The following is a 55,390-nucleotide window of genomic DNA, read 5'->3' as shown; positions in this document are numbered from 1 at the left end:
TCGCCGCCGCGCTCAATGTGCTGCTCGGCGTGGCCATCGCGGTCGGCGAGACGATGCTGCACCGCACCGCGGTCACCAACTGGATCACCGCGGCCGCCCGGGTCCAGCAGTTGCTCGCGCGCAAGACGGCCGAACTCGGCTCGGTGCTCACCCGCCGGGTCGCGGCCGGCGAGGTGGTGGCGGTCTCCACCGGTGACGTCGAGAAGATCGGATGGTTCGTCGAGGCGCTCTCCCGGTTCGCGGCGTCGGCCGGCGCGCTGGTGGTCATCTGCGTCGGGCTGTTGATCTACCAGCCCGCGCTCGGCGTCGTCGTCGCCATCGCCTTGCCCGTACTCGCCCTGGCCGTCCTGCCGTTGCTTCCGCGCGCCACCAAGCGCGCCGACCTCCAGCGCGAAAGGGCGGGCCGGGCAACGGAGTTGGCGTCCGACACGGTCGCGGGGCTGCGGGTGCTGCGGGGCATCGGCGGCGAGGACCTCTTCCTCGGCCGCTACCGCGAAGCCTCCCAGGAGGTGCGCCGGGCGGCCGTGCACAGCGCCCGCATGTGGTCGCTGATCTCGGCGGTCCAGGTGCTGCTTCCGGGGCTGCTGCTCATCACGGTGGTCCTGTACGGCGCGCGCCTCGCGCTCGACGGGCGGATCGCGGTGGGTGAACTGGTCACCGTGTACAGCGCGGTGACGCTGATGCTGTTCCCCTTGCAGCACTTCGAGGAGATCGCGATGGCGTACTCCTTCTCGCGGCCCTCCGCGAAGCGGGCGGCCCGGGTGCTCGCGCTCCAGCGGGTCACCGACCCGGCCGGGACGGACACGGGGGTGCCGTCCGGGCCACGAGCGGCTCTGCCGTCCGGTGATCTCTACGACCCGGCGACCGGGCTGCTCGCACCTCAGGGCCGGTTCACGGCCGTGGTGTGCGGCGACCCGGACGCCGCCGGGAGGCTCGCGGACCGGCTCGGCGGACACGCCGCCGAGCCGGGCGGGCTGCCCTCGGTGCTGCTCGGCTCGGTCGCCCTCGACGGGCTGGCGCTCGAGCGCGCCCGTACCGCCGTCCTCGTCCAGGACAAGGACCCGGTGCTGCTCTCCGGCACGCTGCGGGAACTGCTCGACGTGCCGTCGTCGGGGCAGGTCGAGGCGGCCGACGCGCTCGCGGCGGCGTGCTGCGAGGACGTGCTGGAAGCGCTCACGCAGGCGTCGGTGCACCATGACGGCGACCCGATGGACACCCGGATCACCGAGCGCGGCCGGTCGCTCTCGGGCGGCCAGCGCCAACGCCTGGCGCTGGCGCGGTCGTTGGTCGTCGACCCCGAGGTGCTCGTGCTCGACGAGCCGACCTCGGCGGTCGACTCGCACACCGAGGCGAAGGTCGCGGAGGGCATCAAGCGACTGCGGGCCGGGCGGACCACGGTGGTGTTCACCTCGTCGCCGCTCCTCCTCGACCTGGCCGAACGGATCGTGTTCGTGCACGAGGGCGAGGTCACGTCGGTTGGCGTGCACCGCGAACTGGTGCGCACCGACGCCCGCTACCGCGCGGTCGTCACCCGTGAGACCGACGAGGAGCAGGCGCAGGCCCTGGAGAAAGTGGAGGAGTCGGCATGATCGGCGTGGCAGCACCGCAGTACGACCCGGCGGCCCCCGAGTCGGCCACCACCCTGCCGGTGGGCACCCCGGCGACCGTCCGCGCGTACATACGGGAGCTCTTGCGGCGCCACCGCGGGGCGTTCGCGATCCTGATCGGGACCAACGCCGTCGCCGTCATCGCGTCGATGGTGGGCCCCTACCTCCTGGGCGGCGTCGTCGAGGACCTCTCCGCGGGGGCGCGCGACCTCCAACTGGGGCGCGTGGCCGCCCTGTTCGCGACGGCGCTGGTCGTGCAGACGGTGTTCGTACGGATCGTCCGGCTGCGCGGCGGCATGCTGGGCGAGGAGATGCTGGCCGATCTGCGCGAGGACTTCCTGGTGCGGTCGGTCGGGCTGCCGCCGAGCGTACTCGAACGGGCCGGCACGGGCGACCTGTTGTCCCGGATCACCACGGACGTCGATCGCCTGGCCAACGCGATGCGCGAGGCCGTGCCCCAGCTCGCCATCGGCGTGGTGTGGGCGGCGCTGCTCCTTGGCGCCCTCGGCGTCACGGCCCCGCCGCTCGCCCTCGCGGTGCTCGTCGCGCTGCCGGTCCTGGTGACCGGGTGCCGCTGGTACTTTCGGCGGGCCCCGGCCGCCTACCGCTCGGAGGCCGCCGGGTACGCGGCGGTCGCCTCCGTGCTGACCGAGACGGTCGACGCGGGGCGCACGGTCGAGGCACACCGGCTGGGCGCGCGGCGGATCGCGCTCTCGGACCGGCGGATCCGGGAGTGGACGGCGTGGGAGCGGTACACCCTGTTCCTGCGCTCGGTGCTCTTCCCCGTGGTGAGCGTCACCCATATGACGATCATGGTGTCGGTGCTGACGCTCGGCGGGGTCTTCGTCCTCAAGGACTGGATCACGGTCGGCGAGCTCACCACGGGGGCGCTGCTGGCCCAGATGCTGGTCGAGCCGGTCGGGCTGATCCTGCGCTGGTACGACGAGCTCCAGGTGGCGCAGGTCTCGATCGGCCGTCTGGTCGGGGTCCGCGACATCGAGCCGGACGCGGGGGACGCGGGCGTACGCCCCTCGGGCCGGCACGTCGAGGCGGACGCGGTCCGCTTCGGCTACCGCGAGGGCGTGGACGTCCTGCACGAGGTGTCGCTCTCGGTGGCCCCAGGCACCCGGGTCGCCCTGGTCGGTCCTTCCGGGGCGGGCAAGTCGACGCTGGGCCGGCTGCTCGCCGGGATCTACGCGCCGCGCCGGGGCAGCGTCACGCTCGGCGCGGCGGAGCTCTCGCGGATGCCGGCGGAGCGGGTGCGCGAGCAGGTGGCCCTGGTCAACCAGGAGCACCACGTCTTCGTGGGCTCGCTGCGCGACAACCTGCTCCTGGCCCGCACGGGCGCCGACGACGCCGAACTCTGGGCGGCGCTCGGGGCGGTCGACGCGGACGGGTGGGCGCGGGGGCTGGACGACGGCCTCGACACGGAGGTGGGCTCGGGCGGCCTCGCCCTCACCCCCGCGCAGGCCCAGCAGATCGCGCTGGCCCGTCTGGTCCTGGCCGACCCGCACACGCTGGTCCTGGACGAGGCGACGTCCCTGCTCGACCCCCGGGCCGCCCGCCACCTGGAACGCTCCCTGGCCCGCGTCCTGGACGGCCGCACGGTGGTCGCGATCGCCCACCGCCTGCACACCGCGCACGACGCGGATGTGATCGCGGTGGTGGAGCGGGGGCGGATCGCGGAGCTGGGCAGCCATGAGGAGCTGGTGGCGGCGGGGGGCGCGTACGCCGCGCTCTGGCGATCCTGGCACGGCTAGCCTGCGGCGCGGGGGGGCTCGGCACCCCGGTGCGGGGCGGGGTGGTCTCAACAACCCGGGGTGCCCCCGGCCCCCCTGTACGTCTGTACGCCGCGGACCGTGCGTGGCTGGCCGCGCAGTTCCCCGCGCCCCTGGGGGTGCCATCCCTCCCGGCGCTGCGGCGAGGGTTCTGCCGGTACGCCTCACACCGCGGACCGTGCGTCGCTGACCGCGCAGTTCCCCGCGCCCCTGGGGGTGCCATCCCTCCCGGCGCTGCGGCGAGGGTTCTGCCGGTACGCCTCTCACCATGGACCGTGCGTGGCTGAGCGCGCAGTTCCCCGCGCCCCTTCAGGGCGCTGCCCCCGGCCGGCGTCTTCAGGACTCGGCAAACCCCGCACAGCACACCCCCTAGGGGCGCGAGGAACTGCGCGAGCAACCACGCACGATCGACCGCCAAAGCCACACAGCAGGCCCCCCTAGGGGCGCGGGGAACTGCGCGCTCAGCCACGCACGGTCGTCCGACAAAAACGCACGGCGGCACCCCCCAGGGGCGCGGGGAACTGCGCGGATGGTCGTGTGCGGCGGGGGCGGATCCCCCGGAGGGTTGAGGGAAGGGGCGGGGTGGGGGCAGCGCAGGGTCAGATGACGTTCAGGGCGCCCGCCGCCCCCAGACCCCCCAGCACCATGAACACCGGCATCAGAACCTTCAGCTCCACCCAGCTCCCGGCACGGAACCGCATCGCCTTCGGCGGCCCCACGGGCGCCCACCGCTTGCGGCCCAGCGGAATGGGCCACAGGATCGGGCACCCCGAGACCGTCAGGGCGTCACCGATGTCGTGCACGAGCGCGCCGAGAATGATCGGCAGACCCAGCCACAGGTACTCCTGGCCGGGCCCGGTGAAGAGCCAGTCCGAGCCGTTGCCCGGCTTGTCGAGGACGCCCGCGAGGATCCACGCGCTGGTCCCGCCGAGCAGCCACACCAGCACGTCGCTGGAGACCCGCGCGGCCCGCCACAGCAGGCCTTCCACGGCGAGCACCAGATGCACGAAGAGGATCGCGAGGACCGCCCAGCGCCCGCCGAACACCGCCGCCGCCGAGGCGCCCGCCCCGATCAGAACGGCCCAGAGCCAGGTGTGGGTCAGGGTGCGGTGGCCGCCGTTGCGGCGGGGGTCGCCGGGGCCCCGGGTCGCCTTGTAGACCGCGTGCGACAGCTCGTCCACGATGCCGCAGAGGCCTTTGGAGATCGGCCCGAAGGCGCGCGAGATGGTCGCCGACTTGTGGTCGAGGTCGGGCGCGAGGGCCGCGCCTGCCGTGATGAGGGCGCCCACGGCGAGCACCGGCCACGGCATGGGGTGTCCGGCGGCGGCAGCGGCGGCGCCCACCCCGAGCCAGGAAGCGGCCCCCGACAGTGAGTGCGCTGGTCCCATCATGGCCGTGCCCCGCCCCATTCCTCTTGCTCGTACGCCCCGTTGACGCCCCGTTGACGGCTCGTCCGCGGACGGGCCGAGCCGGCAGCCTACCCGTCATGATCTTGGCGCCGGTGGCCGGTTCCCGCTTACGGTCCCGCGCCAGGCAAGATGGGGTCGTGACCCTTATCGATCAGCTGCCGCCGAGTGCCGACCCCGATGCCCTTTTCGAGGCCTTCTCCACCTGGGCCGAGGACCAGGGCATCACCCTGTACCCGGCCCAGGAGGAGGCGCTGATCGAGGTCGTCTCGGGGGCCAACGTCATTCTGTCCACCCCGACCGGCTCGGGAAAGAGCCTGGTGGCGGCGGGTGCGCACTTCGCGGCGCTGGCCCGGGACGAGGTGACCTTCTACACCGCGCCGATCAAGGCGCTGGTCTCGGAGAAGTTCTTCGACCTGTGCAAGCTGTTCGGCACCGAGAACGTCGGCATGCTCACCGGTGACGCCTCCGTCAACGCGGACGCGCCCGTCATCTGCTGCACCGCCGAGGTGCTCGCCTCCATCGCGCTGCGCGACGGCAAGCACGCCGACATCGGCCAGGTCGTGATGGACGAGTTCCACTTCTACGCCGAGGCCGACCGCGGCTGGGCCTGGCAGATCCCGATCCTGGAGCTCCCCCAGGCGCAGTTCGTCCTGATGTCGGCCACCCTCGGCGACGTCTCGATGTTCGAGAAGGACTTGACGCGCCGCACCGGCCGTGAGACCACCGTGGTCCGCTCGGCGACCCGGCCCGTGCCGCTCTCGTACGAGTACGTCACGACGCCCATCACGGAGACGCTGACCGAGCTGCTCGAAACCAAGCAGTCGCCGGTCTACATCGTGCACTTCACGCAGGCGCAGGCGGTCGAGCGGGCGCAGTCGCTCATGTCGATCAACATGTGTACGCGCGAGGAGAAGGACAAGATCGCCGACCTGATCGGCAACTTCCGCTTCACCACCAAGTTCGGCCAGAACCTGTCCCGTTACGTGCGCCACGGCATCGGCGTCCACCACGCGGGCATGCTGCCCAAGTACCGCCGCCTGGTCGAAAAGCTCGCCCAGGCAGGCCTGTTGAAGGTCATCTGCGGTACGGACACGCTCGGCGTCGGCGTCAACGTCCCCATTCGCACGGTGCTGTTCACGGCCCTGACGAAGTACGACGGCACCCGGGTGCGCACCCTGCGGGCCCGTGAGTTCCACCAGATCGCGGGGCGCGCGGGCCGGGCCGGCTTCGACACGGCGGGCTATGTCGTCGCGCAGGCGCCCGAGCACGTCATCGAGAACGAGAAGGCGCTCGCCAAGGCCGGCGACGACCCGAAGAAGCGCCGCAAGGTGGTCCGCAAGAAGGCCCCCGAGGGCTTCGTGGCCTGGTCGGACACCACCTTCGAGAAGCTGATCGGCTCCGAGCCCGAGCCGCTGACCTCCCGTTTCCGGGTCACCAACATCATGCTGCTCTCGGTGATCGCCCGGCCGGGCAACGCCTTCGAGGCGATGCGGCACCTCCTGGAGGACAACCACGAGCCGCGCAAGGCGCAGCTGCGGCACATCCGCCGGGCCATCGCGATCTACCGCTCGCTGCTCGACGGCGGCGTGGTGGAGCAGCTGGACACCCCCGACGCCGAGGGCCGCACGATCCGGCTCACCGTCGACCTCCAGCAGGACTTCGCCCTGAACCAGCCGCTCTCCACCTTCGCGCTGGCCGCCTTCGACCTCCTCGACCCGGAGTCGCCCTCCTACGCGCTCGACATGGTCTCGGTCGTCGAGTCGACGCTCGACGACCCGCGGCAGATCCTCGCCGCGATGCAGAACAAGGCGCGCGGCGAGGCCGTCGGGCAGATGAAGGCGGACGGCGTCGAGTACGAGGAGCGCATGGAGCGCCTCCAGGACATCTCGTACCCGAAGCCGCTGGAGGAGCTGCTCTGGCACGCGTACAACGTCTACAAGACGTCGCACCCCTGGGTCGGCGACCACCCGGTGTCGCCGAAGTCCGTCATCCGCGACATGTACGAACGGGCGCTCACCTTCACGGAGTTCACCTCCTGGTACGAGCTCGCGCGTACCGAGGGCATCGTCCTGCGCTATCTGGCGAGCGCGTACAAGGCGCTGGACCACACCATCCCCGACGACCTGAAGACCGAGGACCTGGAAGACCTCATCGCCTGGCTCGGTGAGATGGTCCGCCAGGTCGACTCCAGCCTCCTGGACGAGTGGGAGCAGCTCGCCAACCCGGAGGTGCAGACCGCCGAGGAGGCGCAGGAGAAGGCCGACGAGGTCAAGCCGGTCACGGCCAACGCCCGCGCCTTCCGGGTCCTGGTGCGCAACGCGATGTTCCGCCGGGTGGAGCTCGCGGCCCTGGACAACCTCACCGCGCTCGGCGAGCTGGACGCGGAGTCCGGCTGGGACGCGGACGCCTGGGGCGAGGCGATGGACAAGTACTGGGACGAGTACGACGACCTCGGCACCGGGCCCGACGCCCGCGGCCCCAAGCTCCTGTCCATCGAGGAGGACGCGGCGCACGGCCTGTGGCGCGTCCGCCAGACGTTCGCCGACCCCAACGGCGACCATGGCTGGGGCATCAGCGCGGAGGTCGATCTGGCGGCCTCCGACGAGGAGGGCCGCGCGGTGCTGCGCGTCACCGACGTCGGCGAGCTCTGACCCCCACTCCCCCCGTTCCGAAAGGACCGCGACCCCATGACCAACCCGGCGGAGAGACTCGTCGACCTCCTCGACCTGGAGCAGATCGAGGTCAACATCTTCCGCGGCCGCAGCCCCGAGGAGTCCCTCCAGCGGGTCTTCGGCGGCCAGGTCGCGGGCCAGGCCCTGGTCGCGGCCGGGCGCACCACGGACGGCGAGCGCCCGGTGCACTCGCTGCACGCCTACTTCCTGCGGCCGGGCCGTCCCGGCGTGCCGATCGTCTACCAGGTGGAGCGGGTCCGCGACGGGCGGTCCTTCACCACCCGGCGGGTCACCGCGGTGCAGCAGGGCCGCACGATCTTCAACCTGACGGCGTCGTTCCACCGTCCGGAGCCCGGCAGCATCGAGCACCAGCTGCCGCCGCGCCTGGACTTCCCCGAGCCGGAGTCGCTGCCCACGGTCACCGAGGAGATCCGCGCGCACCTGGGGGCGCTGCCGGAGGCCCTGGAGCGGATGGCGCGCCGCCAGCCGTTCGACATCCGGTACGTGGACCGGCTGCGCTGGACGCCCAAGGAGATCGAGGGCGCGGATCCGCGCAGCGCGGTGTGGATGCGCGCGGTGGGCCCGCTCGGCGACGACCCGCTGGTGCACACCTGCGCGTTGACGTACGCCAGCGACATGACGCTGCTCGACGCGGTGCGCATCCCGGTCGAGCCGCTGTGGGGTCCGCGCGGCTTCGACATGGCCTCCCTCGACCACGCCATGTGGTTCCACCGCCCCTTCCGCGCCGACGAGTGGTTCCTGTACGACCAGGAGTCCCCGGTCTCGACGGGCGGGCGGGGCCTCGCCCGGGGCCGGATCTACAACCGCGCGGGCGAACTGCTGGTGTCGGTGGTCCAGGAAGGCCTCTTCCGCCCCCTCACCCTGTCCGGCGACTGATCAACTCACCTTTTTCCAGAAGGAGTTACCGAATGAGCCTGTACGACATTCCGCTGCGCACCCTGACCGGCCAGGCGACCTCGCTCGCCGAGTACAAGGGCCGGGCCGTGCTCCTGGTCAATGTGGCGTCCCAGTGCGGACTGACCCCGCAGTACGCCGGCTTGGAGCGCCTTCAGCAGCAGTACGGCGAGCGCGGCCTGACCGTGCTCGGCGTGCCGTGCAACCAGTTCGGCGGCCAGGAGCCCGGCACCGCCGAGGAGATCGGCACGTTCTGCTCGGCGACGTACGGCGTGACCTTCCCGCTCCTGGAGAAGACCGATGTGAACGGCGAGAACCGGCACCCGCTCTACGCGGAGCTGACGAAGACCACCGACGCCGAGGGTGAGGCCGGCGACATCCAGTGGAACTTCGAGAAGTTCCTGATCTCCCCGCAGGGCGAGGTGGCGGCCCGCGTCCGCCCGCGCACCGAGCCCGAGGCCCCCGAGGTCGTGGCGCTCATCGAGGCCAACCTGCCCGCCTGACCCGGTCCGCGGCAGCACGGCGCTCCGCCCTCACCCGAGGACGGAGCGCCTCGCCGCGTCTCACGCCAGGATCTGCACCCAGGGGCTCATGAGGCGGTACGGCGTCCCCGCGGCGATGCGCTGGCGCTGCATCCCGGTGCGGATGCCGCCGTCGGCATGGACCACGTCCTGGGTGCCGGAGGGCACGAAGTAGGTGCGCCCGTTGGCGACGACCAGGCCCCAGTACTGGTAGTGCGTCAGCGTCAGATAGACGCGCTTCTGTATGTAGTCGAGGACGACCTTGGTGTTGTGCTCGGAGTTGGAGCCGGTTCCCGTGTACTCGGCGAAGCCACGGGGGAACCCGGCGGCGTTCAGGGTCGAGGACCCCGTGCCCGCCTGGGAGTGGGCGCGGTAGTGGTCGTGCAGGCCCTGGCTCTCCGCCGGGACCTGGGCGCGGAAGGCCTCGGGGCCGCCGGAGTGGTCTGCGCCGGTGGAGGGCAGTCGGCCCGAGTCGTCCTGGTGCCAACTCCTGAGCGTGCCCGGCTCGTTCGGCGTCGCGTCCCTGCGGGTGAGCTGGTCCGGTGTCCGCTCGTCGAGCAGGGTGCCGCTCTCCAGCTGGAACCGCACGTCGAAGATCAGGTTCGTCAGCGGCCGGGGCAACAGCTCCTTGGCCATGCCCCAGGTCAGCTGCTTGAGGGGGTCGTTGCCGGTGCGGCCGGTGGTCTCCTGCGCCTCCTGGGCCCGCTCTCCGAGCCCCTGGCCGAATTCGTCCCACATCTCGTCGTCGTTCGCCCAGACGCCCTCCTTGCCGCCGGGCAGGCTCTGGTGCTGGTAGCCGCCCTGGGGCTCCACCGCGTACCGGGTGTTCTTGTTGGCCCGCAGCTCCGCGGGCACATCGGTGGCGATGACGTCCTGGATCGCCGCGACGAGGGCGTCCAGCTCAACTGCCCCGTTTCCGGTGGGAGTTCGCAGCGCCTTCGCCAGGCCCTTGAGCCGCTTGCCGCCGTCCTGGGCGTACGCGACGGCCAGTTGGTAGTCGTCCACGACGACCATCCGGTAGTACTCGCCGATCTGTTGCCGCGTCAGGTCGTTCTTGTCCGCGACGTTCTTGGCGCTCGCGTATCCGTCGAGGGTGACCGTGATGGCGCGTTGCACCGCCGGCTGGGCGGGGGCGCTCTGGACCGGAGCCGACCGGTCGGCGCCGGAGTCGGCGGCCGGGGGCGCGGACTGCCGGCTGGAGCCGCCCGACATCACCCGGGTGGCGTTGGCCTCCGCCTCGCGCTCGAACCGGTCGGAGGGGTCGGAGACCTTGAGCCCCGAGCCGTTGTCGGTCCCCGCGACGGGGCCCTGGCGCTGCTGGATGACATGCGTCAACTCGTGGGCCAGCGTGTGCTTGTCGGCCCCGCCGTCGCCGATGACGACATGGCTGCCCGAGGTGTAGGCGCGGGCGCCGACCTCGGCGGCCGAGGCCTTGGCGGCGGCGTCGTTGTGGATGCGTACGTCGGAGAAGTCCGCGCCGAGCCGCGCCTCCATGTCGCCCCGGGTCGCCTCGTCCAGGGGGCGGCCGCTGCCGCGCAGGACGTCGTGCACGGCGGACCGCTGCACCGCGGGCTGCTGGGCCGGGTGGCCGCAGCCGGCACCGTGCTGGTGCTCGTCCCGCTCCCCCGTGTGACCGGCCTGGCGGAGCAGTTGCAGAACGGCCGCGTTCCCGGCGGAGTGCTGTAGTGCGCGCAGGCCCTGCGGCGGTGCGGCACCCTTGGCCGCGGGCTTGTCCGCCGGGCCGCGCCCGTGGGCGGCGTCGACCCTTCTGGCATCGTCATGGTCGTGCACGGAGCCTCTTCCTGCGCTGGAAAACATCCCTTTCTGCATACGCGGTGAAGACGCTCCGGGGCCAGGTACGCAAGGGCACTGTTGCGGGGCCGCCAGGGCAGAACGGGTCCGCCGGGGCGGCTCGCGGGCAGGCCTTCGGGCTGCGCGCCTAGCGGATCGGCATGCCCGACAGGGTGCGGGCGATGACGAGGCGCTGGATCTCGCTGGTGCCTTCGAAAATGGTGTAGATGGCAGCATCCCGGTGCATGCGCTCCACCGGGTACTCGCGGGTGTAGCCGTTGCCGCCGAGGATCTGGATCGCCTGCCCGGTGACCTTCTTCGCGGTCTCGCTCGCGTACAGCTTGGACATCGAGCCCTCGGCGGACTCGAACTTCTTGCCCGTGGTCGCCATCCAGGAGGCGCGCCACACCAGGAGCCGGGCGGCGTCGATCTGGGTGCGCATGTCGGCGAGTTGGAAGGCGATGCCCTGGTTGTCGATGATGGGCCGGCCGAACTGCTCGCGGGTCTTGGCGTAGTCGAGGGCGTAGTCGTACGCGGCCCGCGCGGTGCCGACGGCCATCGCGCCGACGGCCGGGCGGGAGGCCTCGAAGGTGGCCATCGCGGCGTTCTTGACGCGCTCGCCGCCGCCCGCCTTCGCCTTCTCACGGGAGCGGGCCAGGCGCTCGTCGAGCTTCTCCTTGCCGCCGAGCAGGCAGTGGCCGGGAACGCGGACGTCCTCCAGGACGACCTCGGCGGTGTGCGAGGCGCGGATGCCGTGCTTCTTGAACTTCTGGCCCTGGGTCAGGCCCGGGGTGTTCGGCGGCACGATGAAGGAGGCGTGGCCCTTGGAGCCGAGCTCGGGGTCGACGACCGCCACGACGACATGGACGTTGGCGATGCCGCCGTTGGTGGCCCAGGTCTTGGTGCCGTTCAGGACCCACTCGTCCTTGGCCTCGTCGTACACGGCCTTGGTACGCATCGAGGCGACGTCGGAGCCGGCGTCCGGCTCGGAGGAGCAGAAGGCGGCGACCTTGACGTCGGTCACATCGCCGTACATCTGGGGGATCCAGGTCCCGATCTGCTCCTCGGTGCCGTTGGCGAGGACGCCGACGGCGGCGAGACCGGTGCCGACGATGGAGAGGGCGATGCCCGCGTCACCCCAGAACAGCTCCTCCATGGCGACCGGGATGCCGAGACCGGTCGGGTCGAAGAACTGCTGCGCATAGAAGTCGAGGGAGTAGATTCCGACCTTGGCGGCTTCCTGGATCACCGGCCAGGGCGTCTCCTCACGCTCGTCCCACTCGGCGGCGGCGGGGCGGATCACGTCCTTGGCGAAGCCGTGCAGCCAGTCCCGGACCTGCTTCTGGTCGTCGTTGAGATCCATTGTGAACTCGGCCATGACCCCTCCACCACTTCATGCGTTACTTGCGGTAACAGCAGTCTGTTACCGACGGGTAGCCCCTGTCAACCAGCCACCCGCCGGGCAGCAGCACGGGCGGGCGGAGTGTTACGTTGCGCAAGGCTTTCGACAGCGGGAACCCACGGAAGACGCAGTACGGGCGGGGAGAAGAGACCCATGGAGACCACGCAGCAGGCCGAACAGCAGCGAACGGCGGCGGAGCGCCGGCGGCGCGAACTGCTGGAGGCGGCGGACAGGGTGGTGCTACGGGACGGCCCCAAGGCGTCGATGAACGCGATCGCGGCGGAGGCGGGCATCACCAAGCCGATCCTCTACCGCCACTTCGGCGACAAGGGCGGCCTCTACCGGGCGCTCGCCAAGCGGCACACCGACGCCCTGCTCTCCGCGCTGCGGGCCGCGCTCGACGCCCCGGCCGAGCGTCGCGAGCGGGTCGAGGCGACCCTGGACACCTATCTCGCGGCCATCGAGGCGCGGCCCCAGGTCTACCGCTTCCTGATGCACCCCGCCGAGGACGCCCCGGCGCCCGAGTCCGAGCAGGGCTTCGACGTGGGCCGCCACTCGGCGCCGCTGCTGCGCCGCATGGGCGAGGACCTCGGCGTCGTCATAGCCGAGCGGATCGACCTCGGGCCGGGCAGTGACGTGTTGGCCCGGGTCTGGGGGCACGGGATCGTCGGCATGATGCACGCGGCGGGCGACTGGTGGCTGGGTGAACGCCCCTGCTCCCGCGCGGAGTTGGTGCGGGCCCTCGCCGACCTGCTGTGGGGCCGGCTCGCGGCGGCGGCCGACCGCGTGGACGGCCCGGGGTTCTGATCCCCACCCCACCCCTTCCCGAAAGCCTCCGGCGGAGTACGTCGTCCGCAGACCGTGAGTGGCTGGGCGCGCAGTTCCCCGCGCCCCTAAACCCTCTCGATCCTGCGGACCGTGGGTGGCTGGGCGCGCAGTTCCCCGCGCCCCTGACTACTCGGTGCTGGGGCACCTTCAGCCCGTCCGGCGATTGAGGACGAGCGCCGTTCAGGCGCGAACGGGGTCTGGGGCGGAGCCCCAGGGAGACTTTCGGATCGCGCGTCGCAGGCGGGACTTGGCCCAACCCGTGACCCGGTCCGCGTACACCACCCCGTCGAGGTGATCGCACTCATGCTGAAGGCACCGCGCGAAGAACCCCGTACCCTCGACCCGCACGGCCGCGCCGGAAAGGTCCGCCCCCTCCACCACCGCTCGGTCGAACCGCGAGGTCGGCGCCTCGAGGCCCGGCAGCGACAGACAGCCCTCGGGCCCGCGCACCTCGACGCCGCCCGCCTCCACAAGGCGGGGGTTGACGACGTACCCCAGGTGCCGTACGTCCTCGTCGTCGGGGCAGTCGTACACGAACACCCGCTGGGCGACACCGATCTGGTTGGCCGCCAGGCCGACCCCGTCGGCCGCGTACATCGTGGCGAACATGTCCTCGACGAGTCGGTGCAGCGCGGGACCGAAGTCCGTGACGGGCTCGCAGGGGGCGTGCAGCGAGCGGTCGCCGAGGAGACTCATCTCTCGTACGGAGCCGGAACTGCCGGGAATGGGACGGTGGCGCATGGCCGCAAGAGTACGTTCCCAGGAGCCGAAGCCATTTCGGATGGTGGCGCGGTTCGGGGCGCTGACCGGATCTCGATAGGCTGACACCCGACCCAGGCGCAAGGAGGATCAAGGACGATGTCAGGACACGTTGGAGGTGCCGGGCCCCTGTCACCGCGAGCCAAGCTGGCGGTGACCGCGGGCAAGGCCGCCGCGGCGGTGTCGCGCGCGGCGGGCCGGGGCAGTGGATCGGTGATCGGCGGGCGCGTCGCGCTCAAGCTCGACCCCGATCTGCTCGGGCGGCTCGCCACTCATCTGGACGTCGTCCTGGTGTCGGCGACGAACGGCAAGACGACCACGACCCGGCTGATCGCCGAGGCACTGGGGGCCAGCGGCCCCGTGGTGTCGAACGCGCTCGGCGCGAACATGCCGGCCGGCATCACCTCGGCGCTCGCCGGCGGTTCGGACGCCAAGTACGGCGTGATCGAGGTCGACGAGAAGTATCTGGCGGGCGTCGCGCGCGATGTGACGCCGAAGGCGATCGCGCTCCTGAACCTCTCGCGCGACCAGCTCGACCGCGCCGCCGAGACCCGGATGCTCGCCGAGAAGTGGCGCGAGGGCCTGTCCGGCACCAAGGCCGTGGTCATCGCCAACGCGGACGACCCGCTGGTGGTGTGGGCCGCGTCCTCCTCCCCCAATGTGGTGTGGGTGGCGGCCGGTCAGGAGTGGAAGGACGACGCCTGGTCGTGCCCCGCCTGCGGCGGTGTGATGCAGCGGCCCGGCGACGACTGGTTCTGCGGCGAGTGCGGTTTCCGCCGCCCGGCGCCGAGTTGGGTCCTCAACGGCGACTACGTACTGGACCCGCACGGCTCGGCCTGGCCGATCCACCTCCAGCTTCCCGGCCGCGCCAACAAGGCCAACGCCGCCACCTCCGCCGCGGTCGCCGCGGTGTTCGGGGTGCCGCCGCAGGTCGCCCTGGAACGCATGTACCAGGTGCAGGCGGTGGCCGGCCGCTATGACGTCGTCACCTTCCAGGGCCGGGAGCTGCGGCTGCTGCTCGCGAAGAACCCGGCGGGCTGGCTCGAAACGTTTTCCCTCATCGACCCGCCGCCCACGCCGGTCGTCCTGTCCGTCAACGCCCGGGGCGCGGACGGCACGGACACCTCCTGGCTGTGGGACGTCGACTACACCCGGCTCGCGGGTCACCCGATCTTCGTGATCGGCGACCGCAAGCTGGACCTCGCGGTGCGTCTGGAGGTCGCGAACCTGAACTTCCGGGTCTGCGAGAGCCTGGAGGAGTGCACCCAGCTGGCGCCGCCCGGGCGGATCGAGCTGATCGCCAACTACACCGCTTTCCAGGACGTCCGCCGCGTCGTCGGCAACTGACCCCAGCAAGGAGCAAGCAAGCGACATGGCAGACAACAGCCTGCGCCTCGTGTGGGTCTACCCCGACCTGCTGAGCACCTACGGCGACCAGGGGAACGCCCTGGTCGTGGAGCGCCGGGCGCGCCAGCGCGGTCTGGACGTGCACCGGCTCGACGTCCGCAGCGACCAGCCGATCCCGACCTCCGGTGACATCTACCTCATCGGCGGCGGCGAGGACCGGCCGCAGCGGCTCGCGGCCGAGCGGCTGCGCCGCGACACCGGTCTGAGCCGCGCCGCCTCCAACGGCGCGATCATCTTCTCGGTCTGCGCCGGGTACCAGATCCTCGGGCACGAGTTCATCAACGACGTCGGCGAGCGCCAGGAGGGCCTCGGCCTGCTCGACGTGATCTCGACCCGCGGCGAGGGCGAGCGCTGCGTCGGCGACGTGCTCGGCGACATCGACGAGCGCCTCGGGCTGCCCCAGCTGACCGGTTTCGAGAACCACCAGGGCGTCACCCACCTCGGCCCGACCGCCCGCCCGTTCGCCCGGGTGCGCATGGGCAAGGGCAACGGCACCGGGGACGGCACCGAGGGCGCGTACAACGACACCGTCTTCGGCACGTACATGCACGGCCCGGTCCTCGCGCGCAATCCGCAGATCGCGGACATGCTCCTGAAGCTGGCCCTCGACGTGAACGCGCTGCCGCCGACCGACGACCGGTGGTACGAGGCGCTGCGCGCGGAGCGCATCGCGTCGGCGACCGCGCCCGCGTAACCGCACGGCGCGGCCCGCCCGGTCCGCTTCGTACGTTCGTACGACGTCCATCAGTCGGACCTCCGATTCGGCCCCCGTCACCTTGCGCCGGTAGGGTGACGGGGATCCAGCCGGACGACGTGGTCCGGTCGTCGGCCCACGTTGCAAAGGTTCTCCGGGCAATGCGAATTGGTGTGCTCACCTCCGGCGGCGACTGCCCCGGCCTGAACGCCGTCATCCGATCCGTCGTGCACCGCGCGGTGGTCGACCACGGCGACGAGGTCATCGGCTTCCACGACGGCTGGAAGGGCCTGCTCGAAGCCGACTACCGCAAGCTCGACCTCGACGCGGTCGGCGGCATCCTGGCCCGTGGTGGCACCATCCTCGGCTCCTCCCGCGTACAGCCCGCGCACTTGCGCGACGGTGTGGAGCGCGCCAAGGGACATGTCGCGGAGCTCGGCCTCGACGCGATCATCCCGATCGGCGGCGAGGGCACCCTGAAGGCCGCGACGCTCCTGTCGGACGCGGGCCTTCCGATCGTCGGCGTGCCCAAGACGATCGACAACGACATCGCCTCGACGGATGTCACCTTCGGCTTCGACACCGCCGTGGGCGTGGCCACCGACGCGCTCGACCGGCTGAAGACCACCGCCGAGTCGCACCAGCGCGTGCTGATCGTCGAGGTCATGGGCCGTCACACCGGCTGGATCGCGCTGCACTCCGGCATGGCCGCCGGCGCCCACGCCATCGTGGTGCCCGAGCGTCCCTTCGACATCGACGAGCTGACCGAGCTGGTCGGCCGGCGGTTCTCGGCGGGCAAGAAGTTCGCGATCGTGGTCGTCGCCGAGGGCGCCAAGCCGCGTGAGGGCTCGATGCAGTTCGACGTGGGCGGCACCGACGTCTACGGCCACGAGCGCTTCGCAGGCGTCGCCCGGCAGCTCTCCATCGAGCTGGAGCAGCGCCTCGGCAAGGAGGCCCGGCCGGTCATCCTCGGGCACGTCCAGCGCGGTGGCACGCCGACCGCGTACGACCGCGTGCTCGCCACCCGGTTCGGCTGGCACGCGGTGGAGGCCGCCCACCGCGGCGAGTTCGGGATGCTGACCGCGCTGCGCGGCACCGACATCGTGATGGTTCCGCTCGCCGAGGCGACGGCCACCTTGAAGACCGTCCCGGCCGAGCGGTACGCCGAAGCGGAGTGCGTCCTCTAGCCTCCGCCGACCTCCGGCTGCCTCCGTCCGCTTTCCGGATCGTTCGCCGCTCAAGGAACCGCCCCCGGCCGCACCATCGGCCGGGGGCGGTTCTAGTCTGGTGCGGGACAACCGGTACGAATCAGGAGTCAGCGGATGGATCACAGCGGGCACGGCATGGACATGAACATGGACCTGCCGCCGTTCACGCTGGCGCGGGGTCTGGAATGGTCGGCGGACCCCTTCTTCCTCATCGGTTGTCTGCTCGGCCTCGCCCTGTACGCGTGGGGCGTGGTCCGGTTGCGGCGGCGCGGCGACAGCTGGCCGGTCGGCCGGATGGTCTTCTGGACCGTGGGCGTCCTGACCATCGCCCTCGTCATGTGCACCAAGCTGAACGACTACGGCATGGTCATGTTCAGCGCGCACATGGTGCAGCACATGGTGATCAGCATGCTGTCGCCCATCCTGCTGCTGCTCGGCGCGCCGGTCACCCTCGCGCTGCGCGCCCTGCCGACCGCTCCGCGCGGCCACAAGGGCCCGCGTGAGGTGCTGTTGATGCTGCTGCACAGCCGGTACATGAAGATCGTCACGCATCCCGCGTTCACGATCCCGCTGTTCATCGCGAGCCTGTACGGCCTCTATTTCACGCCGCTCTTCGACTTCCTGATGGAGTCCAAGACCGGGCACATCGCGATGATGGTCCACTTCCTCGCGGTCGGTCTGGTCTTCTTCTGGCCGATCATGGGCGTGGACCCGGGTCCGCACCGGCCGGGCTATGTGATGCGGATGCTGGAGCTCTTCGCCGGGATGCCGTTCCACGCCTTCTTCGGCATCGCCCTGATGATGGCCAGCGAGCCCATGATCAGCACGTACAAGAACCCCCCGGCCTCGCTCGGCATCGACGCGCTCGCCGACCAGCAGGCGGGCGGCGGCATCGCCTGGGCGTTCAGCGAGATCCCCTCGGTGCTCGTCCTGATCGCCCTGGTCTTCCAGTGGTACGCCACCGAGAAGCGGCACGCGCGCCGCACCGACCGGGCCGCCGACCGCGACGGCGACAAGGAACTTCAGGCCTACAACGCCTATCTCGCCTCGCTGAACACGCGCGGGCAGTAGCGCGCCGGCCCCTCGCGGGGTGACCATGGCCTTCACGGCACCTGCCGGGAGGAAGGGGACCGCGATGCCCCGTTCGACGAAGTCGATGATGGTGCTCACCCTGGTGATGCTGGTGGTGATCACGGCGTACACGGTGGCGCTCGGCAGCAGCGGCTGGCTGTGGTTCGGCTGGGTGGTGCTCGGGCTCACCGCGATCGGGACGGCCGCGGTGTCGCGGAGCACCTGAGGCGGCGCGCGGCTCAGCCGAGCCGGACGACGGTGCTCTGGGTGGCTCCGGCGGTGCCGCTGAGGTCGCCGAAGGTGAGGGTCAGGGACGCGCCGGTGGTCGCGCCCGTGACGGTGGCCGGCCGTGAGGTCACCGAGGCCACGGCCCGTCTCCAGGTGAGGGTGAGCGTCTTCTGCGCGCGCATGGGGTCGCTGACACAGATCACCGCGGTGCCGTCGCTCCGCTCGCTGATCATCACGGCGCACGGCGCACTCGCGGTGAGCGCGCCGACCGTGCCGCCGAACCAGAAGGTGACGCCGGTGAAGCCGAGCGAGGGCACCCGTATGCCCTGCTGGTCGTCGGTGTTGGCCGACACGCTCAGCCAGCCGGTGTCGGCGGCGCGCGCGGCGCTCTGGGCCGCGGAGGCGCCCGGCATCAGGAGGTAGGCGTAGCCGGCGCCGGACGGGTCCGTTCCGTGGTCGGCCCACAGGGTCAGGTAGTGGCGGGCGACCGGCGTCGCCGCGCCGTTCTTGTTGATGTCGCTCCAGCGTCCGGTGCGCTCCTCGCGGCGGGCCCGTACGGTGGCCCGTCCGGGGAAGACATAGCCCGCGTGGCCCGCGAGGTGGACCCAGGAGACGTCGGTCAGGGTCGCCGACCAGGGGTGGGTGAGCGGCTGCACGGAGCCGTCGACGGTGAGGGCGGCGTTTCCCACGGGCCCGAGGTTGCGGTTGTCGACGGTCGACTCGACCACCGTGCCGTCCCGGCAGGTGATGCCCGCGCCCAGGCACACGATCGCGTCGTCGAGGCAGAACCAGGACTTCTTGGCGAGCAGGGTGCTCTGGAGCCCTTTGAGGTACTGGCCGATCGCGGCCCGCTGCCCGTCGCTCGCACCGCCCACCCAGTGGACGTCCGGTCGGGAAGCGCCCCAGTCGCCTCCCGCGGCATCGGCGAGGACCTTGCGCGAGGCGGTGGTGCCGGGCAGCCGGTAGGGGTCCACGGTGGGCCAGAAGTCGTCGCTGTACTGCCCGCCCGCGTAGGTGTCGCCCCACCAGGAGAGCATTCCGGAGCCGGTGTGCCAGCCGTGCAGGTTCTCGCCGTTGCCGGTCTCGTAGTACGTGATCCGTTGGTCGGCCATGCTGATGGCGGCCGCCCAGGTGGGCCGGCGGTGGGTGGCCCGGGCCATGTTCGGGAAGATCCGGTGGCCCACGGGTTCGGCGATCGCGGACACCGTGCGGTCGTCCTGAACTCCCTTGAGCAGAGCCAGACTTGGCACCCCGAGGAAGGGGTCGCTCAGCGGCGGGCTGTAGTAGTCCCGTTGCATCCAGCCCTTGACGAGCCCGCGCCATCGGGCGTTCTCCGCGTCGGTGGCGCCCTGGCCCAGCAGCACGATGGAGGCGAGGATCGCATGGCCGCGCACATGGTCGTCCTGGCGGCGGGCCGCGGGGTCCCCGGCCGCGACGCCCCGGCTGATGGCGCGGCCCGCGACACAGTCCAGGGCGAGGCCGTTGTAGAGGAAGGGCGCCCAGGCGTTCTCCACCGCGTCGAAGACGACCTGCCGGGCGGGGTCCGATACCGCCCAGGCGGAGTCGGTGAGCAGGGCGAACAGCAGGCCGAGGCCACCGAGCATCACCGTTCCGTAGGAGGCGGTGTAGGGGACGTGGGCGTGCTGGACGAAGGAGCCGTCGCGGTAGAGCCCGTCTCCCTCGGTCACATAGGGGAAGACCGGCGAGAGGGCGTTCCCGGCCAGGGAGAGCTTCGCGGAGTTCTTGCCGAGGACTCCGCGCAGGGCCAGCACCCGACAGAGGTCGACGCGGTTGGCGCCGGTGCTGGTGCCGCCGTAGACGGCGACGGCACTGTCCGGCACGAAGTGGTCGACTGCCGTGAGAATGCCGCCCAGTTGGGCCGCGGAGAGGTGGTCGTACAGCAGCACGCACGTGTCGAGCAGGGCCTGTGGGGCGCCGATCCGCCAGTCGTACCAGTTGCCGAAGGCGGCCCGGCTCTCGTGGTAGACGTCGTCGTGGAGGTGGTCGAGGCCGGTGGCGATGGCCGCGGCGAGGGCGCCGTCGCCGGTGAGGCCGGTGCCCGGCAGGCTGTACGCCTCGGCCAGGGTGCGCAGCCGGGTGCAACTGACGCTCATGCGGGCCGAGTAGCCGAACGACTCCTGATCGGTGTCCGGCTCGGGGTCGGCGTAGACGGCGTCGGGCCACAGGGATCCGCTCGCGGGCGCCATCGCGGCGCGCAGGGACCCGGCCAAGGCGCCGAGGTCGGCGAGCTTGGACGTGAACGGTTCGACGGCGGGGTCGACGCCCGACCCGAGGATCAGGGTGCGCCATCTGGCGCGCAGCGCGTCATAGGCGTCGGCGGCGCTCGCCGGCGGGGCGGCGGCGATCCCCAGGGCGAGCGCGGACGCGCCCGTGGCGCGAAGGAAGCCACGGCGGGTCCAGGGATCGGTCATGGGGACTCCAGCCCGGGCATGAGAGGGGAAGGCAGGGAGGGTTCACACGGTGACGTGAACGGTTTGTACACTCCGCACTTCATTCGCTCAAGAACTCGCACACAAATGATCGATTGATCGATCTGCGGCGGGGCCGTGTGCGGTGGTTACCCGAGGCCGGAGCCTCCCTTTACACTGGCCACCCTTCTGCATGGTGAGGAGCTCGCGGGTGCTCTACTACATCCTCAAGTACGCAGTTCTGGGGCCCCTGTTGAGGGTGCTGTTCCGGCCGAGGCTTGAGGGGCTCGAGCACGTTCCCGAGGAGGGCGCCGCGATCGTCGCCGGCAACCACCTCTCCTTCTCGGACCACTTCCTGATGCCGGTGATGCTGAAGCGGCGCATCACCTTCCTCGCCAAACAGGAGTACTTCACGGGGCCCGGCATCAAGGGGCGGCTGACCGCCGCCTTCTTCCGTGCGGTCGGGCAGATCCCGGTGGACCGCTCGGGCAAGGAGGCGGGCAAGGCCGCGATCCGCGAGGGGCTCGGGGTGCTCGCCAGGGACGAGCTGCTCGGCATCTACCCCGAGGGCACCCGCTCGCCCGACGGCAAGCTCTACAAGGGCAAGGTCGGCGTCGCGGTGATGGCCATCCGGGGCAAGGTCCCGGTGATCCCGTGCGCCATGGTGGGCACCTTCGAGATCCAGCCGCCCGGCCAGGTCGTCCCGAAGATCAGGCGGGTGTCGATCCGCTTCGGCGAGCCGCTCGACTTCTCCCGGTACGAGGGGATGGAGGACGAGAAGGCCATCCTGCGGGCGGTCACCGACGAAATCATGTACAAGGTCATGGAGTTGTCGGGTCAGGAGTACGTGGACCGGTACGCGGCCGATGTGAAGGCGGAGGAGTCCCGGCGGTTCCGCGGCCTCATCGGCTGAAGAGTTCCCCGCCGACATGCACGGCTGGGACCGGATGGGGCAACGACAAGGGGGCGACCGGAAAGACCCGGCCGCCCCGTTCGTTCAACCGATCGTTACGGAACGGGCGTCGCGTGCGGGGTGCACGTGAAGTCCGCCTTGTCGGTCTTGCCGGTGAGCAGGTAGTCGTCCACGCGCGCGTTGATGCACGGGTTGACGAGTCCGGTCACGCCGTGCGAACCGGCGCCCTTCTCGATGATGAGACGCGAGTTCTTGAAGGCCTTGTGCAGTTCGACGGCGCCCTGGAACGGGGTGGCCGCGTCATTGGTGCTCTGCACGATCAGGACGGTCGGCAGACCCTTGCCGGTCTTGACCTCGATCGGGTTGTGCTGCTTGGAGGGCCAGGTGGCACACGGCAGGTTCATCCAGGCATTCGACCAGGTCAGGAACGGGTAGTCCTTGTTCAGACGAGTGTTGTCCCGGTCCCACTTGCGCCAGCTGGTCGGCCACTTGGCGTCCGCGCACTCGACGGCCGTGTAGACCGCGTTGCCGTTCTCGGAGGCGATGTTGCCCGCGATGTCCGTCATGTCGGACGCGGAGGCCTCGACGACCGGCTTGGAGTCGCCCGCCGCGTAGGCGCTGAGCGCCTTGGCGACCGGCACCCAGTACGAGTCGTAGTACGGGGCCTTCTGGAAGAAGCCGAGGAGCTCGGCCGGTCCGACCTTGCCGTCGAGCGGGTTCTTCTTCGCGTCGGCGCGCAGCTTGAGCCACTGCGCCTCGACCTGGGCCCGGGTGGTGCCGAGGTGGAAGGTGGCGTCGTACTTGGCGACCCAGTCCTCCCACTCGTTCCAGCGGGCCTGGAAGGCGACGTCCTGCCCCAGGTTGGCCTGGTACCAGATGTTGTCCTGGTCCGGGTTGACCACGCTGTCCACGATCATGCGGCGCACGTGCGTGGGGAAGAGGGTGCCGTAGACCGCGCCGAGGTAGGTGCCGTAGGAGACGCCCAGGTAGTTGAGCTTCTTCTCACCGAGGGCGGCCCGGATGACGTCCAGGTCGCGGGCGCTGTTCGGGGTGGTCATGTACGGCAGCATCCAGCCGCTGCGCTCGGCACAGCCGTCCGCGTACTCGGCGGCGAGCTTGCGCTGGGCGCGCTTGTCGGCCTCGCTGCTCGGAACCGGGTCGGCCTTCGGCGCCTTGGCGTACTCCTGGGGGTCGACACACGAGATCGGCGTCGAGTGGCCCACACCGCGCGGGTCGAAGCCCACGAAGTCGTACGCCTTGGCGGTGTTGGTCCACAGCGGGTTCTTGCCGGTCACCCGGGTGGGGAAGCGCATGCCCGAGGCGCCGGGGCCGCCCGGGTTGTAGACGAGGGCGCCCTGGCGCTCGGCCTTGGTGCCGGTGTTGCCGATGCGGTCGACGGCCAGCTTGATCTGCTTGCCGTTGGGCCGCGCGTAGTCGAGCGGAACGCTCACGTAGCCGCACTGGATGGGCTTGGCCAACGCCCAGTCGGCCGGGCAGTCGGTCCATGCGACGCCCTGCTGGGCCGCCCGGTCTGCCGCGACCTGCGCGCCACGCGCCTCGGACCAACCGTGGTCGCGGTTGTCGGCGTTGGCGACCGGAGCCGCTATCGCGCCCACCATCAGCGTGCCCGCTATCAGTGTGCCGGCCGAGCCGAGCACTGCGGTGCGTCTCAAGTGGTACCTCCCCCTGCTGAAGTGCGCTGTCAGTCTCAGCGCTCCGTTTGGGCCTGTCGGGCGATCCTTTCGTCTGTGAGGCCACTGTGCACAGGCCGTACAGGTGTTTTTTTACCGAACCGATAGCCGGTATGACGTGTTCCGCTGAGCGGTCAGCGTGTCGGAAGGTGCGTACGCAGCACCTCGTCGAGGGTGCGACGCAGCAGACGGGCGTCGGGAGCGAGGGCCGTGACGAGCAGTCCCGGCCCGGCGAGCGGGGTGAGTACGGCGCTCTCGCCGAGCATCCTCGGCTCGGCCGGACGGTCGGTGAACTCGGGCCCGACGATGAGCAACTGGCCGGACGCCCGGTGGCCGCCGAGCACCGCTCCCCCGTCCCAGCCGCCGGGTGCGCCCGGACCGTACGCCAGCTCCTGGTCGAGCAGCGGGCGGCCGGCGCGGTACACGGTGAGGCGGGTGGCGAGGGTGCCGGGCGCCTCGCCGTGCCGGCCGAGCACCTGCTCCTCACGGAACACCAGACGGGCACCGGCCGCGAGTTCGATCCGGGTCCGCATCACGAGGTCGCTGCCGGCGGCCGAGATGAGCTGCTCGGGCAGCCAGCGCAGCTCGGCGCCCTCGCCGACGCCGAGGCGTACGTCGTAGTGCGCCCGCTCACCGTCACGGCCGGGCAGCGCGATGGTGGCGGCGGCCGAGTCCACGTGCAGGCGCGCCCCGTCACGCACCTCGGCCTCGACGGCGATCCGGTCGCCGCCGAGCGGCGCGCTCATCGCACCGACGACGGTCACCCGGTGGTACGGGCCGCGCGCCCGGGTGCGGCGCAGCGCGAGCGGCCCCTCACCCTCCAGTACGGGCAGGGCCTCGGGGGTGGCGACGATCCGGGCGGTGGCGCGCACTCCCCGCGCGCCGAGCGTCAGGCCGCCCATGCCGCGAGCCGCTCCCGCACCCAGTCGGCGACCTGGGCGACGCCCTCCTCGGACCTCAACGACTGGAAGACGACGGGCAGTTCGGCCCGCTGCTCCTTGGCGTCGTGAGCCATCCGGCCGAGGTCGGACCCGACGTACGGCGCGAGGTCGGTCTTGTTGACGACGAGCAGATCGGCGGTGGTGACCCCGGGCCCGCCCTTGCGCGGAATGTCGTCCCCGCCCGCCACGTCGATGACGAAGATCTGGGCGTCGACGAGCCCCTTGGAGAAGGTCGCGGTGAGGTTGTCACCACCGGACTCGACCAGGATCAGATCCAGCGGCCCCACGGCGTCCTCCAGGTCCTCGACGGCTTCGAGGTTGGCGGAGATGTCGTCGCGGATGGCGGTGTGCGGACAGGCCCCGGTCTCCACGGCCTGGATTCGCTCGGGCGGCAGTACGGCGTTGCGCAGCAGGAAGGCGGCGTCTTCGCGGGTGTAGATGTCGTTGGTGACGACGGCGATGGAGAACTGCTCACGAAGGGCCCGGCAGAGCGCGGCGACGGTAGCGGTCTTCCCAGACCCCACCGGCCCCCCAAGCCCCACCCGCAACGCCCGCCGCGTCCCGTCACCCCGATGAGCGTCAGCGCTGATGGCGGCGGGTCCTTCGTGGGAGTGGTCGAGGTGCATGGGGTCTCCTTCGGGTGGGGTACGGGACAGGGATAGGGATATTGCGAAAGGGGGCTTCCCGCAGGTTCGGGCCGGGTGCCAACCCGTTGAGCCCGTCCGGCGATTGAGGACGAGCGCCCTTAAGGCGCGATGGGGGGTCTGGGGGCGCAGCCCCCAGCACAGAGGCGGCCCGCACCCCTAAGACGCAAACAGCCGCACCGCCCACCCCGCATGCCCCTCAGCCATGACATCAAGCAGCGGAGCCGACGCCGCAGGCAGCGCATCAACCCCACCCCGCACCGCCCGCGCCGCGGCGAGGGCCGCCCGCCGGGCCACCGCGTCCACCTCCGGCGCGAGCCGAGCGAGGACACCCGTCGCCTCGAAGGGGTCGAGGCTCAGCAGGCGCACCACGGCCGTGGCCGGCCCGCTGACCACCTCGTACGCCACGCAGTGCCCCGCGTCCTCGGGCCCGAGCCCCGCCGCCCGCGCCGCGAGGCCGAGCACGATCGGCTGATGGGCACCGCGCGGGCGAGCCGCGGCCAGCGTGTCGAGTTCGGCCGAGGGCCAGGTCGCGCGGGCCGCCCGCATCATCTGCCGGCCGAGCTTGCGCGCGGTGGCCCGCAGCGCCGGCGACGGGGTGCGGGCGTCGGCGGCGTCGTCCAGGACGAGCGGGTCGACGCCGGCCGCCGCCGCGGCGGCCAGCGCGGCGGCGGTGAGGCCCGCGGTGTGCAACCGCCCGAGGCAGAACTCCGCGAGGTCGGCGGCGCAACGGACCCGCCCCGAGGCGACGGCCGCCTCGGCGCCGCCGGAGTGGGCGTGGCCGCCGGCCGGGAAGCGTCCGTCGGCGAGGACGAGCAGGGCAGCACGGCTCATGAGATGTCAGCCCGTCAGAAGAGGAAGTACCGCTGGGCCATGGGGAGTTCGGCTGCGGGCGCGGGCTCCACCACATCCCCGTCGATGGCCACGGTGAACGTGTCGGGGTCGACCCGGACGTCCGGCAGCGCGTCGTTCTGCCGCATGTCCGCCTTGCTCACCCCGCGCGTGTTCCCGATCGCCACGAACCGCTTGTCCAGGCCGAGCCGTTCGGGCAGCCCGTCCTGAAGCGCGGCCTCGGAGACGAAGTTGAGGGAGTTGGCGGCGGGCGCCCTGCCCTGGGCGCCGAACATGGGGCGCGGCAGGATCGGTTGAGGGGTGGGGATCGACGCGTTCGCGTCGCCCATCTGCGCGTACGCGATCTGGCCGCCCTTGATGACGAGGAGCGGCTTGACCCCGAAGAAGGCGGGCTCCCACAGCACCAGGTCGGCGAGCTTGCCCGGCTCGACGGAGCCGATCTCGCGGTCGAGGCCCTGGGCGACGGCGGGGTTGATCGTGTACTTGGCGACATAGCGCCGCACCCGGTGGTTGTCGGCCCGTCCGTCGCCGGGCAGCGCGCCGCGCCGCACCTTCATGACGTGCGCGGTCTGCCAGGTGCGCAGGACGACTTCGCCGATCCGGCCCATCGCCTGGGAGTCGGAGGAGATGATCGAGATGGCTCCGAGGTCGTGCAGGAAGTCCTCGGCCGCGATGGTGGAGGGCCGGATCCGGGACTCGGCGAACGCCAGGTCCTCCGGTACGGCCGGGTTGAGGTGGTGACAGACCATCAGCATGTCGAGGTGTTCCTCGATGGTGTTGACGGTGTACGGCCGGGTCGGATTGGTGGAGCTGGGCAGCACGTTGGGCTGCGAGACCACGGTGATGATGTCGGGCGCGTGCCCGCCGCCCGCGCCTTCGGTGTGGTACGCGTGGATGGAGCGGCCCGCGATGGCGGCGAGGGTGTCACCGACGAAGCCGGCTTCGTTCAACGTGTCGGTGTGGATGGCGAGTTGGGCCCCGGTCTCCTCGCACACGCCGAGGCAGGCGTCGATGACGGCGGGGGTCGCGCCCCAGTCCTCATGGATCTTGAATCCGAGTGCGCCGCCCCGCAGTTGGGAGTGCATGGCCTCGCGGGACATGGTGTTGCCCTTGCCGAGCAGCCCGATGTTGACGGGCGCGTTCTCCAGGGCGGCGAACATCCGGGCCAGGTGCCAGGGGCCGGGCGTGACGGTGGTGGCCTTGCTGCCCTCGGCGGGTCCGGTGCCCCCGCCGACCAGGGTGGTGATGCCCGAGGAGAGCGCCTGGTCGATGAGGGTGGGCGAGATGAAGTGGACGTGGGTGTCGACGGCTCCCGCCGTGAGGACCTTCCCGTTGCCCGCGATGATCTCGGTCTCGGGTCCGATGACGAGGTCGGGGTGGACGCCGTCCATGGTGTCCGGGTTGCCGGCCTTGCCGATGCCGGTGATCCGGCCGTCGCGGATGCCGACGTCGGCCTTGACGATGCCCCAGTGGTCGATGATCACGGCCCCGGTGACAACGGTGTCGGGTGCGCCTTCGGCGCGGGTGGTCCGCGCCTGCCCCATGGACTCGCGGATCACCTTGCCGCCGCCGAACACCGCCTCGTCGCCCGAGCGTCCGGGCCCGCCCGAGCGGTCCTCCTCGATTTCGACGAGGAGTTCGGTGTCGGCGAGCCGGATGCGGTCACCGGTGGTGGGGCCGAACAGGTCGGCGTAGACGGCGCGGTCGAGGTCAGTCATCGAGGCAGCCTCCGGTCTCGCCGCGCAGCCCCGGCACGATGCGCCGGCCGGCCAGCGGGACGAGTTCCACGTCGACGGGAATGCCGGGTTCGAAGCGGACGGCGGTACCCGCGGCGATATGAAGTCGCTTGCCCCGGGCAACCGTACGGTCGAAGTTGAGGCCGGGGTTGGCCTCGGCGAAGTGGTAGTGGGAGCCGACCTGGACGGGCCGGTCGGCGGCGTTGAGGACGGTCAGCCGCACGACCTCGCGGCCCTCGTTGAGCACGATGGGGTCCTCCGCGAAGAGGATCTCTCCGGGAATCACTGCGGCGCCCCCGTCAGACGATCGGTTCGTGGACGGTGACGAGCTTGGTGCCGTCGGGGAACGTCGCCTCGACCTGGACGTCGTGGATCATCTCCGCGATCCCCGGCATGACGTCGTCGCGGCTCAGCAACTTCCGTCCGGACGCCATGAGTTCGGCGACGGTGCGGCCGTCACGGGCGCCTTCCAGGATGTGTGAGGTGATGAGCGCGACACACTCGGGGTGGTTGAGCTTCACCCCGCGGGCTCTGCGCTTCCCGGCCACATCGGCGGCCACATGGATGAGCAGCCGTTCCTGCTCGTGCGGCGTCAGTTGCACGCTTCCCACCTCACAGTCGTGCCCTTCCCTCCACGGACGGCCGTGGACGGGCCCAGCGAGCGTCGAGGAGGGAGAAGGACCGGACCGGCATCTTCCGCCCGAACGCAGCGGAACCGTATCCGACGTCAACATCCTGTTGAGGACCATCTCCCGGCCCCTTGGCCAGGCATTGCACGTTAGGGCGGAAGTTTTTCCGGCGCGTTAACTGACGCTTTAAGAACGCATGATCATCGAGGGGGTGCCGGAACGCGGCGGGTACGTGTAAGGAGCACCCACATGGACGGTGGTCGCGATCAGTCGCCGACCTGCGGGCTCCGGTGTTCCGCGGCGATCCCGAAGCGCCGGGGTTCGACCGGCGCGGACGGCGTCAGGGGGTGCACGGACGAGAGCGAACTCGTCGCCCGCTGCTCCTCCTCGCGCTGCGTGGCCTCGAGTTCTTCCAGGTCGGCGGCGGAGACGAGGGCGACGAGCGGCTTGCCGTGGCGGGTCACCACGACCCGCTCCCCGCCGTACACCACACGGTTGATCAGCTCCGCGAGCTCTGCGCGGGCTTGCGTCACCGGAATCTCGTAGGCCATGCCTTCCAGCTTAGACGCCGCCCGCCGAGGGCCGAAGAAGTCCGTCCTCAGCGGTGGGTGCGCAGGTCAGGGGCGCACCGAGCGGCCCCCCGCGCAGGCGGGCGGGCCCCGGCCCGGGCCCGCCCTCACCGGCGCGGTGTCAGGCCGCCGCGGCTCCCGCCTCCCACGCCACCCTGGCCTCGGCCGCGTACACGTCGACGTACTCCTGTTCCGAGAGCCGCTGCACCGCGTACATGATCTCGTCCGTGACGGCCCGCAGCACCAGGCGCTCGTTCTCCATCCCGGCGTAGCGGGAGAAGTCCAGAGGTTCACCGAACCGGAGGACGACCGGCACGCGCCGGGGCAGCCTGCGCCCCTTCGGCTGCGCCTCGAACGTGCCGATGATGGCGACCGGGACGACCGGCGCACCCGAGCGCAGCGCCATCGCCGCCACCCCGACCTTGCCCTTGTACAGGCGTCCGTCATGCGAGCGGGTGCCCTCGGGGAAGATCCCCAACACCCCTTCGCGGTCCAGCACTTGGAGCGCGGTGTCGAGCGCCGCCCGCGCCGCGTCCTTGCCGGAGCGGTCGACCGGGATCTGCCCGAGCGCACGGAACAGGGCCGCGGTCGCCCGGCCCTTGAGGCCCGGCGCGGTGAAGTACTCCTGCTTGGCCAGGAAGGTGAGCCGGCGCCGGAGCGTCGCTCCCAGCAGGAGCTGATCGGTGAACGACTGGTGATTCCCCGCGAGGATCACCGCACCTGCCCCGGGCACCCGCCCCACCCCCTCGACACGCGGGCGGAACAGCCACCGCAGCAGCGGCAGCAGCACGAGACGGAATGCGAAATAGAACACTTCAGTGAGCCCTCTCCCCAGGTGACCCCCGCGCCGACGCACGCTAGCCAGCCGCGCAGGCCCAGGGGGAGAGCGCCTATTGAGCCAGCGTTCCTTGACTCCCGGGACTCACGGCGGCGCAAAGCACCCGCTCGCTCACAGCGAAACCGCCCCTGACCTGGCGCTTCTCCCAATCGGAGCCTCACACCGGCGTCACGACCCCCGCTCCCATCCGTACGTCCTGTACATTTTTTACAGAGGCTCTGAGGTCCTCCGGTCGAGGAGAGGTATGTCATGAACCACCACCGTCCCGCCGCCCGCCATGTGCTCCCGCAGTTCGAGGAGCGCACCACCTTCGGCGTCCGCACGCTCGATCCCTACTCCAAGCTCTTCGAGGAACGGATCGTCTTTCTCGGCACCCCGGTCGACGACGCGTCGGCCAATGACGTGATGGCCCAGTTCATGCATCTGGAGCACGCGGATCAGGACCGGGACATCTCGCTCTACATCAACTCCCCCGGCGGCTCGCTCACCGCGATGACCGCGATCCACGACACGATGCGGTTCGTGACCTGCGATGTGCAGACGTTCTGCCTGGGCCAGGTGAGTTCCGTGGCCGCGGTGCTGCTCGCGGCGGGCACGCCCGGCAAGCGTGCCGTGCAGCCGGCCTCGCGGGTGCTGCTGCGCCAGCCCGCCCTCGATGAGCCGCTGCGCGGGCAGCCGTCCGATCTGGAGATCCAGGCGGCCGAAGTCCTGCGCGGCCGCACGCTGTTGACCGAACTGCTGGCCCAGTACACCGGGAAGACCGCCGAGCGGGTGGCGGCCGACATCGAGCGGGACGTGGTCTTCGACGCCGAGGCAGCGGTGGCGTACGGACTCGCCGACCATGTGCTCGCCCCGCGCAAGACGTCCTCGCGCGGGCGGTGAAGTGCCGTGCTGCCACCGGAACTTCCCCCGCTGCCCGCACTCACGCGCGCCGAGGCCGCGTTCATCGACTCCTATCTCGAAGTGGTCGATCTGCTCGGCCGGATCAATCCGGCGCACGGCCGCGACACCTACACGGCCCTGCGGGCGGCCCAGGCCCTGGTCGGCCGGGCGGTCGCGGTCCGGGACGCCCTCACGCTGATGCACGGGCGCGGCGAGACACGGGTGTGTGCGCCGACGCTGACGCGGGCGCTGCGGGTCCTGGACGGCGAGCGGCGCACGGGGCGGCTCACGGTGCCGCCGCAGACGACGCCCTAAGGGTTCGAGGTCGCGCGCGGAACGTCCGACGCGCTCGCCGGATCGGCGAAACGGACCAGACGGGCTACCCCCGTTCGGACCACGGGTCGATCCGTTCATTGGCCCTTATGAGCCGCTTATGGCGCCTGGACAAAGTGCGGAATCGATCCTTCCGTCGCTGGTACGAGGCTCATCGGCCCTCCGAACGGGAAGGCCGAATTGCCCGTGTCCACCCAAATGAGTCAGTCGTGAGCAGTCTCACAGAAAGCCGTTTTGGTCCGGTAATCCGACAGTCGGTGCGTGAAGATCCCTGGAAACGACAAGCCCCCGCCACCTCGGCGGGGCGGTCCGGGCGGACGCCGAGTCCTGCCGCCGTCCCGGACCTCTGGTCGACAGGAGTGGACCGGCAGGAGTGGAGGACCCGAGTACTTCGGGAGTGCCGATCCGTGGCGCTCCCTCGGGGTGAAGCCGCTGACGCGGCCGGGCGTCTTCGCCAGTCCGAACCCGACAGGTCATCCTTCGCAGGCGGTTTGACGAAGGGTTGCGCATGACCGCGCAGACATACGTCCCGTCCCTGGCGGTCCGTCTCGGCACCGTCTGTGTCCTCACCCTCGCCGTGACGGGCGCGTCGACGCTGGCACCGGGCATCGCGCCCGAGGCGAGCGCCGCGGCCGTGGCGAGCAGGGCGCTCCATGTGGCCGCGTCGAAGAAGGGTTCGCCCTATCAGTACGGCGCCACGGGTCCGCACCGCTTCGACTGTTCGGGGCTCACGCTCTACTCCTTCAAGGAGGCGGGCCGCAAACTGCCCCGCTCGGCCCAGCAGCAGTACAACAGCTCCCGGCATGTCACCGCGTCCTCCCGCAAGGCCGGCGACCTGGTGTTCTTCCACTCCGGTCGGCGCGTCTACCACGTCGGGATCTACGCCGGGAACGGCCGGATCTGGCACTCCCCCAAGACCGGCGACGTGGTCCGCCTGGATCGGATCTGGAGCAGCGCGGTCTGGTACGGGCGCGTGGGCTGACGCCCCGTCGGGCCGGTGAGCCCGGTCAGTCCCCGGTGAGCCCCCGGTGAGCCCGGTCGGCCCGCCGGCCTAGCCGCTCTGTACCGGCGCCGTCCACGGCAGCGCGATCCAGACCGTCTTGCCGCCGTCCTCGGTGGGCGCGACCGAGAGCCGGCCGCCGGACTCCGCCGCCAGCCAGCGGATGATCACCATGCCGCGGCCGTTGTCCTGCTGGACGGCGGCGGGCAACCGTTTCGGCCAGCGCGGATGGCTGTCGGTGACGCCGATCCGCAGCTCCTCCTCGCGCTCCAGGTGGAGTTCCACCGTGAAGGTGGGCGACTGGCCGAAGGTGTGCTGAACGGCGTTGGTGGCGAGTTCGGAGACGATGAGGCGGACCGTGTCGGCGGCCCCGGCGTCGGGCGGCAGACCCCAATCGGCGAGCGCCTCGGTGACATACCGCCGCGCCGCGGAGACCGAGGCGGGGTCGCTCGGCAGAGTGATGGTTGCTTCGAGATGGTCTGCCATGGCGACGCTGTCCCTTTCCCACCCGGGCCGGCTGGAGAACTCGTAGCGGATGAGCGCTCGCTGAGACGACGGCAATCGGCCTCGGATTGTGCTTCGCGCCAGAGTGCCACTCATCGTGCCGGTCTTGGGTGCGATCCACCAAGATATGCATATATCTGTCCCTCAAAGCAGTGAACTCTCCGACGGAAGACCGGATTTGGGCCCACACTTACCCCTCGCCGGAGGCGAAGGAGGCGGTCATGGGGCACGGCCCGGCGGTGCGCAGGCGCAAGCTCGGCGAGGAGTTGCGCAAACTGCGCGACGGTTCGGGGCTGACGAGCGGGGAGGCGGCCTCGCGGGTCGGCTGGCACCAGTCGAAGGTGAGCCGGATCGAGACCGGCCGCAGCGGTGTGAAGCCCGCCGATGTGGCCCGGCTGCTCGACGCGTACGAGGTTCATGATCCCCAACTGCGCGCACTGCTCCAGGCGTTGGCCGACTCGGCGGGGGGTGGCGGGGTCGACTGGGCGCACGCCTACCGGGGCCTGTTGCCGCCGCAGTACCGCGATTTCATCAGCCTGGAGTCACAAGCCTGCTCGGCACGCACCCTGGAAACCTCGGTGGTACCGGGTCTGTTGCAGACGCCGGACTACGCGCGGGCGGTGACCCGGGCCGCGCTCGGGGGAGCGCCGCCGGACACGGTGGACTCGCTGGTGGAGGTGCGGATCGCGCGCCAGGAGGTGTTGCGCGGTGATCCGCCCCTGGTGCTCAGCGCGGTGCTGGACGAGGCGGTGGTGCGCCGCTGGGTGGGCGGCCGGACCGCCATGCGGGAGCAATTGCGGCACCTCCTGGAGGTCGCCGCCCTGCCGCATGTGCGGTTGCAGGTCATTCCCTTCCATTACGGCGGCTATGTCGGCCTCAGCGGGCCTTTCATTGTCTTTTCGTTTCCGGCCATTTCAGATCTGGATGTGGTCGTTATCGACCATCTGACGAGTAGCCTCTATCTCGAACGGAGAGAAGACCTCACGGCGTACAGTGCCGCGTTCGAGACCGTCCAGGCACTCGCGCTTTCCTCCGAGAACTCCTTGGATCTCATCGCCAGGGCAGCCCGGGAAGGGCCGGGCTAGTTCCTGACGAGTGGGGAGGCATGATGTCCGCACGCCCAGCGCACGTTCCCTGTAGTACGTCCCTCATCGGTGCCACGTGGCGGCGCAGCAGCCGCAGCGTGGGCATGAACAACTGCGTCGAGACGGCCCGGCTCGCTGACGAGCTCCTAGCCGTACGCGACTCCCAGCGCATCGACGGACCCGCGCTGCTCTTCGCCGCGCCCGCCTGGCAGCGCTTCATCTCCACGCTCGCACAAGCGAGTTGACGTCACCTCATCGGCCGAACCGGTGACGTGACGGGACGTCAGGCGGTGGGCGCCGTCCTCAGGATGGTGCCCACGGCGCTGTCGATCTGCCGCTCCGTCAGATCGGCCCGCGCGGTCAGGCGGATCCGTGAGATGCCGTCCGGCACCGACGGCGGCCGGAAGCAGCCGACCACGAGCCCGGCCGCACGACAGTCGGCGGCCCAGGCCACCGCGGCCTCGGGCGAGGGAGCGCGCACCGAGACCACAGCGGCGTCGGGACGTACCGCGAGGTGCCCGGCGGCGGTGAGCCTGCCGTGCAGTTCGGCGGCGACGGAGCGGGCCCGGGCCGCCAACTCCGGCTCCGCGCGCAGGTGGCGCAGGGCCGCGAGCGCGCCGCCGACCGCCGCGGGGGCGAGGCCGGTGTCGAAGATGAAGGTGCGGGCCGCGTTCACCAGATGGCGGACGACCCGGGCCGGGCCGAGCACCGCGCCGCCCTGACTGCCCAGCGACTTCGACAGGGTGACGGTGGCGACCACGTCGTCCGCGCCCGCGAGCCCGGCCGCATGCAGCGCGCCACGCCCGCCCTCGCCGAGCACTCCGAGCCCGTGGGCGTCGTCCACGACCAGGGCGGCTCCGAACTCCCGGCAGGCGGCGGCCAGTTGGGTCAGCGGGGCGGCATCGCCGTCCACCGAGAACACCGAGTCCGACACGACGAGCCCGGGCCCGCCGTGGGTCTCCAGGGCCTTGCGGACGGCCTCCGGCGAGGCGTGCGGGACGACCTCGGTGCGGGCGCGCGCCAGTCGGCAGCCGTCCACGATAGAGGCGTGGTTGCCCGCGTCGGAGACGATCAGCGAGCCGTGCGGGCCGAGCGCGGTCAGCGCCGCCAGGTTCGCCGCGTACCCGGAGGAGAAGACGAGGGCGGCCTCGAAGCCGCAGAACGCGGCGAGTTCGCGCTCCAGCTCCGTGTGGAGCGCGGTGGTGCCGGTCACCAGACGGGATCCGGTGGCGCCCGCGCCCCAGCGGTGGGCCGCCTCGGCCGCGCCCCCGGTGACCGCGGGATGGCGGGTCAGGCCCAGATAGTCGTTGCTCGCCAGGTCGAGCAGGTCCTGGTCGGCCGCGCGCGGCCGCAGGGTGCGGACCAGACCGGCGCGCTCGCGGCGCTCCGATTCTCCGTCGATCCAGTCGAACGGCGCTCGCGACATGGTGGAGTCCCTTTTTGTAGGCTGCCGACAGACCCTAGCGGGTGTCATGCCTGGTCAGGATGTGGCGATACACACACCTCAAACGGCCCGTGTTGTGGGATCCCTACCTTGGCCAGGGGCCCTCGCGTGCGCGAAGATCGGCGCCATGGACCTGCTGAACACGCTGGTGGACAAGGGGTTGCGGCGCGAACTGCCGACCCGCGAAGAGGCACTCGCCGTACTGGCGACCTCCGACGACGAACTGCTCGATGTGGTGGCCGCGGCCGGCAAGGTGCGCCGCCAGTGGTTCGGACGCCGGGTGAAGCTGAACTATCTGGTCAACCTGAAGTCGGGCCTGTGCCCCGAGGACTGTTCGTACTGCTCCCAGCGGCTCGGCTCCAAGGCCGACATCCTGAAGTACACCTGGCTCAAGCCCGACGAGGCCTCCAAGGCCGCGGCCGCGGGCGTCGCCGGCGGCGCGAAGCGGGTCTGTCTGGTGGCCAGCGGACGCGGCCCCACCGACCGTGACATCGCCCGGGTCTCCGAGACCATCGAGACGATCAAGGAGCAGAACGAGGGCGTCGAGGTCTGTGCCTGCCTCGGCCTGCTCTCGGACGGCCAGGCCGAGCGGCTGCGCGCCGCCGGAGCCGACGCGTACAACCACAACCTGAACACGTCCGAGGGGACGTATGGGGACATCACCACCACGCACACCTATCAGGACCGCGTGGACACCGTGACGAAGGCGCACGACGCCGGCCTTTCGGCCTGCTCGGGTCTGATCGCGGGCATGGGCGAGTCCGACGAGGACCTGGTGGACGTGGTGTTCTCGCTGCGCGAGCTGGACCCGGACTCGGTGCCGGTGAACTTCCTCATCCCGTTCGAGGGGACCCCGCTGGGCAAGGAGTGGAACCTCACCCCGCAGCGCTGTCTGCGCATCCTCGCCATGACCCGCTTTGTGTGCCCGGACGTCGAGGTGCGTCTCGCCGGCGGCCGCGAGGTGCATCTGCGCACGATGCAGCCGCTCGCGCTGCACCTGGTCAACTCGATCTTCCTGGGTGACTACCTGACCAGCGAGGGCCAGGCCGGACAGGCCGACCTCGACATGATCGCGGACGCCGGGTTCGAGGTGGAGGGCGCGGGCACCACGACCCTGCCCCGCCACCGCGCCGACGCGCTCGCCGGCGCCGGCTGCGGCACGAGCCCCGCCGGGTGCGGCTCGCACGAGGACAGCGGTTGCGGCTCCCACGAGGGCGGCGGCTGCGGGCCCTGCGGCGGGCACGGCGCGCCGGAGGTGCCCGAGCAGGTGCCCGCCGACCAGGCCCGCACGGATCTGGTGGCCGTGCGCCGCCGGGGCGCCGGAACGGACCTCGCGCCCAATGCCTGAGCACTCCCCCGCGGATCTGCTCGACCTGGACCGCCGGCATGTGTGGCACCCCTATGGCCCGATGCCCAACCGGCAGGAGCAGCTCCTGGTCGAGTCGGCGTCGGGCGTACGGCTTCGTCTGGCCGAACCGGCTCACGGGCAGCGCGAGTTGATCGACGGCATGGCGTCCTGGTGGTCGGCCGTGCACGGCTACAACCACCCGGTGCTCAACGAGGCGGCACACGGTCAGCTGGACCGGATGAGCCATGTGATGTTCGGCGGGCTCACCCACGGGCCCGCCGTCCGGCTCGCCGCCCGGCTGGTCGAGATCACGCCCGGCCCGCTCCAGCACGTCTTCCTCAGCGACTCGGGATCGGTCTCGGTCGAGGTCGCCGTCAAGATGTGTCTCCAGTACTGGCGCTCGGTCGGGAAGCCGGCCAAGCAGCGGCTGCTGACCTGGCGCGGCGGGTACCACGGCGACACCTGGCAGCCGATGTCGGTGTGCGATCCCGAGGGCGGGATGCACGAGTTGTGGCAGGGCGCGCTGCCCCGCCAGCTCTTCGTGGGCGCCCCGCCCACGGAGTTCGACGAGGCGTACGCGCGTGAGCTGCGCGAGACGATCGCGCGCCACGCGGACGAGCTGGCCGCGGTCATCGTGGAGCCGGTGGTGCAGGGCGCGGGCGGCATGCGCTTCCACTCGCCCGAGTATCTGCGGGTGCTGCGCGAGGCGTGCGACGCCTCCGGCGTGCTGCTCGTGCTCGACGAGATCGCGTCCGGCTTCGGCCGCACCGGCGCGCTGTTCGCGGCGGATCACGCGGCGGTCTCCCCGGATGTGATGTGCGTCGGCAAGGCGCTGACCGGCGGTTATCTGTCGATGGCGGCGACGCTGTGTACGAGCGAGGTCGCCGAGGGCATCTCCTCGGGCGAGGTTCCGGTGCTCGCGCACGGCCCGACGTTCATGGGCAATCCGCTGGCCGCCTCGGTGGCGCTCGCCTCGATCGACCTGCTGCTCGGCCAGGACTGGCAGGGCGAGGTCAAGCGCATCGAGGCGGGGCTGCGTGACGGGCTCGGTGCGGCCCGCTCGATCGAGGGCGTACGCGAGGTGCGGGTGCTGGGCGCCATCGGCGTGGTGCAGCTCGACCACCCCGTGGACATGACGGCGGCGACCGCCGCGGCCGTGCGCGAGGGCGTATGGCTGCGGCCGTTCCGGGACCTGATCTACACGATGCCGCCCTATGTGACGGACGACGACGACCTGGCGACCATCTGCCGTGCCGTGTGCGCCGCGGCGCGGGAGGGCTGAGATGACGATTCTGGTCGTGAGCGGTACCGGAACCGAGATCGGCAAGACGATCACCACGGCGGCCGTCGCCGCCCTCGCGCTCGCCGACGGGCGTTCGGTGGCCGTGTTGAAACCGGCTCAGACGGGGGTCGCTCCGGGCGAGCCCGGCGATGTCTTCGAGGTGCGGCGCCTCGCCGGCGAGGCGGTGACCGGGGTCGAACTGGCCCGGTTCCCCGAGCCGTTGGCGCCCGACACCTCGGCCCGCCGGGCCGGCATGACACCCGTGAGTCCCCAGGAGGTGGCCGAGGCGGCGGCCAAGCTCGCCACCGAGCACGACCTGGTCCTGGTCGAGGGCGCGGGTGGCCTCCTGGTCCGCTTCGACGACGAGGGCGGCACCCTCGCGGACGCCGCCCGGCTGCTCGGTGCCCCCGTCCTGGTGGTGACGCCCGCCGGACTGGGCACACTCAACTCGACGGCCCTGACCGGCGAGGCGCTGCGGGCCCGCGATCTCGTCTGCGCCGGGGTCGTCGTGGGCAGCTGGCCCGCCGAGCCGGACCTGGCCTCGCGCTGCAACCTCGTGGACCTTCCCACGGCGGCCGGTGCGCCGTTGCTCGGCGCCGTCCCCGAGGGCGCCGGCCGGCTGGCGCCCGCCGACTTCCGTGCCCGAGCGGCCGGCTGGCTCGCCCCCGCGCTCGGCGGCGTTTGGAGTAGCTGATGGCTGTGTTACGGGCCCGCATCGGGCAGCTCGTCGTGGACTGCGCCGACCCGGAACGGCTCGCCCGGTTCTGGGCGGGGCTGCTCGGCGGGCGCCCGATGGTACGGGACTCCTCCTGGGCGTACGTCGATCCCCCGGGCTCCCCGCGCCTGGCCTTCCAGCGCGTGACGGAGGCGAAGGCGGTCAAAAACCGGCTGCATCCGGACCTCGCCGTCGAGGACGTGCGCCGGGCCCGGGCGGCGGCTGTACGGCGCGGGGCGCACCCCGTGGGCGAGCCGGTGACCGACGCCCGGGGCACCTTCCAGGTGATGCGCGACCCCGAGGGCAACGAGTTCTGCTTCGTGGAGAGCGCCGACGGGTAGAAGCGGGCGCGGCGCGGGGACACTGCTGCCAGGGGGTTGTTCGCAGGCTTGCTGTCCGCAGGCTGCTGTCCGCAGGCTCAGGAGGTCCGTCATGGCGCAGCGCACCAAGATCACCCCGGATGCCGTGCACCACCCCCTCTTCGCCCGCTTCTACGCGCGCTTCAGCGAGACGATGGACGTGAGGGCCGGGATCGAGGCGTACCGCCGCGAGCTGCTCCACGGGCTCTCGGGGCGGGTCATCGAGATCGGCGCGGGCAACGGGCTCAACTTCGCGCACTACCCTGCGGCCGTCTCCGAGGTGGTCGCGCTCGAACCGGAGCGCACGCTACGGCAGTTGGCGGTCCGCGCGGCCCTCAAGGCGGACGTCCCGGTGGATGTGGTGCCGGGCGCGGCGGAGGCGCTTCCGGTCAAGAGCGAGGCCTTCGACGCGGCCGTCGCGTCCCTGGTGCTGTGCTCGGTACGGGATCTTCCCCGCGCGCTCGGCGAGATCCGGCGGGTCCTGCGCCCCGGCGGCGAGCTCCGCTTCTTCGAGCACGGCCGAGCCGAGGGCCGGACGCTCGCGACGGTGCAGCGCGGCCTTGACCGGACGGTGTGGCCGCTGCTGTTCGGGGGCTGTCACACGGCGCGGGATCCGCTGGCCGCGATCGAGTCGGCGGGCTTCGAGATCGTCACCCACCGCCGCCTCCGGGTCCCGGAGAAGGGCCTCGCCGTCCCGTCCTCCCCCTGCGTACTCGGGGTGGCCCGCCGGCCGGCCCTGGGCGCGGGGGAATAGCGGCGGGGGGTGCGGATGCCGGTCCTGCGGGCCGTGGTCGCTTGTGGGGCGGTTCCCCGCGCCCCTTGGCAGCGCCGATGCTGGGCCACCTCAGCCCGTCCGGCGATTGAGGACGAGCGCCGTTCAGGCGCGAACGGGGTCTGGGGCGGAGCCCCAGGACAACCCCGCCCTCGACTGCGGACCGTGCCCGCTTCTCGCGCAGTTCCCCGCGCCCCTAACTACTCGGTGCTGGCCCGTGCGGGCATGCTCAGCCCGTCCGCCCCTGGCAGCACGGTGCCGGCCAGCGCAGGCATCCTCAGCCCGTCCGGCGATTGAGGACGAGCGCCCTTAAGGCGCGAACGGGGTCTGGGGCGGAGCCCCAGGACAACCCCGCCCTCGACTGCGGACCGTGCCCGCTTCTCGCGCAGTTCCCCGCGCCCCTAACTACTCGGTGCTGGCCCGTGCGGGCATGCTCAGCCCGTCCGCCCCTGGCAGCACGGTGCCGGCCAGCGCAGGCATCCTCAGCCCGTCCGGCGATTGAGGACGAGCGCCCTTAAGGCGCGAATGGGGTCTGGGGCGGAGCCCCGGGGGCTTCGACCGGGGCCGCCGCGTGGTGGGCCGGCTTCGCGTGGGCGTCCGGATGCCAAAACGTCTCGCCCCGCGGCCCGCGCCGGTGATGGGATGAGGGCATGAACGACTCGCGCATCCGGGCCGCCGGGCCCGAGGACCTGGACGCCGTGCTGGCCTTCTGGAAGACCGCCGCCGAGGGCACGAGCATCAGCGACGACCGGCCCGGCGTCGAGCGCCTCGTCACCCGCGACCCCGGCGCGCTGATCCTCGCCGAGGACGGCGACGAACTGGTCGGCACCGTGATCGCGGGCTTCGACGGCTGGCGCTGCCATCTGTACCGGCTCGCGGTCCACCCGTACCACCGTCGCCAGGGCGTGGGCAGAGCCCTGCTGGCCGCCGCCGAGAACCGGTTCGTGGCGCTCGGCGGCCGCCGGGCGGACGCCATGGTGCTGGTGCGCAACGAGACGGCCCAGCACGCCTGGCGGGCCGCAGGATACGCCGCCGAGGAACAGTGGCGGCGCTGGGTGAAGCCGCTGGCCTGAACGGCCGAAGCCCCCTCTTTTGCCACTGCTTTACCATGGGTGGACTTCCACCCCTCGACTGAAAGGTGTGAGCGTCCGCCCATGGGCGAGCCTCCCAGTACCAGTACCGCAGCGCGACACCGCGCGCCCCGCCTCCCCCTGGCCGATCATGGGACGGAGGTGACCCGATGACCGAAGTGCTCCTGCTCGTGGCGGCCGTCCTGCTCTCGCTGGTGTGCGCGGTCTTCGTGGCGGCCGAGTTCTCCCTCACCACCGCCGAGCGCAGCGATCTCGAGCGCGCCGTCGAGCGCGGCGAACGCGGCGCCTCCAGCGCCCTCAAGGCGGTACGCAGCCTCACCTTCCAGCTCTCCGGTGCCCAGCTCGGCATCACCGTCACCGGCCTCGTCATCGGCATGATCGCCAAGCCGTCGATCGCGAAGCTGCTGACCGGCCCGCTCGAAGCGGTCGGCCTGTCCGCGACGACCGCGAGCTCGGTGGCGTTGGTGATCGGCATGGTGCTCTCGACGGTCTTCCTGATGGTCGTCGGTGAGCTGGTCCCCAAGAACTGGGCCATCTCCTCGCCCGTCGCCGTGGCGAAGGTCGTCTCGGCCCCGCAGCGCGTCTTCAGCGCGGCCTTCCGCCCGCTGATCAGCCACCTCAACACCTCGGCCAACCATCTCGTACGCCGCTTCGGTCTGGAGCCCGCCGAGGAGCTGGCCTCCGCCCGCAGCCCACAGGAGCTGGTCGCCCTCGCCCGGCACTCGGCCAAGCAGGGCGCCCTGGAGGCGGACACCGCGGAGCTGTTCGTACGTACCCTCAACCTCGCCAAGCTCACCGCGGAGAACGTGATGACGCCCCGCGTGCAGGTCACCGCGCTCGACATCCAGGCCACCGCCGAGGACGTCGCGAACGCGACCCGCGCCACCGGCCTGTCCCGTTTCCCGGTGTACCGCGGCAGCCTCGACTCGGTCGTGGGCATCGCGCACATCAAGGACGTCCTGGCGGTGCCCGCCGAGCGCAGGCGTCTGCATCCGGTGACGTCGCTGCTTCGCGAGCCGCTGCTCGTGCCCGAGACCCTCACCGTGGACCGCCTCCTGGACCAGCTCCACGGCAAGCGCACCATGGCCGTCGTCATCGACGAGTACGGCGGAACCGCGGGCGTCGTGACGCTCGAGGACATCGTGGAGGAGGTCGTCGGCGAGGTGCGTGACGAGCACGATCCGCACGAGACCCCCGACCTCGCGCCCGCCGGACAGGACGCGGACGGCCGCACCCTGTACTCGGCGGACGGCGCCGCCCGTGACGACCAACTCGCGGTGATCGGGCTGCGCGTCCCGGACGGCCCGTACGAGACCCTCGCCGGTCTGGTGGCCACCGAGCTCGGCCGGATCCCGAGGGTCGGCGACCGGGTGGATCTTGCCGGGTGGCGCATGGACGTGGTCGACGCCGCCGGCCGGCGCGCCGCCCGCGTCCTGCTGCACGCGCCGCCGCACATCGAGGACGACCAGGAGGCCGGCCGATGACCGTGATCCAGATTCTGATCGGCCTGGCCACCCTGGTCGTCAACGCCTTCTTCGTCGGCGCCGAATTCGCGCTGATCTCGGTGCGGCGCAGCCAGATCGAACCGCTCGCCGAGGACGGCAACCGCCGGGCCCGCAGCGTCATTTGGGGCCTGGAGCACATCTCGGCCCTGATGGCCGCGGCGCAGCTCGGCATCACGCTGTGCACCCTCGTGCTCGGCGTGGTCGCCGAACCGGCCATCGCGCACCTGGTCGCCCCGGTCTTCGACGCGGTGGGCGTGCCGGACGGGCTCATCCACCCGGTGTCGTTCGTGCTCGCCCTGGCCGTCGCGACCTATCTGCACATGCTGCTCGGCGAGATGGTGCCGAAGAACATCGCGCTGGCCGAACCCTCGCGCACGGCGCTGCTGCTCGGCCCGCCCCTGGTGACCCTGACCCGGGCGCTCCGCCCGGTGATCTTCGCCATCAACGCGTTCGCCAACACCCTCCTGAAACTCCTCAGGGTGGACGCCAAGGACGAGGTCGCGGCCACGTTCTCGGACGACGAGCTGGCCCGTCTGGTGACGGACGCGGGCGATGCGGGACTGCTCGACGACCGGGCCGCCGAGCGCCTGCACGACGCCCTCGAACTGGGCCGCCGCCCGGTACGGGACGTGGTGGTGCCGCTGGACAAGGTGGTGCGCGCGGCGGTCGGCACCACCCCGGAGGAGCTGGAGCGGCTCGCCGCGAGTTCCGGGTTCTCACGCTTCCCGGTCGTCGACGACGGCAGCCGCATCCTGGGCTATCTGCACGTCAAGGACGCGCTGGACGCGGTCCCGCGCGAAGTGGCCTTCCCGGTCACAGCGCTGCGTCCGATCGCTCGGGTGCGGGGCGCGAGCCCGCTGGACGACGTGCTGACCGCGATGCGCCGCAGCCGTACGCATCTGGCGGCCGTCCTGGACGAGGACGGTCGGCTGGCCGGCCTGGTCACCATGGAGGACGTGCTGCGCGAGCTCGTCGGGCCTCCGGCGGCCGCGGCCTAGCCTCCGCTCACCGGGCGGGTTTGGCGGGGTGGCTCGGACCTACGGTCTCGGTGAGGCCCGGGCCCGGCTGCCCCAGCCCCGAGGTTCCGACCGCCATCAGCACGGCGAGCACCGCGGCCATCCCGGCGGTCGCGAAGGCCGCCGTCCAGTGAACGTCGAGCAGATTGGTGGCGCCCGCCGTGAGCACGGCGGCGAGCGCCTGCGCGAAGGTGCGGATGGCCCGCTCGGCGGTGGCCTTCCAGAAGGCCGCGGTGAACAACATCGCTCGCTCGCTCTCTCACCGGCCGGTCCCGGCCGGGGTCGACATAGTTGATGTGTTCCTGGCATACCAAGGAACGGGCACCCTCGACAGGCCCTGGTCGGCCTCTTTGTGATCACGGTCTCGGCCACCCTCCACCGCCCGGTACCGTCGGCATACCGCGCGGTACGATCACTCCGTCATGGAGATGAATGCCTCATACACCAGCTTCGCCGCGCTCGGGGACTCCTTCACGGAGGGCATGTCCGACCGGCTACCCGACGGGTCCTACCGCGGCTGGGCCGATGTACTCGCCACCCGACTGGCGGCCCGCACGCCGGGCTTTCGCTATGCCAACCTTGCGGTGCGCGGCAAGCTCATCGGGCAGATCGTCGAGGAGCAGGTGGCTCCGGCGGTCGCCCTGCGCCCGGACGTCATCACCCTGGTCGGCGGCCTCAATGACACGCTGCGGCCAAAGTGCGACATGGGCCGGGTGCGTGGGCTCCTGACGGAGGCGGTCGAGCGGCTCGCCCCCGCCTGCAAGCAGCTGGTGCTGATGCGCAGCCCCGGCCGTGACGGGCCGGTGCTGCAACGCTTCCGGCCGCGCATGGAGGAACTCTTCGCTCATGTCGACCAACTCGCCGAGCAGCATGGCGCGTTGGTGGTCGACCTGTATGGCGTGCCGGTCCTCGGCGACCAGCGGATGTGGGACGTGGACCGGCTGCACCTCACGGCCGCCGGGCACCGCAAGGTGGCCGAGGCGGTCTGGCAGACGCTGGGCATGGACGCCGAGGACGACTGGCGCTCGCCCCTGCCTCCCGCGGTCCGGCCCGGCTGGGCCCGAAGCCGCACCGCCGATCTGGCGTTCGCCCGACAGCATCTGGTCCCCTGGATCGGGCGCCGCATCACCGGCCGCTCCTCCGGCGACGGCCGCAGCGGCGCCCACTTCAGCGCCGAGCGGGGACGGGCGTTCTGGGTCACGCCGGCGGACGACGCGAACCCGGGACCGGTCTCGGAGTGGGTGCGGGTGGAGGACTGAGCGCGGCGGGGCACAACCCCGGCGTGGCTGCCGGGTGATCGGCCTTGGCATGCTGGGCGCATGTCGTCCCCCTTGCTCCCCGATCTCGTCGACTCGCTCCTCGCCGTTCCGGGCCCCCTGCCGATCGTCTCCGCCGGAGACCCGGTCCTGAGGCGGCCCACCGAACCGCTCGGCGACCGTCTCGACCGTCGTCGGTTGGACCGGTTGATCGAAGCGATGCGCGAGACCATGCGCGCCGCCCCCGGCGTCGGTCTCGCGGCGCCGCAGGTGGGTCTGCCGCTGCGGCTCGCCGTCATCGAGGACGCGGCGGAGGTGTCCGAGGAGATCAGGCAGGTCAGGGGCCGCGTACCGCAGCCGTTCCGGGTCCTGGTCGATCCGTCGTACGAGCCCGTGGGGGCCGGCCGGGCCGCGTTCTTCGAGGGGTGCCTCAGCGTGCCGGGATGGGGCGCGGTCGTCGCCCGCCACCAGAGCGTGCGTCTGCGTGCGCTGGACGAGCGGGGCCGCGCCGTGGACGAGCTGTTCACGGGCTGGCCCGCGCGCATCGTCCAGCACGAGACGGACCACCTCGACGGCGTGCTCTATCTGGACCGCGCGGAGCTGCGCTCGCTGTCCTCGCGGGAGGCGCTGTCCTCGACATGGGCCCAGCCCACCCCGCTGGCCGCCGCCGAAGCCCTCGGGTTCGACCTGGACGACGGCGCCCATGCATGAACGGACCGTCACGGTGAGCCCATGCGCCGTGCCGCTCCGTGGACTCCGCGGATCGCGACCCCCCTCGTAGTAACGCACAAACCGGGGTGGGGCGCTGGCCTGCAAGAATCGCCAGTAGACTCTGGACACGTGACTGCTGTGTCTGCGAAGCCTCGCATCCCGAACGTTCTGGCCGGCCGCTACGCCTCCGCGGAGCTCGCCGTCCTCTGGTCCCCCGAGCAGAAGGTCAAGCTGGAGCGCCAGCTGTGGCTCGCTGTGCTGCGCGCCCAGAAGGACCTGGGGATCGAGGTGCCCGAGGCAGCGCTCGCCGACTACGAGCGCGTCGTCGACCAGGTCGACCTCGCCTCCATCGCCGAGCGCGAGAAGGTCACCCGGCACGATGTGAAGGCCCGCATCGAGGAGTTCAACGCCCTCGCCGGGCACGAGCAGGTCCACAAGGGCATGACCTCGCGCGACCTGACCGAGAACGTCGAGCAGCTCCAGATCCGGCTCTCCCTCGAACTGATGCGGGACCGCACGGTGGCGGTCCTCGCCCGTCTCGGCAAGCTGTCCGGCGAGTACGCCGAGCTGGTCATGGCCGGGCGTTCGCACAACGTGGCCGCGCAGGCCACCACCCTGGGCAAGCGTTTCGCGACCGCCGCCGACGAGCTGCTCGTGGCGTACGGCCGCCTCGAGGACCTGCTCGCCCGCTACCCGCTGCGCGGGATCAAGGGCCCGGTCGGTACCGCGCAGGACATGCTGGACCTGCTGGGCGGCGACGCCTCGAACCTCGCCGACCTGGAGCAGCGCATCGCGGGCCACCTCGGCTTCGCGCACGCCTTCACCTCCGTCGGCCAGGTCTACCCCCGCTCGCTCGACTACGACGTGGTGACCGCGCTTGTGCAGCTGGCCGCCGCCCCGTCCTCGGTCGCCAAGACGATCCGGCTCATGGCCGGGCACGAGCTGGTCACCGAGGGCTTCAAGCCCGGCCAGGTCGGCTCGTCCGCGATGCCGCACAAGATGAACACCCGCTCCTGTGAGCGCGTCAACGGCCTGATGGTGATCCTGCGCGGCTACGCCTCGATGACCGGCGAGCTGGCGGGCGACCAGTGGAACGAGGGTGACGTCTCCTGCTCGGTGGTGCGCCGGGTCGCGCTGCCCGACGCGTTCTTCGCCTTCGACGGCCTGCTCGAAACGTTCCTCACGGTCCTCGACGAGTTCGGCGCGTTCCCTGCCGTCGTCGCCCGTGAGCTCGACCGCTACCTGCCGTTCCTGGCGACGACCAAGGTCCTGATGGCCGCCGTCCGCGCCGGCGTCGGCCGTGAGGCCGCGCACGAGGTCATCAAGGAGCACGCGGTGGCCTCCGCGCTCGCGATGCGCGAACAGGGCGCCGAGCGCAACGAGTTGCTCGACAAGCTGGCCGCCGACGAGCGCATGCCCCTCGACCGCTCCCAGCTCGACGCCCTGATGGCCGACAAGCTGTCCTTCACCGGCGCGGCCGGCAACCAGGTGAACGCCGTTGTCTCCCGCATCGAGGAGATCGTCAAGCAGCATCCTGCGGCGGCCGGTTACGCCCCCGGTTCGATTCTGTGATCCTGTCTCCGTGCTGACTCCCCAGGAACTCCAGGCCGCTCGCGACACCGTCATTCCCGACGTGATCGCGGGCGGCCTGTCCGTACTGTTCTGCGGCATCAACCCCGGCCTGATGTCCGGCGCCACGGGCCACCACTTCGCCCGCCCGGGCAACCGCTTCTGGCCGGTGTTGCACCGGTCCGGCTTCACCCCACGGCAGTTGAAGCCCTCCGAGCAGAACGAGCTCCTCTCGTACGGACTCGGCATCACCAATGTGGTGGCCCGGGCCACCGCGCGGGCCGACGAGATCGACGCCGAGGAGTTCCGCGAGGGCGGTCGCCTGCTCACGGCGAAGGTCGAGCGGTTTCGGCCCACCTGGCTGGCCGTGGTCGGAGTGACCGCGTACCGCACGGCTTTCGACGACCGCAAGGCCCGCATCGGTCCCCAGGAACGCACCATCGGCACGACCCGGGTGTGGGCACTGCCCAACCCCAGCGGCCTCAACGCCCATTGGACCGCCCAGACCATGGCCGAGGAGTACGCCCGGCTGCGCCTCGCCGCGCAGGCCGCCCCCTCCGACTGAACCCGGCCGACGGGCGGGCCGACATCACTCCGGCGGAGCGGACGCGCACTGCCGATGGCTGCCCGGGCCGGGCACGGTCGGAGAGCGCGGGCGGTCGGCCCGGAGCGGCCGACGCGGCCGACGCGGAGACGGTCGGCCCAAGCTCGTGGTGGGTCCACCCGAGGCGCCGGCGCGGCCGAGGCAGCCGCTTCCCCGGGCGCGGGCCATCCCGCTCCTACGGAGGGTCTATCTCCGTCACCGTGACGCTGAGGTCCCAGCCCGGTCCCTCCGCTTCCAGGTCCAGGCCCAGCGCTATCCAGCGGCCCCCGACCCGCCACAGATGCAGGAAGTCGAATCCGACGGCGAACTCCGCCCACGGCTCCGGTATCTGCTCGCCGGCGACCAGTCGGGCCTGGGCACTCCAGAGGCTGATCCACTGCGGCTCCTCCCATCGTCGCGTGAGCTCGGCCACCAACGCGTCGTGGTCCGCGACGCATTGGGCACGTTTTTCGAGGCGTTCCGTCAGGTCCTCCCACTCCTCCTCGTCGGCGCTCAGGCATGAGCAGTGGTATCCCGGCCCGCTCACATCCGAGCCGCTTCGGCTGCGCTCGCCGGGGAACTCCCGGGAGCGCAACCGGTCGATGTGCTGGAGATACAGGGCGGTGGTCATGTCGTCAGTAAACCGCCCGCCACTGACAATTGGCGCGCCGTCAGGCTCGGGCCCGACGCCATTCGGTCAGGCGTCCCGCCGACGCAACGACCACCAGCCGGCGACCACCGCGAGCGCCGTCCATCCCGCCAGGACGGCCGGCCCGCTCCAGGGGCCCAGCGTCCCCACCGGGTGCTGGAGGAGTATCTGTTGGCCGGCCCGGTCGGGCAGGAAGTCGGCCGCACCGCCGCCCCGGGTCAGGTCTCCCACCACGAACGGGACGATCAGGAACAGCGGCACCAGCACGCTGAGCGCGCCGGTGACACTGCGCAGCAACGCGGCGACGCCGGCCGCGAGCAGGCTGATCAGCGACAGGTAGAGGGCGCAGCCGATGACCGCGCGCAGCGCACCTTGATCAGCGATGCCTATGCCGAACCCCGGGTCCATCAGCGCCTGGCCGCCCAGGAAGCTGACCGCGCCGGCCACCAGGCCGACCACCAGAACACATCCGCCCACCGCGGCGAGCTTGGCGGCGTAGAAGAGGGTCCTGTTGGGCACGGCCGCCAGGGATATCCGGATGCCGTCGTTCTTGTATTCACCCGCCATCGCGATGACCCCGAGGATGATGGCGGCCAACTGCCCGAAGTTCAGCCCGTAGTAGGAGAAGAGCACCGGGTCGAAGTCCGTGCTGCCGGGCTCCGGGCGACCGAGCATGCCGCAGATGAGGAGGGAGAGACCCGCCGTCGCCACGGGAACCGCCAGGAGGGAACCCGCCAGGGAGCGCAGCGAACGGATCTTTATCCACTCGGTGTGAAGCGCCGCGGACAACGTCATGGTTCAGGCCTCCTGGTTGAGGGGTGCGCCGGTGGACGTGTATTCGGCTTCGCCGGCCGTCAGATCGAGGTAGGCCTCCTCCAACGAGGCCTCCTTCCGGGTGAGTTCGAGAATCGGTATGCCCTCACGGGCGGCGAGCGGGCCGATGTCGTCGAGGCCCGCACCCTCCACCGTCCACACGCCGCCCTCCTCTCGCACGGGGTTGAATCCCCTGTCCCGCAGGACGGTCCGCAGCCGGGCGTCATCGGTGGTGCGGAGCCGGACCCTGGGGCGGATGCGGGAGTCGATGAAGTCCCGCATCGAGGTGTCGGCGAGGAGCCGGCCACGGCCGAGGACGACGAGATGATCGGCGAACGACGCGGTCTCGTTCATGAGGTGACTGGAGACGAGCACCGTCCTGCCGTCCCGGGCGAGGGTGCGCATCAACTCCCTTGTCCAGATGATCCCTTCGGGATCGAGCCCGTTGGACGGCTCGTCCAGGATCACCACCGCGGGATCCCCCAGGAGGGCGGCGGCGATACCGAGCCGCTGCCGCATGCCGAGCGAGAACGTCTTGATCCGGCGGCCGGCCACCGCCGAAAGCCCGGCTTCCTCCAGGACCTCCGCCACCCGGCGCCGCGGTATGCGGTTGCTGACCGCGAGAGCCAGCAGATGGCTGCGGGCGGTGCGGGAACCGTGTGCGGCCTGCGCGTCGAGCAGCGCGCCCACCTCACGCAACGGCTCGGCCAGATCCACGTACGCGCGACCGCCTATCAGCGCGCTGCCGGACGTCGGCCGGTCGAGGCCGAGCAGGATGCGCAGGGTGGTGGACTTGCCCGCGCCGTTGGGGCCGAGGAAGCCGGTGACCCGGCCGGGCTCGACGGTGAAGGTCGGCCCGTCCACCGCTCGCGTGCGGCCGTATTGCTTGTGGAGCTCTTGGACTTCGATCCGTGTCATGCCCCAAGCGTGGCCGTCCGCGCAGGTCAGGCGCCTCCCCCGGCCGAGGGGAGCTTCTCCCCCGCACGGGGGAGCCGAACGGATCCGCGCGCTGCGACGATGGGCCGATGCACCGCATTCTTCGCCTGCTGGCCCGCCCGGTCACCTACACACGATGGCTGCATCTGCTCATCCCCATCGCGTTCGTGGCCATTTGGCTCTTCATCGACATGGACCACCTGTGGGTGCTCGCGCTGGTCGTCGTGCCGCTCGGCCTGATCCCCGCGGTCCGGCTCGAAGAGGGCATGCAGGCTCAGCTCCTTCTGACCCCCGGCGAGCGCGGCAGGTCGGACGCGTCCATCGCCGTGGCGCCGTCGGCCACGTGGCGCGACCGCTGGCGGACCGTGTTGTGGCTGGAGGCCCGGCTCGTGCTGTCCGGCGTGGTGATGGCGGGCACCGTGTGGGCCCCGGCGCTCTCCGTGGACCTTGTCACACGCGGGCTCGGCAACCGGCCGACCGTCTTCGGCCGGCTCGACGCGGGCCTGCCGTCGGGGTGGTGGCTCATACCGCTCGCGGTGGTTCCGCTCCTGGTCATGGCGGTCTGTCTGGTGCTGGCGGGCGACCTCATCACCTTCCTCGCGCGTACGTTGCTCGGGTCGTCGGCCACGGAGCGGCTCACCGCTCTGGAAGAGCGGACCGAGCTGCTTCTGGAGCGCAACCGCATCGCCCGCGAGATCCACGACTCCATCGGCCACGCACTCACCGTCGCCGTCGTCCAGGCGGGGGCGGCCCGCGCGGCCGGGGATCCGGCGTTCACCGACCGGGCGCTCGCGGCGATCGAGGAGACCGGCCGGGCGGCTCTGGAGGATCTTGAGCGGGTGCTGCTGGTGCTGCGTGAGACGGGGCTTCCGGCCAGCCAGCGACCCACACTGTTGGAGGCCGACCGGCTCATCGAGTCGGCCCGGGGCTCGGGCGCCGAGGTCGACGCGGAGTTCTCCGGACCCCTGGAACAGGTGCCGGGGCCGGTCTCCCGGGAGGGATATCGCATCCTCCAGGAGGCCCTCACCAACGTGCTGCGGCACTCGGGGCCCGTACCGGTGCGGATCCGCATGGCCGTGCTGAGCGGGCGACTTGAGATGGATGTGACCAACCCCCTGACGGGCGCGGCGCCCGGTGGAAAGGGCGGGAGCGGTCTGCGCGGGATGCGGGAGCGAGCCGCGCTGCTAGGAGGGGAGGCGGACACGGGGGCGTACGAGGGTGAGTGGCGGGTGCGGGTGCGGCTGCCGCTGGACTCCTTGATCTGACCGGGAGTTGGGGGCGGCGACGCGGGGGTGCAACCGGGATGAGTTGGCTCGGCGCCGACACAACCGGCCCTCGCCACCCGGGCCCGGCACCTCACCCTCACCACCGGCCCCCCGGCACCAGAGGCCGCACCCGCACCCCCGACCCTCACCCCGGGCCTGCGCCCCGACGTTGTCCACAGGTCGGCCGGTCCTCGCGTGGGCTGCCACTACGCTGGTCAGATGCCGGTAACCGTACTTCTGGTCGACGACGAACCTCTGGTCCGTGCGGGTCTGCGGGCCGTGCTCGAGGCGCAGCCCGACATCGAGGTGGTGGGCGAGGCGGCCGATGGCGCGGCAGTGATCCCGCTGGTGCGGCAACTGCGCCCGGACGTCGTCGCGATGGATGTGCGGATGCCCCTTCTGGACGGCATAGAGGCGACCCGAGCGGTGCTGCGCACGGTCGAGGATCCGCCCAAGATCCTGGTGGTGACGACCTTCGAGAACGATGAGTACGTCTACGAGGCGCTGCGCGCCGGGGCGGACGGGTTTCTGCTCAAGCGGGCTCGGCCCGCCGAGATCGTGAACGCGATCCGGCTGGTCGCGGAGGGCGACTCGCTGCTGTTCCCGGCCGCGGTGCGCGCCCTGGCCGCCGAGTACGGCAACGGGTCGGCGCGTACGGCACTGGCCGAGGCGGCGCTCACCGAGCGGGAGGCCGCGGTGCTGCGGCTGATGGCGCGCGGGCTTTCCAACGCCGAGATCGCCGGGAAGCTGATCGTCGGCACGGAGACCGTGAAGACGCATGTGAGCGCGGTGCTGGCGAAGTTGGGGGCGCGGGACCGCACCCAGGCGGTGATCGCCGCGTACGAGTCCGGTTTCGTGGCCCCGAGCTGATGCGCCTCCGTTACCGGCCGCCGCTCGCCGTACACCTGACCAGCGAGTACGATCCGGCAGACACGCGCACGAGCTGGGAGGACACACGTTGGGGCGGCTGACCGGCGGGGACCCCTCTCTGCTGCGGAGGATCAATTCCGCGGTGGTGCTGCACGCCCTGCGGGGCGCGGAATCTCCCACGCTGACGGATCTCACCCGGATCACCGGTCTGTCGCGGCCGACGGTCGAGGGCGTGGTCGACGGGCTGATGGAGGCGGGGCTCGTCGTCGAGTCCGCCCCCGAGGAGGGTGAGGCGCGGCGCCAGGGCCGGCCCGCGCGGCGCTTCCGGTTCCGTGCCGAGGCGGGGCACCTGCTGGGCATAGAGATCGGTCCGCACCGGGTGGCCGCGCTGCTGTCCGGTCTGGACGGCCGGATCTTCGGCGCGGGTTCGCGTGAGGTGCCCGAGGCCGCCTCGGCCGATGAGCGCCTCGAACGGGTCCGGATGACCGTCGCGGATGTGCTGCGCCGGGCCGGTGTGGCACGCAGTTCGTTGCGGGCGGTCGGCGTCGGCAGCCCCGGCATCGTGGAGGCCGACGGCACCGTGCGGCTCGGTACCGCGCTGCCCGAGTGGACGGGCCTGCCGCTGGGCGAACGGCTGCGGCGTTCCTTCCGCTGCCCGGTCCTGGTCGAGAACGACGCCAACGCGGCGGCCGTGGCCGAGCACTGGAAAGGTGCGGCGGTCGACTCCGACGACGTCGTCTTCGTCATGGCGGGGCTGAGTCCGGGGGCGGGTTCGCTGATCGGCGGACGGTTGCACCGCGGCTTCGGCGGGGCGGCGGGCGAGATCGGCGCGCTGCATCTGCTCGGCCGTGACGTCACCCCGGAGAAGCTGCTCTCGACGACGGGTGAGCCGCTGCACCCGCTGGACGAACAGGCCGTCGCCGATGTGTTCGCGCTGGCCCGGCAGGGCGACGAGCGGGCTCAGGCCGCGGTGGAACGGTTCCTTCAGCGGCTGGTCCACGACGTGGCCGCGCTGGTGCTCGCCCTCGACCCCGAGTTGGTCGTCGTGGGCGGCTGGGCGGCCGGCATCGACGGCGTACTGGAGCCGCTGCGAAGGGAGTTGGCCCGTTACTGCCTGCGGCCGCCCCGGGTGGTGCTCTCCATGCTGGGCGAGGCGGTGGTGGCGACGGGCGCGCTGCGTCTCGCCCTCGACCACGTGGAGGAAGAGCTCTTCGCCGTCGAGGGAACGGTGACGGCACGGCGCTGAGGCTTGGGGCTTGTGGCTTGGGGAGTTGCGGGCAGAGCCGCTTCAGGGCGGTCCCTGGGGTGGGTCAGGAGGCTCGGCGGGCTTGGCCGGGGTGGCTGATCTCGACGTCACCGGAGTCGCCGAAGGTGAGGCGGCAGGTGTCCGCGCGGTACGTGGCGACGGAGACCGCCACGGTACGGCCCTCGCTGAAGTAGCGGGTGGTCACGACGAGGACGGGGGCACCGGGCAGCCGGTCCAGCTCCTTGGCGTCGTCGGCGCGGGCGGAGCCCAGCTCGACGGCGCGGTCCTGGCCTTCGAGGTCCAGGCGCTGCAATGCGCGCAGCACGGCGCGGCCGCGGGCCGGTCCCGAGGGCATGTCGATGGCGGACAGCTCGGGGACCGAGCCGGCCGGTACGTAGAGGAGCTCGGCGGCGACGGCCTGGCCGTGGGCGAGTCGGGTGCGGCGCACGACGTGCGTCTCGTCGGCGGCGTCCCCGTCGAACAGGCGGCGTACCGCCAGGGGCGGGACGGCGGCCGTGGCGTCACTGGTCTGCCAGTCGTCACCGGGGGCGCCGGGCCAGTCGTGCTGCGCGGTGGAGACCGAGACGGCCGTGCGCGGCGGGGCCACCGTGGTGCCGACGCCGCGGCGGCGCTGGAGCCGGCCTTCCAGTTCGAGCTGTTCCAGGGCCTGGCGGAGCGTGGCCCGTGCGACGCCGAACCGGGCCGCGAGGTCACGCTCGTTGGGCAGGATCTCGCCCACCGCGAAGTCCGAGTCGAGCGCCTCGCTGAGTACCGTCTTGAGGTGCCAGTACTTCGGTTCCGGCACCGATTCCAGCTGCGTGGTCCCCACCCTGATCCTCCGCAATCGCCGTGTCCGCGGCGGCTTTCCGTGCCTTTGTTTATTAAAGGTTCCTGCACTAACTCTGCGACCATAGGGCGGCCCACCCCCTTGGTCAAGACCAATGCTCGGTCCGTTACGGAGCGCACACGAGGGTTTCCGCACAGCGTTCACGCGGCGTTCGCACCACCCGGTCGGGCTTACGGGAAAAAGGCCGGTCGGCGTCGCGGCTCGGGCCCTGTCGTGCCTCGCCGCGGGAATGCGCACCCGACCACCGTCTGTCCGATATGTCTCTTGAACTCCCGCCTGCGGCGGGGTAGTTGTTGCTGACAAGATGTCTAGCGCGGGCCCCAGGGCAGGGAGCAGCCTCATGACCGAAGAGGTCTCGTTCACGATCGACACTCCGCTGGGGAGCCGCGCCACCTCGGTGACCTATCGGCGGCGAGGGACGGGCGAGCCGCTCCTGCTCCTCCATGGCATAGGCCATCACCTCCAGGTCTGGGACCCGGTCTTCGACCTGCTCGCCGCCGACCGCGACGTGATCGCGATCGACCTGCCGGGCTTCGGCACCTCACCCGGGCTGCCGGACGGCGTCTCCTACAGCCTGTCCACCGTGGTGCCGGTTCTCGGCGCCCTCTGCGAGGCCCTCGGCATCCAGCGGCCGCACGTCGCGGGCAATTCGCTCGGCGGTCTGCTCGCCCTGGAGTTGGGCCGCGAGAAGCTCGTACGCTCCGTGACGGCGCTCTCCCCCGCGGGTTTCTGGACACCCGCCGAGCGGCGGTACGCGTTCACCGTTCTCCAGACGATGCGGCACGTGGCGAAGGTGCTTCCGCCTCCGGCCGTCGAGCGGATGTCCCGCACGACCGTCGGGCGCACCGCGCTGACCAGCATGATCTACGCCCGGCCCGGCCGCCGCTCCCCCGAGGCCGTCGTGGCCGAGACGGCGGCGCTGCGCATCGCGCCCGGCTTCGAGCAGACCCTGGCCGCCGGTCGAAACGTCCTGTTCACCCAGGACGTGCCCGGCGTGCCGGTGACCGTCGCCTGGGGCAGCAAGGACCGGTTGTTGCCGCGCCGACAGGGAGTGCGCGCCAAACTCGCCGTCCCGGGCGCCCGGCTCGTGCGCCTTCCGGGCTGCGGCCATGTGCCGATGAACGACGATCCCGCCCTGGTCACTCGCGTCATCCTGGACGGCAGCCGTACCATCGGCGACGTGGCGCCCCGCTCGGCGATCCAACTCGTCTGATCCGAAGCCGACTTCGGGCCACCTGCGGCCGACCGCCGGAGTGGCGGGTCGCGCGGCGGAGGCGATCGCTCCAGGACACGTCTGATGGAAAACGGCCAAAAGGCCCGCAGAAGCACACTTAACCCGTCAGTCACAAAGCGTTCGTGATCACGCAACACCGCTGCGTCACAGTGGTGCCATGACTGATACCCAAGGACGGACCTCCCTCCCGCGCGCCCGGCGTCGGCACCACTGGCGGCGGGACCTGGTCGAACTCGCCGCCCTGTTCACGGCCGTGGCCGTCGCCGACGGGCTCGCGAACCTGGTCGCCCACGGCCCCGACGGGCGGTTCCTGCTGATCGCCTCCGCCCTGGCCCTGGTCGCCACGGCGGCGTTCCACACCTGGTGGGCACGCCGCCACAGCCATGCCCCTCCGCCCGCGGATACCGGCGATACCGGCGGTACCGGCGGTACGGGCGGTACGGACGACAGCCCGGGCGCGGCCGCCGGCACCGGCGCGGAGGGCGAAGGCGCACCCCGCGAGACGGCGCTGTGGCGGATGCGGACCACCGTGCGGGACGCGCC

55 protein-coding genes (2 of these 55 cut by a window edge) are annotated in these 55,390 nt (G+C 71.5%); 34 read left to right on the top strand and 21 right to left on the bottom strand.

The genetic code is table 11. The features are described 5' to 3' along the window. Positions 1 to 1,589: the 3' portion of an ABC transporter transmembrane domain-containing protein gene (locus tag DWB77_RS32240; protein WP_120725602.1), read on the top strand. 214 nt of this gene lie to the left of the window's left edge; 1,589 of the gene's 1,803 nt are visible here — the last part of the coding sequence; its start codon lies off the left edge, out of view; it ends in the stop codon at positions 1,587 to 1,589. Then, positions 1,586 to 3,367, top strand: a complete 1,782-nt coding sequence (locus DWB77_RS32235; RefSeq protein ID WP_120725600.1) for an ABC transporter ATP-binding protein — start codon at positions 1,586 to 1,588, stop codon at positions 3,365 to 3,367. The genes DWB77_RS32240 and DWB77_RS32235 overlap by 4 nt, the downstream gene beginning before the upstream one ends. A 617-nt stretch (positions 3,368 to 3,984) precedes the next feature. On the opposite strand, the gene DWB77_RS32230 is transcribed toward DWB77_RS32235, so the two are convergent. Continuing rightward, the gene (locus DWB77_RS32230; RefSeq protein ID WP_120725598.1) at positions 3,985 to 4,776 is read right to left on the bottom strand and encodes a metal-dependent hydrolase; all 792 of its coding nucleotides are present in this window, start codon (positions 4,774 to 4,776) and stop codon (positions 3,985 to 3,987) included. A 95-nt stretch (positions 4,777 to 4,871) separates the two neighbouring features. Here DWB77_RS32230 and DWB77_RS32225 point away from each other — a divergent pair, with 95 nt between their 5' ends. From DWB77_RS32225 to DWB77_RS32215, 3 genes are read left to right on the top strand one after another with little or no spacing between them, the layout of a single operon-like run. Further along, on the top strand, positions 4,872 to 7,445 hold the full coding sequence (locus tag DWB77_RS32225) for a DEAD/DEAH box helicase (RefSeq protein ID WP_120725596.1): 2,574 nt from the start codon (positions 4,872 to 4,874) through the stop codon (positions 7,443 to 7,445). Positions 7,446 to 7,481: 36 nt separating this feature from the next. Further along, entirely contained in the window at positions 7,482 to 8,363 is an 882-nt protein-coding gene (locus tag DWB77_RS32220; protein WP_120725594.1) for an acyl-CoA thioesterase, read from the top strand. A 32-nt stretch (positions 8,364 to 8,395) separates the two neighbouring features. Beyond that, positions 8,396 to 8,884, top strand: a complete 489-nt coding sequence (locus DWB77_RS32215; RefSeq protein ID WP_120725592.1) for a glutathione peroxidase — start codon at positions 8,396 to 8,398, stop codon at positions 8,882 to 8,884. 60 nt (positions 8,885 to 8,944) lie between these two features. Here the strand turns inward: DWB77_RS32215 and DWB77_RS32210 are convergent, their stop codons facing one another. After that, complete coding sequence (locus DWB77_RS32210) at positions 8,945 to 10,720, bottom strand: DUF4157 domain-containing protein (RefSeq protein ID WP_120725590.1); 1,776 nt, start codon at positions 10,718 to 10,720, stop codon at positions 8,945 to 8,947. A gap of 121 nt (positions 10,721 to 10,841) precedes the next feature. Next, on the bottom strand, positions 10,842 to 12,071 hold the full coding sequence (locus tag DWB77_RS32205; RefSeq protein WP_120725588.1) for an acyl-CoA dehydrogenase family protein: 1,230 nt from the start codon (positions 12,069 to 12,071) through the stop codon (positions 10,842 to 10,844). A gap of 177 nt (positions 12,072 to 12,248) precedes the next feature. Here DWB77_RS32205 and DWB77_RS32200 point away from each other — a divergent pair, with 177 nt between their 5' ends. Beyond that, positions 12,249 to 12,902 (top strand): TetR family transcriptional regulator, encoded by a 654-nt coding sequence (locus DWB77_RS32200; RefSeq protein WP_120725587.1) that lies wholly within the window; start codon positions 12,249 to 12,251, stop codon positions 12,900 to 12,902. A gap of 201 nt (positions 12,903 to 13,103) precedes the next feature. Here DWB77_RS32200 and def read toward each other — a convergent pair whose 3' ends face one another. Further along, positions 13,104 to 13,664 (bottom strand): peptide deformylase, encoded by a 561-nt coding sequence (def, locus tag DWB77_RS32195; RefSeq protein ID WP_120725585.1) that lies wholly within the window; start codon positions 13,662 to 13,664, stop codon positions 13,104 to 13,106. A gap of 117 nt (positions 13,665 to 13,781) precedes the next feature. Between def and DWB77_RS32190 the strand changes: the two genes are divergently transcribed. The 5 genes from DWB77_RS32190 (at position 13,782) to DWB77_RS38030 (ending at position 18,288) form a co-directional block, all read left to right on the top strand. Continuing rightward, positions 13,782 to 15,029: a Mur ligase family protein gene (locus DWB77_RS32190; RefSeq protein ID WP_120725583.1), complete on the top strand. Its 1,248-nt coding sequence runs from the start codon at positions 13,782 to 13,784 to the stop codon at positions 15,027 to 15,029. A gap of 25 nt (positions 15,030 to 15,054) precedes the next feature. Next, on the top strand, positions 15,055 to 15,783 hold the full coding sequence (locus DWB77_RS32185; protein ID WP_120725581.1) for a type 1 glutamine amidotransferase: 729 nt from the start codon (positions 15,055 to 15,057) through the stop codon (positions 15,781 to 15,783). A gap of 161 nt (positions 15,784 to 15,944) precedes the next feature. Then, on the top strand, positions 15,945 to 16,970 hold the full coding sequence (locus DWB77_RS32180) for a 6-phosphofructokinase (protein ID WP_120725579.1): 1,026 nt from the start codon (positions 15,945 to 15,947) through the stop codon (positions 16,968 to 16,970). A 135-nt stretch (positions 16,971 to 17,105) separates the two neighbouring features. After that, positions 17,106 to 18,062, top strand: a complete 957-nt coding sequence (locus tag DWB77_RS32175) for a cytochrome c oxidase assembly protein (RefSeq protein ID WP_120725577.1) — start codon at positions 17,106 to 17,108, stop codon at positions 18,060 to 18,062. A 64-nt stretch (positions 18,063 to 18,126) separates the two neighbouring features. Next, the gene (locus DWB77_RS38030) at positions 18,127 to 18,288 is read left to right on the top strand and encodes a hypothetical protein (RefSeq protein ID WP_162952649.1); all 162 of its coding nucleotides are present in this window, start codon (positions 18,127 to 18,129) and stop codon (positions 18,286 to 18,288) included. A gap of 13 nt (positions 18,289 to 18,301) precedes the next feature. Here DWB77_RS38030 and DWB77_RS32170 read toward each other — a convergent pair whose 3' ends face one another. After that, entirely contained in the window at positions 18,302 to 20,722 is a 2,421-nt protein-coding gene (locus DWB77_RS32170) for a polysaccharide lyase 8 family protein (protein WP_120725575.1), read from the bottom strand. Positions 20,723 to 20,930: 208 nt separating this feature from the next. On the opposite strand from DWB77_RS32170, the gene DWB77_RS32165 reads away from it, so the two are divergent. Next, positions 20,931 to 21,632: a lysophospholipid acyltransferase family protein gene (locus DWB77_RS32165; protein ID WP_120725573.1), complete on the top strand. Its 702-nt coding sequence runs from the start codon at positions 20,931 to 20,933 to the stop codon at positions 21,630 to 21,632. A gap of 95 nt (positions 21,633 to 21,727) precedes the next feature. Here DWB77_RS32165 and DWB77_RS32160 read toward each other — a convergent pair whose 3' ends face one another. The 9 genes from DWB77_RS32160 to DWB77_RS32120 all read right to left on the bottom strand — a co-directional run bounded on the left by DWB77_RS32160 (position 21,728) and on the right by DWB77_RS32120 (position 29,508). Beyond that, entirely contained in the window at positions 21,728 to 23,305 is a 1,578-nt protein-coding gene (locus DWB77_RS32160; protein ID WP_120725571.1) for an alpha/beta hydrolase, read from the bottom strand. A gap of 152 nt (positions 23,306 to 23,457) precedes the next feature. Next, on the bottom strand, positions 23,458 to 24,225 hold the full coding sequence (locus DWB77_RS32155; RefSeq protein ID WP_120725569.1) for an urease accessory protein UreD: 768 nt from the start codon (positions 24,223 to 24,225) through the stop codon (positions 23,458 to 23,460). Further along, the gene (ureG, locus tag DWB77_RS32150; protein WP_120725567.1) at positions 24,213 to 24,890 is read right to left on the bottom strand and encodes an urease accessory protein UreG; all 678 of its coding nucleotides are present in this window, start codon (positions 24,888 to 24,890) and stop codon (positions 24,213 to 24,215) included. Before ureG ends, DWB77_RS32155 begins: the two co-directional genes overlap by 13 nt. Before the next feature lie 177 nt (positions 24,891 to 25,067). Beyond that, a complete protein-coding gene (locus DWB77_RS32145) occupies positions 25,068 to 25,742 on the bottom strand; it encodes an urease accessory protein UreF (protein ID WP_120725566.1) in 675 nt (224 codons plus the stop codon). Positions 25,743 to 25,756: 14 nt separating this feature from the next. Then, the gene (locus tag DWB77_RS32140; RefSeq protein WP_120725564.1) at positions 25,757 to 27,478 is read right to left on the bottom strand and encodes an urease subunit alpha; all 1,722 of its coding nucleotides are present in this window, start codon (positions 27,476 to 27,478) and stop codon (positions 25,757 to 25,759) included. Beyond that, complete coding sequence (locus DWB77_RS32135; protein ID WP_120725562.1) at positions 27,471 to 27,782, bottom strand: urease subunit beta; 312 nt, start codon at positions 27,780 to 27,782, stop codon at positions 27,471 to 27,473. Before DWB77_RS32135 ends, DWB77_RS32140 begins: the two co-directional genes overlap by 8 nt. Positions 27,783 to 27,795: 13 nt before the next feature. After that, complete coding sequence (locus DWB77_RS32130; RefSeq protein ID WP_120728482.1) at positions 27,796 to 28,098, bottom strand: urease subunit gamma; 303 nt, start codon at positions 28,096 to 28,098, stop codon at positions 27,796 to 27,798. Between the two features lie 293 nt (positions 28,099 to 28,391). Next, positions 28,392 to 28,676 (bottom strand): type II toxin-antitoxin system Phd/YefM family antitoxin, encoded by a 285-nt coding sequence (locus DWB77_RS32125; RefSeq protein ID WP_120725560.1) that lies wholly within the window; start codon positions 28,674 to 28,676, stop codon positions 28,392 to 28,394. A 139-nt stretch (positions 28,677 to 28,815) separates the two neighbouring features. Beyond that, complete coding sequence (locus DWB77_RS32120; RefSeq protein ID WP_120725558.1) at positions 28,816 to 29,508, bottom strand: lysophospholipid acyltransferase family protein; 693 nt, start codon at positions 29,506 to 29,508, stop codon at positions 28,816 to 28,818. 273 nt (positions 29,509 to 29,781) lie between these two features. On the opposite strand from DWB77_RS32120, the gene DWB77_RS32115 reads away from it, so the two are divergent. The 3 genes from DWB77_RS32115 (at position 29,782) to DWB77_RS32105 (ending at position 31,729) form a co-directional block, all read left to right on the top strand. Further along, complete coding sequence (locus tag DWB77_RS32115) at positions 29,782 to 30,414, top strand: ATP-dependent Clp protease proteolytic subunit (RefSeq protein WP_120725556.1); 633 nt, start codon at positions 29,782 to 29,784, stop codon at positions 30,412 to 30,414. Positions 30,415 to 30,420: 6 nt separating this feature from the next. Further along, the gene (locus DWB77_RS32110; protein WP_120725554.1) at positions 30,421 to 30,729 is read left to right on the top strand and encodes a hypothetical protein; all 309 of its coding nucleotides are present in this window, start codon (positions 30,421 to 30,423) and stop codon (positions 30,727 to 30,729) included. A gap of 526 nt (positions 30,730 to 31,255) precedes the next feature. Further along, a complete protein-coding gene (locus DWB77_RS32105; RefSeq protein WP_120725552.1) occupies positions 31,256 to 31,729 on the top strand; it encodes a C40 family peptidase in 474 nt (157 codons plus the stop codon). 69 nt (positions 31,730 to 31,798) lie between these two features. On the opposite strand, the gene DWB77_RS32100 is transcribed toward DWB77_RS32105, so the two are convergent. Next, a complete protein-coding gene (locus tag DWB77_RS32100; protein ID WP_120725550.1) occupies positions 31,799 to 32,233 on the bottom strand; it encodes an ATP-binding protein in 435 nt (144 codons plus the stop codon). A 239-nt stretch (positions 32,234 to 32,472) separates the two neighbouring features. Between DWB77_RS32100 and DWB77_RS32095 the strand changes: the two genes are divergently transcribed. Both DWB77_RS32095 and DWB77_RS32090 read left to right on the top strand, forming a co-directional pair. Then, the gene (locus tag DWB77_RS32095) at positions 32,473 to 33,336 is read left to right on the top strand and encodes a helix-turn-helix domain-containing protein (protein WP_120725548.1); all 864 of its coding nucleotides are present in this window, start codon (positions 32,473 to 32,475) and stop codon (positions 33,334 to 33,336) included. A gap of 20 nt (positions 33,337 to 33,356) precedes the next feature. Next, a complete protein-coding gene (locus DWB77_RS32090) occupies positions 33,357 to 33,581 on the top strand; it encodes a DUF397 domain-containing protein (protein WP_428985166.1) in 225 nt (74 codons plus the stop codon). Between the two features lie 38 nt (positions 33,582 to 33,619). Here the strand turns inward: DWB77_RS32090 and DWB77_RS32085 are convergent, their stop codons facing one another. Then, positions 33,620 to 34,762, bottom strand: a complete 1,143-nt coding sequence (locus DWB77_RS32085) for an 8-amino-7-oxononanoate synthase (protein ID WP_120725546.1) — start codon at positions 34,760 to 34,762, stop codon at positions 33,620 to 33,622. 145 nt (positions 34,763 to 34,907) lie between these two features. Here DWB77_RS32085 and bioB point away from each other — a divergent pair, with 145 nt between their 5' ends. The 8 genes from bioB (at position 34,908) to DWB77_RS32045 (ending at position 42,850) form a co-directional block, all read left to right on the top strand. Then, positions 34,908 to 36,128: a biotin synthase BioB gene (gene bioB / locus DWB77_RS32080; protein ID WP_120725544.1), complete on the top strand. Its 1,221-nt coding sequence runs from the start codon at positions 34,908 to 34,910 to the stop codon at positions 36,126 to 36,128. Further along, complete coding sequence (locus DWB77_RS32075) at positions 36,121 to 37,410, top strand: adenosylmethionine--8-amino-7-oxononanoate transaminase (RefSeq protein WP_120725542.1); 1,290 nt, start codon at positions 36,121 to 36,123, stop codon at positions 37,408 to 37,410. The genes bioB and DWB77_RS32075 overlap by 8 nt, the downstream gene beginning before the upstream one ends. Before the next feature lies 1 nt (position 37,411). Beyond that, positions 37,412 to 38,104 carry a dethiobiotin synthase gene (bioD, locus tag DWB77_RS32070; RefSeq protein ID WP_120725540.1) on the top strand — a complete coding sequence of 231 codons (693 nt, stop codon included), beginning with the start codon at positions 37,412 to 37,414 and terminating at the stop codon, positions 38,102 to 38,104. After that, positions 38,104 to 38,466 carry a VOC family protein gene (locus tag DWB77_RS32065; protein ID WP_120725538.1) on the top strand — a complete coding sequence of 121 codons (363 nt, stop codon included), beginning with the start codon at positions 38,104 to 38,106 and terminating at the stop codon, positions 38,464 to 38,466. Before bioD ends, DWB77_RS32065 begins: the two co-directional genes overlap by 1 nt. Before the next feature lie 91 nt (positions 38,467 to 38,557). Continuing rightward, positions 38,558 to 39,238 carry a class I SAM-dependent methyltransferase gene (locus tag DWB77_RS32060; RefSeq protein WP_120725536.1) on the top strand — a complete coding sequence of 227 codons (681 nt, stop codon included), beginning with the start codon at positions 38,558 to 38,560 and terminating at the stop codon, positions 39,236 to 39,238. Between the two features lie 668 nt (positions 39,239 to 39,906). Then, positions 39,907 to 40,329, top strand: coding sequence for a GNAT family N-acetyltransferase (locus DWB77_RS32055; protein ID WP_120725534.1), 423 nt, complete (start codon positions 39,907 to 39,909; stop codon positions 40,327 to 40,329). A 167-nt stretch (positions 40,330 to 40,496) separates the two neighbouring features. Then, positions 40,497 to 41,831: a hemolysin family protein gene (locus DWB77_RS32050; RefSeq protein ID WP_120725532.1), complete on the top strand. Its 1,335-nt coding sequence runs from the start codon at positions 40,497 to 40,499 to the stop codon at positions 41,829 to 41,831. Beyond that, positions 41,828 to 42,850 (top strand): hemolysin family protein, encoded by a 1,023-nt coding sequence (locus tag DWB77_RS32045; protein ID WP_120725530.1) that lies wholly within the window; start codon positions 41,828 to 41,830, stop codon positions 42,848 to 42,850. The genes DWB77_RS32050 and DWB77_RS32045 overlap by 4 nt, the downstream gene beginning before the upstream one ends. A gap of 7 nt (positions 42,851 to 42,857) precedes the next feature. Here the strand turns inward: DWB77_RS32045 and DWB77_RS32040 are convergent, their stop codons facing one another. Then, the gene (locus tag DWB77_RS32040) at positions 42,858 to 43,112 is read right to left on the bottom strand and encodes a holin (protein WP_120725528.1); all 255 of its coding nucleotides are present in this window, start codon (positions 43,110 to 43,112) and stop codon (positions 42,858 to 42,860) included. Positions 43,113 to 43,290: 178 nt separating this feature from the next. Here DWB77_RS32040 and DWB77_RS32035 point away from each other — a divergent pair, with 178 nt between their 5' ends. From DWB77_RS32035 to mug, 4 genes are all read left to right on the top strand, one after another. Beyond that, entirely contained in the window at positions 43,291 to 44,127 is an 837-nt protein-coding gene (locus tag DWB77_RS32035; RefSeq protein WP_120725526.1) for an SGNH/GDSL hydrolase family protein, read from the top strand. A 60-nt stretch (positions 44,128 to 44,187) separates the two neighbouring features. After that, complete coding sequence (locus DWB77_RS32030) at positions 44,188 to 44,835, top strand: peptide deformylase (RefSeq protein WP_120725524.1); 648 nt, start codon at positions 44,188 to 44,190, stop codon at positions 44,833 to 44,835. 129 nt (positions 44,836 to 44,964) lie between these two features. After that, on the top strand, positions 44,965 to 46,407 hold the full coding sequence (purB, locus tag DWB77_RS32025) for an adenylosuccinate lyase (RefSeq protein ID WP_216826876.1): 1,443 nt from the start codon (positions 44,965 to 44,967) through the stop codon (positions 46,405 to 46,407). A gap of 13 nt (positions 46,408 to 46,420) precedes the next feature. Beyond that, entirely contained in the window at positions 46,421 to 46,969 is a 549-nt protein-coding gene (gene mug, locus DWB77_RS32020; RefSeq protein ID WP_120728479.1) for a G/U mismatch-specific DNA glycosylase, read from the top strand. Positions 46,970 to 47,183: 214 nt separating this feature from the next. On the opposite strand, the gene DWB77_RS32015 is transcribed toward mug, so the two are convergent. The 3 genes from DWB77_RS32015 to DWB77_RS32005 form a co-directional block, all read right to left on the bottom strand. After that, a complete protein-coding gene (locus DWB77_RS32015) occupies positions 47,184 to 47,618 on the bottom strand; it encodes a hypothetical protein (protein ID WP_120725520.1) in 435 nt (144 codons plus the stop codon). Between the two features lie 66 nt (positions 47,619 to 47,684). Continuing rightward, complete coding sequence (locus tag DWB77_RS32010; protein ID WP_120725518.1) at positions 47,685 to 48,431, bottom strand: ABC transporter permease; 747 nt, start codon at positions 48,429 to 48,431, stop codon at positions 47,685 to 47,687. A gap of 3 nt (positions 48,432 to 48,434) precedes the next feature. Next, positions 48,435 to 49,367: an ABC transporter ATP-binding protein gene (locus DWB77_RS32005; RefSeq protein WP_120725516.1), complete on the bottom strand. Its 933-nt coding sequence runs from the start codon at positions 49,365 to 49,367 to the stop codon at positions 48,435 to 48,437. Positions 49,368 to 49,474: 107 nt separating this feature from the next. Here DWB77_RS32005 and DWB77_RS32000 point away from each other — a divergent pair, with 107 nt between their 5' ends. The 3 genes from DWB77_RS32000 to DWB77_RS31990 all read left to right on the top strand — a co-directional run bounded on the left by DWB77_RS32000 (position 49,475) and on the right by DWB77_RS31990 (position 52,766). Then, positions 49,475 to 50,650, top strand: a complete 1,176-nt coding sequence (locus DWB77_RS32000) for a sensor histidine kinase (RefSeq protein WP_120725514.1) — start codon at positions 49,475 to 49,477, stop codon at positions 50,648 to 50,650. Between the two features lie 219 nt (positions 50,651 to 50,869). Further along, positions 50,870 to 51,520, top strand: coding sequence for a response regulator (locus DWB77_RS31995; protein ID WP_120725512.1), 651 nt, complete (start codon positions 50,870 to 50,872; stop codon positions 51,518 to 51,520). Between the two features lie 88 nt (positions 51,521 to 51,608). Continuing rightward, on the top strand, positions 51,609 to 52,766 hold the full coding sequence (locus DWB77_RS31990; protein WP_120725510.1) for an ROK family transcriptional regulator: 1,158 nt from the start codon (positions 51,609 to 51,611) through the stop codon (positions 52,764 to 52,766). A 64-nt stretch (positions 52,767 to 52,830) separates the two neighbouring features. Here DWB77_RS31990 and DWB77_RS31985 read toward each other — a convergent pair whose 3' ends face one another. Beyond that, entirely contained in the window at positions 52,831 to 53,595 is a 765-nt protein-coding gene (locus tag DWB77_RS31985) for a GntR family transcriptional regulator (protein WP_120725508.1), read from the bottom strand. Positions 53,596 to 53,953: 358 nt separating this feature from the next. Here DWB77_RS31985 and DWB77_RS31980 point away from each other — a divergent pair, with 358 nt between their 5' ends. Then, the gene (locus DWB77_RS31980; RefSeq protein WP_120725506.1) at positions 53,954 to 54,826 is read left to right on the top strand and encodes an alpha/beta fold hydrolase; all 873 of its coding nucleotides are present in this window, start codon (positions 53,954 to 53,956) and stop codon (positions 54,824 to 54,826) included. A gap of 178 nt (positions 54,827 to 55,004) precedes the next feature. Further along, a protein-coding gene (locus DWB77_RS31975; RefSeq protein WP_120725504.1) for a GNAT family N-acetyltransferase crosses the window boundary here: on the top strand, positions 55,005 to 55,390 show its 5' portion. It continues 1,054 nt past the right edge of the window; only the first 386 of its 1,440 coding nucleotides appear in the window; its start codon is at positions 55,005 to 55,007; its stop codon lies beyond the right edge, outside the window.

The sequence above is a fragment of the Streptomyces hundungensis genome (assembly GCF_003627815.1).
In the GTDB taxonomy this organism is placed as follows: Bacteria; Actinomycetota; Actinomycetes; order Streptomycetales; family Streptomycetaceae; genus Streptomyces; species Streptomyces hundungensis_A.
Note: the sequence above shows the minus strand (reverse complement) of the source record. Positions and strands in the feature narration are given on the sequence as shown.

Coding starts and splice junctions, on each gene's coding strand:
- DWB77_RS32235 (WP_120725600.1), top strand. CDS start 1,586: ATGATCGGCGTGGCAGCACCGCAGTACGACCCGGCGGCCCCCGAGTCG.
- DWB77_RS32230 (WP_120725598.1), bottom strand. CDS start 4,776: ATGATGGGACCAGCGCACTCACTGTCGGGGGCCGCTTCCTGGCTCGGG.
- DWB77_RS32225 (WP_120725596.1), top strand. CDS start 4,872: ATGATCTTGGCGCCGGTGGCCGGTTCCCGCTTACGGTCCCGCGCCAGG.
- DWB77_RS32220 (WP_120725594.1), top strand. CDS start 7,482: ATGACCAACCCGGCGGAGAGACTCGTCGACCTCCTCGACCTGGAGCAG.
- DWB77_RS32215 (WP_120725592.1), top strand. CDS start 8,396: ATGAGCCTGTACGACATTCCGCTGCGCACCCTGACCGGCCAGGCGACC.
- DWB77_RS32210 (WP_120725590.1), bottom strand. CDS start 10,720: ATGTTTTCCAGCGCAGGAAGAGGCTCCGTGCACGACCATGACGATGCC.
- DWB77_RS32205 (WP_120725588.1), bottom strand. CDS start 12,071: ATGGCCGAGTTCACAATGGATCTCAACGACGACCAGAAGCAGGTCCGG.
- DWB77_RS32200 (WP_120725587.1), top strand. CDS start 12,249: ATGGAGACCACGCAGCAGGCCGAACAGCAGCGAACGGCGGCGGAGCGC.
- def (WP_120725585.1), bottom strand. CDS start 13,664: ATGCGCCACCGTCCCATTCCCGGCAGTTCCGGCTCCGTACGAGAGATG.
- DWB77_RS32190 (WP_120725583.1), top strand. CDS start 13,782: ATGTCAGGACACGTTGGAGGTGCCGGGCCCCTGTCACCGCGAGCCAAG.
- DWB77_RS32185 (WP_120725581.1), top strand. CDS start 15,055: ATGGCAGACAACAGCCTGCGCCTCGTGTGGGTCTACCCCGACCTGCTG.
- DWB77_RS32180 (WP_120725579.1), top strand. CDS start 15,945: ATGCGAATTGGTGTGCTCACCTCCGGCGGCGACTGCCCCGGCCTGAAC.
- DWB77_RS32175 (WP_120725577.1), top strand. CDS start 17,106: ATGGATCACAGCGGGCACGGCATGGACATGAACATGGACCTGCCGCCG.
- DWB77_RS38030 (WP_162952649.1), top strand. CDS start 18,127: ATGCCCCGTTCGACGAAGTCGATGATGGTGCTCACCCTGGTGATGCTG.
- DWB77_RS32170 (WP_120725575.1), bottom strand. CDS start 20,722: ATGACCGATCCCTGGACCCGCCGTGGCTTCCTTCGCGCCACGGGCGCG.
- DWB77_RS32155 (WP_120725569.1), bottom strand. CDS start 24,225: ATGGGCGGCCTGACGCTCGGCGCGCGGGGAGTGCGCGCCACCGCCCGG.
- ureG (WP_120725567.1), bottom strand. CDS start 24,890: ATGCACCTCGACCACTCCCACGAAGGACCCGCCGCCATCAGCGCTGAC.
- DWB77_RS32145 (WP_120725566.1), bottom strand. CDS start 25,742: ATGAGCCGTGCTGCCCTGCTCGTCCTCGCCGACGGACGCTTCCCGGCC.
- DWB77_RS32140 (WP_120725564.1), bottom strand. CDS start 27,478: ATGACTGACCTCGACCGCGCCGTCTACGCCGACCTGTTCGGCCCCACC.
- DWB77_RS32125 (WP_120725560.1), bottom strand. CDS start 28,676: ATGGCCTACGAGATTCCGGTGACGCAAGCCCGCGCAGAGCTCGCGGAG.
- DWB77_RS32115 (WP_120725556.1), top strand. CDS start 29,782: ATGAACCACCACCGTCCCGCCGCCCGCCATGTGCTCCCGCAGTTCGAG.
- DWB77_RS32105 (WP_120725552.1), top strand. CDS start 31,256: ATGACCGCGCAGACATACGTCCCGTCCCTGGCGGTCCGTCTCGGCACC.
- DWB77_RS32100 (WP_120725550.1), bottom strand. CDS start 32,233: ATGGCAGACCATCTCGAAGCAACCATCACTCTGCCGAGCGACCCCGCC.
- DWB77_RS32095 (WP_120725548.1), top strand. CDS start 32,473: ATGGGGCACGGCCCGGCGGTGCGCAGGCGCAAGCTCGGCGAGGAGTTG.
- DWB77_RS32090 (WP_428985166.1), top strand. CDS start 33,357: ATGATGTCCGCACGCCCAGCGCACGTTCCCTGTAGTACGTCCCTCATC.
- DWB77_RS32085 (WP_120725546.1), bottom strand. CDS start 34,762: ATGTCGCGAGCGCCGTTCGACTGGATCGACGGAGAATCGGAGCGCCGC.
- bioB (WP_120725544.1), top strand. CDS start 34,908: ATGGACCTGCTGAACACGCTGGTGGACAAGGGGTTGCGGCGCGAACTG.
- DWB77_RS32075 (WP_120725542.1), top strand. CDS start 36,121: ATGCCTGAGCACTCCCCCGCGGATCTGCTCGACCTGGACCGCCGGCAT.
- bioD (WP_120725540.1), top strand. CDS start 37,412: ATGACGATTCTGGTCGTGAGCGGTACCGGAACCGAGATCGGCAAGACG.
- DWB77_RS32065 (WP_120725538.1), top strand. CDS start 38,104: ATGGCTGTGTTACGGGCCCGCATCGGGCAGCTCGTCGTGGACTGCGCC.
- DWB77_RS32060 (WP_120725536.1), top strand. CDS start 38,558: ATGGCGCAGCGCACCAAGATCACCCCGGATGCCGTGCACCACCCCCTC.
- DWB77_RS32055 (WP_120725534.1), top strand. CDS start 39,907: ATGAACGACTCGCGCATCCGGGCCGCCGGGCCCGAGGACCTGGACGCC.
- DWB77_RS32050 (WP_120725532.1), top strand. CDS start 40,497: ATGACCGAAGTGCTCCTGCTCGTGGCGGCCGTCCTGCTCTCGCTGGTG.
- DWB77_RS32045 (WP_120725530.1), top strand. CDS start 41,828: ATGACCGTGATCCAGATTCTGATCGGCCTGGCCACCCTGGTCGTCAAC.
- DWB77_RS32040 (WP_120725528.1), bottom strand. CDS start 43,112: ATGTTGTTCACCGCGGCCTTCTGGAAGGCCACCGCCGAGCGGGCCATC.
- DWB77_RS32035 (WP_120725526.1), top strand. CDS start 43,291: ATGGAGATGAATGCCTCATACACCAGCTTCGCCGCGCTCGGGGACTCC.
- DWB77_RS32030 (WP_120725524.1), top strand. CDS start 44,188: ATGTCGTCCCCCTTGCTCCCCGATCTCGTCGACTCGCTCCTCGCCGTT.
- DWB77_RS32015 (WP_120725520.1), bottom strand. CDS start 47,618: ATGACCACCGCCCTGTATCTCCAGCACATCGACCGGTTGCGCTCCCGG.
- DWB77_RS32010 (WP_120725518.1), bottom strand. CDS start 48,431: ATGACGTTGTCCGCGGCGCTTCACACCGAGTGGATAAAGATCCGTTCG.
- DWB77_RS32005 (WP_120725516.1), bottom strand. CDS start 49,367: ATGACACGGATCGAAGTCCAAGAGCTCCACAAGCAATACGGCCGCACG.
- DWB77_RS32000 (WP_120725514.1), top strand. CDS start 49,475: ATGCACCGCATTCTTCGCCTGCTGGCCCGCCCGGTCACCTACACACGA.
- DWB77_RS31995 (WP_120725512.1), top strand. CDS start 50,870: ATGCCGGTAACCGTACTTCTGGTCGACGACGAACCTCTGGTCCGTGCG.
- DWB77_RS31980 (WP_120725506.1), top strand. CDS start 53,954: ATGACCGAAGAGGTCTCGTTCACGATCGACACTCCGCTGGGGAGCCGC.